Genomic DNA, 57,671 nt, shown 5'->3' on the forward strand with positions numbered 1-57,671 from the left:
CCATCAGCCCCCGCCGCATCAGCCGCCGGCCCCCCATCAGCCGCCGCAGCATCAGCCGCCCTCACCTCACCGGCCGCCGCATCAGCCGCCGCGAAAGCCCGGCCCGGGACAGCCCGGCGTAAGCCATCACGACCCAGACGGTGGCCATCACGACCATCACCCTCACGACCCCGATCACCACGGCGATCACCGAGGGCACGGCCACGGGCATGATCACGGTCACCACGGTCACCACGACCCCGACGGAAATGATCACGACCATGGCGGCCACGATCATGGCGGGGATCAGGACCACGGCGGCCACGAGCACGGTGACCGCGACCACGGCGGCCACGAGCACGGTGACCACCACCACCATGAACACGACCACCATCTGCCGAATTCGCAGGCTCAGCCGAACATCCCGGTACCGCCGTGGCTTTCGGACGCTGTCGCTCCGGGCCATGCCGCCCCGCAACCGTTCCCGCTGCCGGGCGCGGGTATCGAGCGAAATGTGAACCACGCTGCAACCGGGCTCAACCCGTTCGGTGCACCGCTGGGGGTGATCCCTCATACGACTGAACCTGCTATCCCACAGCAGATTCCGCAGCGGCCGGCCCCTGAACCGCGTGTATCCGACGGTTCACACGCAGCGATCCCGCCGGATCATGGCGTCGGGCAGGGCCCTGGCGATGCCGACCGGTACGGCAATGGAAACCGCCACGGCGCCGGATACGATCCGGGAGCCGGATACGGAAACGTCCACGACCGGCGATTCCCGGTCGATCGCCCGTTCTCCCTCGGTGATCCGGCAGCGGGCGCAACGGGACACCATGGGGTACAACCGGTTCCGGCGGCACAAACGCAGAACAACCTCCCGCAGAACGGTTTCCCACCGTTCTCCCCACCGATGCCGACCGGCAACAGCGCGGCCTCCGCCTCCACTCCGGCACGTCACCACGCGCACCCGACCGGCTCGCCCACGCCCGCCCCACCCCGCATCCTGGTGCAGGAGTTCAACGGTCATCGTTGTGCGGAGGTCGATCCGCTCACCGGGTCGCTGCACGAGTCGGCCGAGCCGATGGGCCCGTTCAGTGGGGTGTACGGCGATCTGGATGGTGTGGAGTTCGTCTTCTTCCGCACCGACGATCGGCTGTTCCTGCGCGTCGCGGGGCAGTTGATCGATGCCGACGATCTGGCGGTCATCGTGCACTGGCAGCGCGCCGGGCGCCGGCATACCGAGTTCACCGTGACCCGGGCGGGACTGGCGGTGTGCACGGTGCGCTACCGCCAGCGCAAACCGGAACTCGACCTCGGCTTGTGGATTCGCGATGTGCTCGACAATCCCGCCCGCCGTACGCAGATCTTCGCCGAAGTCCGGGGTGTGCGGTGAAAAGCGCAGCACCGCACACTGTTACCGAGCATCGCACCGATGAGGATGTCCGCAACCGGCCGCGCCGGACGATGGACGCGAACGAGGAGAACACCGCGACGTGACCCGCCCCGATGACCACAATCCCGATTCGCGACCGGAATCCGATCCGGATGCCACACCGGCGTCGGCCCGGCCGGTCAGCACACCGGCGGCCTCCGCACCGGATCCCGCACGCGACCGGGCCGATCTCCCGTCGCACGACCGAGCGGTCCCCGCCTCCGACGACGAGCCGGATGTCGGCTTCACCCTGGGTGGCGGCATGCCCGAATCCGTCGCGGCGGCAGTGGATCCGGAGGCTCGCGCCCGGGAATTGGCGCACGGAATCGCCCGCGAATTGGCGGCGGTCGCGCCCGAGGGCTGGCACGAGCTGACCGCTGTCTTCGCCATCACGGTGGTGGTCGGCGGCGGTGAGGTCGTCTTCACCGACGACCAGGACCGCATGTTGCGCGCCGATCCGCCCGATTCTGTCCTGGAGCTGGTGCGCGAACACCGCGATCTGTCGGCGGCCTTCGCCAGCGGTCCCTGGTGGCGCCTGTTCGTCCGGTTGGATCGGGCGGGACATCTCCAGGTGGACTACGACTACGGCGACGAACCGTTCCCCGACGATCAACTGCTGGCGCCGGAGGCGTATCTGGCCGATCTGCAGGCGTATCCGCGCGATCGGGTGCCGGTCTGGCTGGGCGCCTACATCGGGCACGGCGACCGGCAGTCCCGCCCGCCGGCGGTCGCGGCCCGGCAGGCTCGCGCCGATCGAGCCGCGGGTGTGGTGCCCGTGGTGTCGGATGACGACTTTCCCGATCTGTCCACACTGTGGAGCCGGTGGGCGGTGATGGCGGCCGCCTTCGTCGCCGCCGGATCACAGTGGGGGCCGCGCGTATTGCCCTCGCTGGGCTGGTTCGAGGGCGCCCGGCGCGGCGGCAGCACGCTGTATCTCCTGCCCGGCGGCCGGGCCGTGCTCTCCGGCGGGGTGTGGGAGGCGCCGGCGCTCGATGCCGCCTACAACGGTGGCGCACCGCTGCCGGGACTGTATGCCGGTGCACCGGAATGGGTGTCGAATTCGGTGCTCAATCCGCGCTTCGGCGACGGGTTGCTGTCGTTCTGCTACTGGTTCGAGGACGGGCGGTGGTATCGCGGTGAGTCGCCGTCGGCCGATCACCTCAGCGACGCGCTGCCGGGCGTGTGGACCTCGGACACGGTCGCGCAGGTCATCCGTGGCCTGATCGACGGTGGGGCCGACGACGAATTGCGCTCCGCGGTGGACACTCTGGTCGCCGCGGCCGAGGCGAATGTGGTCACCCGCGAGACCCTGGTCGCCGTCTTCGGCGACGACGGCGGCTTCGATATCGACGGCGCTTTCAACCAGCTCACGCTGGCCGGTGCGACGCCGACGGGTCCGGCGCCGCTACCCGAGCCCGAGGCGCTCGAGCGGGTGCGTGGTCATCTCGACGAGGCCGGGATCGAGACGGACGGATATCCGCTGGATCGTTTGCACGCGGACCGGATCTCGGTGGGCTGGATGGTGTACGTGCCCGCCGAACCCGACGAGGTGGCGATCGGGCGGGCCGTGTTCTACGTCGCCGACGACGGTGTGCTGGAACAGTCCTCGTCCTCGATCGCGCCGTCGGTGTATGTCGAGGGTTTCGAACAGCGGTTCCGGGAGCGGCGCGGCGCCCTGCGGGCCGGATGACACTCGCCGCCGGTGTTTCACCCCGCGTTCAACCGCCGTTGCCGCCGGTGTTGCTCGCAGGTCGCAGCATGTTCGAAAGATGATGCGGGACTTGCTATTCGGCATATCGGTCGGGACGGGAGACGACCTCCGGACGGTATCGCCGACGGGGTGAACGCGCAGCGTCCGCTGGTACCGAATTCGAGGAGCACGACCGATGGCGCCCGATCCGACTACGCCCGTCGCTACGGGTAATCCGTGGCCGGCGTTGAGTGACTACACGAAGAACCACACGTCCGGCAAGGATGCGTTGAAGTTCGAGCCGGACGTGGCCCTGGAGGTGGCCGCGGCCGCGGAGAGCACGATCGCCGCGCTGAAGACGTTGCAGCTCTACACCGACGATCTCACCGCCGGCTCGCCGGTGTCGAATCTCGCGTCGGGTACCGCGCTGGGCAAGAAGTTCGGTACCGAGGCCACCGATCTGAAGACGGTCTTCGAGGACCACAAGACGATCCTCGGCCAGATGATCGACACGTTCATCGCGGCCGGCAAGGCCTACGGCAAGATGGACGGCTTCAACTCCGCGCTGCTCGACAACGTCAGCGGTAAACCGGACTACATGTGGGACGCCGACGGCCTGGATCCGATGGGTGATCCGCCGAAAGTGCCGGGGACCACCGACGATTTGAAGAATCCCGTCAACGCGATGGACAACAAGGCGGGATTGCAGTCGTTCCAGTCCTCGACCATCAGTCCCGAAGCGCCCGATTACATGAGCTGGTACGACCTGTTCCAGGTAGGCAACTACATCCGGGTGAACAAGGTGGCCGAGAATCTCGCCAACCACGCGGGCACCTGGTGGTGGATGGCGACCGAGGTGAACAAGGTGTACTCGGATCTGCTCAACAAGATCGACTCGGTGACCGTCGACAAGTGGAGCGGGCCGGGAAAGGAGACCGCGGTGGCGGCGGTGCAGGCCTACGGCAAGAGCATCCCGGGGCTGTCCACCGCGATCAGGGGCACCGGCGATCTGCTCGTCTACAGCTCGGGGTGGTTGAACGAGACCCAGTACAGCATGCCGCCGAACAACGATGCCGACGCGAAGACGCAGCAGCAGTGGATCCAAACCGTTCGCGAAAGTTTCCGGCGCACCTACGTCTTCGGGATGAACCAGTCCTCGTCGCACGTCCCGGTACTGCCCGCGGCCGCCGCGGCATTCGGCCAGATTCCCGCCAACCCGTACAACCCGACGGGGCAGAACCCACCGGGCAGCCAGAATCCCCCGGGCAGTCAGAACCCGCCCGGTAGTCAGAACCCACCGGGCGGCAGCACCCCACCCGGCGGCTCGACCCCGCCGGGCGGTACGACTCCGGGCGGCACACCCAACGACGCGCAGGCCAAGGCCGCGCAGCAGGCGGCGGCCCGGCAGCAGCGGGAGGCGTTGGCGCAGCAGCAGAAACAGGCCGCGGAATTCGAGAAGCAGCAGAAGGAAGCCCAGCAGCAGCAACACAAGGAACAGCAGCAGCAACAGCAACAGCAGGAACAACAACAGAAGCAGCAGGAACAGCTTCAGAAGCAGCAGGAGCAGCAGCAGGCCGCCGCCCAGCAACAGCAGCAACAGCAACAGGTCATGTCCGCTGTCCAGCAGCTGATGTCGGCCGCGCAGCAGGGCGCGCAGCAGTTGATGCAGGCGTTCCAGCAGGTTGCCCAGACCCTGACGCAGCAACAGCAGCAGGACGCGCTCGCCAAGGCCGGACTGGGTGATATTCCGGGATTGGGTATTCCGGGGATGGACGGTTCGGATCCGCTGTCCGCCCTGACCGGCGCCGGAGGCGGTGCGGGCGGCGGCGGTGGCGGTGTGCCCGGCGGCGGTGCCGGGGTGCCGGGGTTGCCCGCGCTCAGTCGCGATCTGGCGCAGGCCTCCAAGTTGTTCCCGCGGGCGAGCACGCTCAGCACGGCGCTGAGTGCCAACACCGTCGATTCCGCGACCGGCCGGGCCGGCGCCGCGCCGATGGCCGGCACTCCCGGCTCACCGGGTGCGGCCGGGGCGGGCGCGCAGAATCAGCAGGGCAAGGAGCACAAGCGACCCGCCTATCTGGATTCGGTCGAGCATCTCGAGGACGCGCTCGGCGATGCGCCCGTGGTCGTGAAACCGGTCGTCGAGAAATGAACCGCAGCTGGAGCTTCACCGATCTCGAATTCGTCGTCCTGTGGCGGCATTTCGGTGACGAGGGGCCACCGCGTCCGTTCGTCTACACCACCGACATCCCGCTGGAGGACGACTTCCAGCGCGAATGCACGCGGCTGCGCGACCGGATGCTGGCACGGCCCGACCACACCCTGTTCGACGCGGTGCGCGACTGCACCCGGCCCGACCTCGCCGTCCTGGTCACGGGCTTCGACGGCCACGACCCCCATCGCGGCGAGGGAGCGGTCCGCCTGCTGGCAGCCCGGCGCGAGGACCGCGGCTACCTGCTCACCCAACTACCCGGCCGCACCCTGTTGCACGCCGGGGGATTCACGATGGTGCAGTGCGATCCGCTGCGGCTGGCCGATATGGTCGCGGATGCGCTGCCGCCGGTCGACGCCGGCGTCTTCGGGCACATCCTGCTGCCGCCCGATCCGGAATCGCCGGCCGGAGCCGCCGAAGCGCACTACACATCGGCCGACAGCGCGGGCGGCGCCCCGCAACTGTGGGACAGCTACGACGAGCCCACCGACGCCGCCGGGCAGCGCTTCCTCGATATCGTCCCGGAACGCTCCGGGACGATCGAAATCGCCCAGGGCGTCTCGCGTTTCGGCCCGCGTGGTCGTACGGTCCGCCATCTGGACTGGCGCGACCTGTCCGGCGATGGCCGCTACGTGATCCAGGCGGGCCCGCCGCGCACCGCCACCGGCGTGGACCGGCAGGGACTGATCGCCGCCGTCAACGCCGAGATCATCACCGTCGTCCGCGCGATCAAGGACGAGCGCGTCTGATCCCGCGGCCGAACGAGCCGGATGCCGACCGACGAACGAGGAGCACGATGTCCACCGCGACAACCAGATCGGGCGCGATAGCGGTCGAGACCACCGAACAGGGTCTGCCGCTGCGCATTTCGATCGAAGCGAGCGAATTGCGCCGCGACCCCGCCGAATTGGCCGCCGAACTGCTCCGGCTCTGCTCGCGTGCGGCCGATCGGGCCGGACTCGCACGTCGACGCCAGCTCGCCGAGGCCGGCGTGAGCAGCGATCTGCTCGCCTTGACCGGACTGCCCACGGCGGAGCAGGTCGAACGGCAGGAACTGATCGACGAGCAGGAGTACGACACGGAGCCGCAGAGCTGGCTGAGGTCGGTGGAGTGGTAGCCCACGACGCCGGAGACGACGCGAACGAGGGGGAGCCGATGACGAATCCGCCCGACCCGACCGGTGTTTCGGTGATGGACGAGTTGGTCGCCCGCACGGAGCGGCAGCTGGAACGGATGCGCGACCTCGGCGACCGGATGGCGGCTGTGCGCGCTCGCGAAACCTCACCGGACGGTGCCGTCACGGTGGAGGTGGACGGTAACGGCGCACTACTCGATCTCATTTTCTCACCGTTGGTGAATCGACTCACCCCGGCGGAATTCGAGCAGGTGGTAGTGTCCACCGCGCGCAGCGCCGCCGCCCGGGCGTTCGCGCAACGCGGTGATCTGGTCGCCGCATTCAACGAGGAGAACGGCGCGGGTACGCGCGAGATTCACTGACGCGTAACGCGTTCTTAAGCTGCGCGCGTGCCAATCTACGTCGTCGCCTGTTGCAATTGCTCGGTAGATGTTCGATCCGCCGGTTACGCGAGCGCGAATCGGCTTACCGGGCAGGGGCTTTCAGATGAGCGAGTTGGTAGCAGTACCGGAGGCGATCCGTCGCTACGGGGACACGGCGGCCGCGATGGCCACCGAAACACTCTCCGCGGGCACGGTGAACCAGGCGGTGGCGATCGCCGCGGCCGTTCCGGTCTTCGGACTGATCGGTCAGGACTTTCTCGCGACATACGCGCTGGCGCAGGCCAATCACCTGAGTTCGGTCGTGGAGCTGGCGACCGTGCACGCCGGAACCGCGGTCACCGCGCATCAGAGTGCCGCCACGTACGCGGCGACCGACCAGGACAACGCCGACCTGCTCGGCGGAATCGGTCGCGCGTGATGGAACCGGGCCTGGACCGGTCGATCGTCGACCTGTTGCGTCAGAGCGCGATGGGGTCGATCGTGGACCGGCCGGTCAACGACGTACTGCGGGACATGGGGCTGCCGGGCCTGCCGCAGCTGCCGCCGGCCCCACCGCTGCCGCAGCTTCCGCCGCTGCCGGTGCTCGACCTGCACGCGCTGACCAAACCGATCACGGATCTGGCCAGCAGTTTCGGAACCGGCAAACTCGGCTCGGGCGCGGATCCGACGCAGGTGCTCTCCCAGGTGTCGGCCGTCTTGCAGACCGTCGTTCAGCTGGGCACCACGGCGATACAGACGGCGATGTCGTTGTGGCAGGGCGCGGGCGCGTTGTCGGCGGCGGCCAAATCGACCCAGGCGGCCGCCGACGGAACCGCGGTGGCGGGGCAGGGTGCGCAGATGTCGCTCGGCACGACCGCCGCGGCCGGCAGCGTCTTCACCGGCAATGCGCTGATGACGGGCATCACTTCGCAGTATCTGACCACGCTCGCGGCGGCGGCCCCGTTCATCGTGACCCCGCCGGGGCAGGTGTTCGTGCTGGCGATGTCGGCACAGACGCTGGCCGAGGCGCTCGCCGTGGTCACCAAGACGCGAGTCGAATTGACCGCGCACAGCGCGAAGATGGCGCACACGGGGCAGAAGGTCAAGATCACCAATGTGCCGCACGGGGTGTCGAATGTCGCCGCGCAGCGGGTGCCGGTGCCGCAGTCGTCGCTGAAGTCCGTGGCCGGTACCACGTCCCGGCTCAGCGCTACCCCGTCCGCCATGTCGCCGGCCACGGGCGCGTCGAGTTCGGGCGGCGCCGCGAGCTCTGCGACGCAATACGTTTCGCAGGCACTGCAGATGGTGCAATCGTTGTCGGCCGTCGGCGGTGCGGGCGCGCAGGCGGCCACGAACCTCACCGGCCGCGCCGCGAAACCGATCGCGGCGCCGGTTCCGCCGTCGGGCGGAGCTCCGACGGCCACCGGATCCGGAGCCGGCGCACCCGGCGGAATCGGCGCCCCGGCCGCCGGCGCACCGGAGATGTCGTCGCCGCTGCAGGCCGCGCGCACCCCGTCGATCATGACGGAGGCGGCCGTCACCGCGAGCACCGAGTCCGCGATCGCCTCGACCGGCACGACCGGCGGCCCGGGCATGATGCCGATGACGCCCGGAGCGGGCGCCGCCGGAATGGCCCGCGCCGCTTCGGATTCCGGCAGCGCGAGTGAGGCGGTGCGCGGTCAGCTCGTCACGGCCGCCCACGGTAACGACGTCGTGGGCGATATCGCCGGAGTCTCCCTTCCCGTGGTCGGCGCCGCCGATGCGGTCACCACCACCCCGGACACCGAGCCACCGGACAAAGCTCTCACCCTCTAGGAGTTCGCGATGGAATTCGATCCCGTAGTCGCGGCGCGCACCGCCGCCGATCTCGACGCACTCGCCGACCGTCTGGAGGCGGGCCTGCAGGCCGACACTCCGGCGCTGTCGGTCGCCGCACCCGGTGTCGACGAGGTGTCGATGCGCGCGGCGACGACGCTGACCGAGGTCGGCGCGTCGTTCGACTCGTCCGGCAACCTGGGCGTCCAGGAGCTGCGCAAATTGGCCGCCACTCTCCGGGCGCAGTCGCGCGGGCTGTCCCGGATGGACAGCGACAACGCCGCCGACCTCGGCGCCACGGCCTGATCGGGGCACGACGACATGGTCGAACCGCCGGGTGACGGCTTCACCGGGGTGGTCTGGGAAGCCAGGCCCAGCGAGCGGCTGGCGCGGGAGCTGACGACGGGCCCGGGCTCGGTGCCGATGGCCGAGGCCGCCTCCGCCTGGGGTCGCCTGGCCGCGAATTTCGGTGCCGCCGTGCCGGATTACGACCGGATCGTCTCCGATATCCGCGGCCACTGGCAGTCCGACCGCAGTGACGAGGTGCTGGAACGGATCGCGCGGATGCGGGATTGGCTGCTCGACGCCGCGACCGCCGCCGGGCGTAACGCCACCCACGCCGCCGAACAGGCCGCGGCGTACGAGGTGGCCCGGCTGGCGATGCCGCATATCGCGGAGATCGCGGCGCTGGAACAGGCGATGCACACCGTGCAGGCCATCGGGGCCGCGATAGGCGCGCCGCTGGTCGGCGCCGCCGCCGACATCAGTGCCGATCAGGACGTCGCCAAAGCCGGTGCGGCCCGGGTGATGCGCACCTACGAGGCCGCCACCGAACCGCTCGCGATGCCGTGGCAGCAGCTCGAGCCGCCGGTGCTGGCCACCGGCGACGCCCTCGCGGGGGAGCAGGCAGCCGCCGCGGTGGCCGCCGAATCGGCACCCGCGATGCCCGCGATCGCCGGTATGCCCGCCATGCCGAACCTGGCCGCCTTCGAGATGCCGCGCGCCCTCACCGGCACCCGCGTCCAGACCGTCGCCCGGGTCGCGCAATCGACGGAATTCACCGCGTTGCAGGCCTCGCCCACGCAGACCGGCACGGCAGCCGGCCAAGCGGTCCCCGCCGCGGCCGGTCCCCCCGCCGCGCAGTCCGAGGAGGAACGCACCGCCCGGGCCGGGGTGGCGGATGCCCCCGGCGTCGGCGAAATCGAGTTCGATGCCGGATTCGCCGCCACCCCAGCGGTTCTCGGTGGTGTCGAGGCGCCGCCCGCGACCGGAACCGCGAGTCCCGCGTAAGGAGAGTCATGGCGACCCTGACCAACGACGCCGTCCTGGCCGTCGCCGAATTGCTCGGCGTGCAGACGTTGCCGCTGGTGCTCGAGGTCGGTCCGCGGCAGGACTCGATCGCCGCCTTCACCGCCGCGCGAGCCGAGGCGTTGCGCGGGCTGCGCGGTGCCGGACTCGTGGACCGTTACGACGATGTCGACCCGGAACTCGGTGCAGCCCTGTCGATTCTGGCTCAGCCCGAATGCGAACTCGCGGCGCGGATCGTCACCGCGGCCGGTGTGCGCCGAGTGTCGGTGGTACGGCGCGGCGCGGGGCACGCGGTCGCCGTCCGCACCGGTGACGAGATCGACGTCCGAACCATCTGGGCCGACGAGGGCGGTGCGGCGCTGGCCCGCCCGGTCTTGGACGTACTCGGTCCCGCGGAACCCGCGGATATCGCGAGCTTCAGCGCTGCCACCGACGAGCTCGCGCAGCGACTCGACAACGCCACGGCCGCAACCGAATTCGCCGAGGCCCTGTACGGCTCGGGGGTGGCCGAACGCGCGGCGATCGAATTCGGCATGGCGCTGTCGCAGTGCCACGCGCACGCCGAGATCGTCGCCTACGTCCACGCCGACGGCATCACCACCCGATCGTCCGGCGCCGTGGCGGTGTACGACACCGCCCGGGGCCGGATCGCGGCCAGCCCGGGCGCCGCATCCGACCAGCGGATGTGGACCACCTTCACGCCGGGATCCGATCACCGCGTCGCACAGGCGATTACGGCGCTGATCGGCACCTTGCCCGGGGGAAGGTGGATGCCCTAGCTCGCGAAATCCCGTGCCAGTGACCACCTGTACCACCGAACCGCATGACCGGAATACGCCGCATTACCGGAAAACACAGAGAGGGGCCCGACGATGGCCGGACAGCAAATCAGTAACGATGCAGCGAGTACTTCGCAGGCGCAGACCGATATGGCCAACTCGGTCGATCGCATCCGCGCCACCATCGCCCGCGTGACCGAGGCGGTCGACTCCGCCAAGCGTGGCTGGCAGGGCGATGCGTTCTCGGCGTGCAACAAGGCCGCCCAGGACTGGGACGAGGAAGCGGCCAAGCTGAACCAGATCCTCAACGAGATGACCGAGGAAGTCGGCCACGGTAACAAGACCTACACCGGCCTCGAGAGCGAGAACGAGAACGAGTTCCGTCAGCTCATCTCGCAGACCGGTGGTCTGACCAACCTCGGCGTCTGAGGCGAATCCAGCTCAACCGTTCCACCGCACACGTACGAAAGGTAGTGACATGCTTTACGAAAGAACAGTTCTCCAGGAACTTTCCGACCTGCTGAACGGCTTCCACAAGGACCTGCAGTCCGAGGCGAGCAACCTGCAGGACTGCGCGGCCAAGCTGGCCCAGGCGTGGGAGGGCAACGCCGGTCTCGAGGCGTTCCAGAAGTCGAAGCAGAAGTGGGACCAGCAGTTCGGTGACATCAACGGCGACAGCGACCCCAGCACCGCCATGGGCAAGGTGTCGGCGCTGTCCAAGGCCGTCTCCGCCGCGATGAACAACGCGACCGCCGCGGACAAGGTCGTCGCCAACGGCTTCGGCGGCTGAGTCCGACACAGCCGCAACTGTTTTCATTACGAAGGTCCCGCCCGATGTCCCAGATCGGGCGGGACCTTCGCCGTTCAGGCCGGGACCGCCGGATTCGCCCCCACGTATCGCAGTTCCTCCGGCGTGGCGACCATGTACACGCCGGTCTCCCCGCTCTCGGTGCGCACGGTGACCATATTCGCGGTCACGGGGTCCTCGATCAGCGTGACATCGGGTTCGAAGCCGTCGGCCACCGGTCCGTGCTGGCGCAGCACCATCACGGTGGCATCGGAGTGGTGTCCGCTCGGCGCGATACCGTCGAACACCACCATGGTCGCGAACCGATACGAACTGGCCTGCTGGGAACCGGCCGACCAGGTGGCGAGCGTGAGCGCCTGCGGCATATCGACATAGCCGACCATCGGCCGCCATTCGTCGTGCCGATTCGTATGCACCACCACACTGGCGCCCAACGCGATGGCGCGCAGGATCACCTGTTTGGCGACCAGCGGTGAGCCGATCACCTCGACCCGGCGCACGTGCCGGCTCACCAGCGGCAGCGCCACGCCCTGGCCCGAGTTGTCGGCGCCGATGAGCTGTCCGCATCCGGCGATCGGCATCGGCACCCGGTCCAGCGCGTCCGGCGGTCCGAGGTAGCTGTCCAACGGCAGCGCCGGCACTCCGGTGCCCAGCGGCAGGCTGAAAAGCAGTGCGCGCCGCTGCTTTCCGGGCAGCGGAATCAGGCCGGCGGAGCGCACCCGGCACGGCGCGTCGCGAGTCGCGAATTGTGCCGTGGCCGTCACCGCGATCGACGGATCGGTGGTCGCGGTGACGGCCACGGCATCGGGCACCCGCTGCAGCCGCACGGTGATCGTGGAGGTCACCGTCGGTGTCGACCACACCTCGGCGATGCCGCGCGAACCCAGGGCCTCGGGGGTCATGCGGTAGGTGGTGTGGTGAAAACCGTTGTGGACCAAGCTGTCCGTGGTCTCCTCGAAGTCCTCCGGCGCCGCGCCGAGGGTCAGCTGGGCGACCGCCTGATTCATCTCGGTGGCCGAGAGCGCGACCGCCGACAGACCGCGCGCGGCGAGCCGGTTGGCCACCCGCCGTGTGGCCACGACCGCCGACCGCAAGGTGCCTTCCGCGCCGCCGCCCCGCCGATCCACGGCGGGCGCGTTGGCCAGCGGATCCAGCCGCAGGACGACCCAGACCGTCCGATGGGCCACGGCCGGCAGCGGTCCGAGGATGCTCTCGTAGGCGCGGGCCACCGCACCGGTTCCGGCACTGCGCGATCCGGTACTGATCACGTCGATGGCGGCCAGTCGGATGTCGAACTGATCGAGACAGCGGGCGATCTCGGCGAGCGGCAGCATATCGTCGCCGAGCAGTCCGCTGGGGCTGAGCCGGGTCACCGTCCGCGGCTGTGCGTCGATCCGCAACATGGTGATGAGCCGGTCACCGTCCCAGCGCATTCCGTAACTTCCGCCTTCGGCCAGTGGAACATCGAATGGCGAATGTTGAACGGCGGTGGAACGATTACGAAACAATTGCCAACGAAAGGTAATTCCACGCGCCAGCGATTGTGCGAGAGAAGTACCCCGAATCGGCGTGAGAGCGACGATCGACACCGCCGCGGCGACGACGACCGGAACCCACCACAACGGAGTGAAAACCCTTGCCACGAACGCGCCCACGGCCGCCGTGACCAGCACCGGAAGCACCAGACGCAGGGGGAGAAGGTGAAAGAGCCAGAATTCCGTCGAGCGCAATTGCGGTGCGTTCGAGCCGGTTTCGGAGGCGTCGGATGAATCGTCGTCGGACGGTGTGCCTTTATCTCCGCGCGCGGTGGAGTTCATGCGCACATAATGGACCGAACTCGTTCGGCTTCGCTAGTCTGTCGAAGCGCGGCCGGATACGGTTCGCGCACTCGAATCGGGTCATCGGAATCAGCTAGTGGGTATCGGGAGGCGGTTGTGCCGGCGCAGTTGACCACCCGTGCCCAAGTCAACGGTTACCGGTTCCTGCTCAAGCGCTACGAACACGCCCTGGTGCGGCGCGACGTGCGGATGCTGCACGATCCCATGCGAACCCAGTTCCGCTCGCTGGTGATCGGCGCCGTACTGGGCCTGCTGGGGGTGGCCGGCGCCGCGATCCTGGCCTTCCTGCACCCGCAGGGATCCGTGGGCGATTCGAAGATCGTGATGGGCAAGGATTCCGGCGCGCTCTACGTTCTCGTGGACGGAACCCTGCATCCGGTGCTCAACCTGGCCTCGGCGCGTCTGATCACCGGCGCCGCCGCCTCCCCGGCCTCGGTCAAGGACAGCAAATTGACGCAGCCGCGCGGTCCGCTGCTGGGCATTCCCGGCGCCCCAGGCGCACTGTCCGGGTCGGGCGATCCCCGGCGGTCCACCTGGACGATGTGCGACAACCTGCTGCCGCCGTCGGCGGGTGGTGGCGCCGCCGCGACGGGGCCGCTCACCACGGTGATCGCCGGGCCGCTGGACAATCCGGCCGGCGGTACCCACGCGGTGCCGGTGCGTGCGGATCAGGCGCTGCTGGCCACCCACGGCGGCAAGACCTTTCTCGTCTACGACGGTAAGCGGGCCGAGATCGATCCCGGCGATTCCGTTCTGATCCGGTCGCTCGGATTGCGTGATCAGCGCCCGCGCCCGATCGGCGGCGCGTTGCTCGACGCCACCGAACCTGTTCCGCCGCTGACTGTTCCGGAGATCGGCGGGCACGGCGCACCAGGCCCGGGCAAGCTGTCCGATGTGCCGGTGGGCGGTGTGATCAGGGTCCACGGCGTGGACGCCGACGAGTTGTACGTGGTTCTCGCCGACGGCGTACAACGGGTCACGCCGTTCGCCGCCGGCCTGATCCGCGACGCGAATTCGCAAGGAATGAACGAGATCTCGACCGTCCCGCCGGACCGCATCGTCGGTATTCCGGTCCTGCACCGGCTGCCGATCGACGATTTCCCGCAGCAGGTTCCGGCCGTGCTCGCACCCGACGTGGATCCGGTGGCCTGCCTGTCGTGGACCCGTGCCGCCGACGACGCGCGCGCCACGGTGACGCTGCTGGCCGGCCGCGCGCTGCCGCTGCCCGCGGATGCGGAGCCGGTCGTCCCGGCGACCGCGGACGGCGCCGGTGATCGGATCGACGGCGTCTATCTGCGCCCGGGCACGGGGGAGTTCGTGCGGTCGGTCGGAGCGGAGCCGGGGGCGGTGAGCAACGGGCCGCTGTTCTACGTGGGCGACAACGGAATTCGATACGGAATCCCGGATGCCGACACCGCCAAGGTCCTCGGAATGCCGAAGACTCCGAAGCCGGCGCCGAAACCGATCGTGGAGGCCTTGTCGGCCGGCCCGGCGCTGACCCGGCAGGACGCTCTGATGAGTCACGACAGCCTGCCGCAGTGCCCGGACGCGGGCCCGAGCGCTATGGCCTGCGCCCGGCCGATCCCACCGCCGGGCAAGAACAACTGACCGTCACCGGCCGCCCGGCCGGTAGCGATCACACCGCCGCTCAGCGCAATCCGCCGAGCACACCTTCCAGCGCCTTGGCCATGTCGGCGCCCTCGATCCGCATGAGCACGGTCTCGTCCACCGCCGACAGATCGATGGATTCGTCGGTGGCCAAACGGAATTCGCGCTCCTCCTCGGCGGCCTCGATCACATTGCGGATGAACCGGCCGTTACCGGCGAGGTCCACCGCGCGTCGCTGCTCGCCGCTCTGGTCCACCACTCGGCGCTCGTAGAGCTCCCGGCACGCGGCCTGCAGGAGTTCCAGCGCATCCTCGGCGACCTCCGAATCCCGTTTGCTCGCAATGAACTGACCGATCCGGCCCAGTTCCTCGGGTGTGTAGGAATCGAACTTCACGCGCTTGGCGAAGCGGGAGGCCAGACCGTCGTTGGAGGCGAGGAAGCGGTCGATCTCGCCGTCGTATCCGGCGATGATGACGATCAGCCGATCGCGGTCGTTCTCCATCCGGGCCAGCAGGGTGTCCACCGCCTCGCGGCCGAAGGCGTCACCACCGGACAGACCGGTCTGAATGAGTGTGTACGCCTCGTCGACGAACAGCACTCCGTCCATCGCGGAATCGATCAATTTATTCGTTTTTATCGCGGTGCTTCCCAAATGTTCACCGACGAAATCCGAACGCTTTACCTCTACCAGTCGATCGGTTTTCAACAAACCCAACCCACAGTAAATTTTTGCCACCACTCGGGCAATCGTCGTCTTACCGGTTCCTGGCGGGCCGGTGAACGCAAGGTGTTGTCCGCGTGGCGCGCTGGACATACCTTTCTCGGCTCGGATTTTCGCCAATTGCGCGGTGGCCTGGAGTTTCGCCACCTGAGTTTTCACCGCGGCCAGGCCGATCTGCTCGTCCAGCTCCGCGCGGGCGACCTCGAGCAGGCGCTTGGCCCGGTCGCCGCGCTCCTCGGTCTCGACCTGTTCGGCGGTGGGCGCCGAAGCCGGATCCCAGCGGTCGGTGCGCGCGTCGATCAGCTCCTTCGAGGTCACCGTGAGGCGGTACTTGCGATCGCGCATGGCCTGCGTGTTCGCGGCGAAGTCGGGCGCCTCCGAGAACACCTTCTCGAACAGGGCCTGGGCCTCGTCCTCACGGCCCATCTCGCGCAAGCACAACCCGCGGCAGAACCGGGCGGTGGTGGCGGCGGCCGGAATCGGGCCGTTCTCGGCGGCCTCCATCCGGCGGATCGCCTCGCCGAACAGGCCGAGCTGCGCACAGGCCGTGCCGACCATCACGTGCGCGCCCGCGGCCAGGTAGGAGTCCTGCCAGTCCGCCGAACCGGCCAGCACCGTCATCACATCCGGCCAGCGCTGCGTCGTGTAGTGCAGCAGGCCGCGAACGTACTGGCAGATCCGGTCGTCGAGGTCCTGATCGGGCTGCGACAGCAGGCCCGCGCGATGCCGGGCCAGCTCGTCGAGCACCTGCTCGGCCTCGTCGTAATCGCCGGCGGAGATGAGCTGGGTCGCCTGCGCCAGCCAGATCTCGGTGTACCCGGCCAGCGGATAGTCGATGTACTGACCCACCACGAACCGGCCCGCCAGCTGCCGCGGCGCCAGGCCGAGCCGGCGCTGCTCGCGGTACAGGGTGGAGCCGCTGGTCTTGTAGAGGTTGAACACCACCTCGGGGGTGATCTCCCCGGCCGCGGCCCGGCCCAGCCAGGCGTCGCACATGCCCGGATCCCATTCGGTGGCGCGCTGGAATGCGAGCTTCGCATATTCGAGATCGGGCGTGGATTCCTGGCCGTCGATAGCGATACCCAATGACAATACGCCGGCATCGAAGGCGCGTTGTGCTTGGCGGTTGCCGGTCATACGGACAGTCCCCTAAACGCGTGAATGTGCTAATTCTCGCTCAGCATACCGGCTGCCGTGACAGCCGATCTCGGTTAAGTTTGGAACGTCGCAATACAGCGACGAAAATCGTAGGGAGTTCTGTAATCCGTGACCGAGTCGTCGAGCAGCGGCGTGGGGGCCGTTGACCCGGAATTGTGCCGAGTGTCGGTGATCGGCGGAAATACTCAACTCGATGTGGGCCTGCCCGCGACCGTGCCGGTCGCGGCGTACATCACCGACCTGGTCGAGCTGATCGATTCCCGCAATCCCGACCTGACCGAACACGACGAGGGCGCGCCCGTGCGCGCACAGCACTGGACGCTGGCGCGGATCGGCCGCGATCCCATCCCGCCGCACCAATCACTCACCGACGCAGAGGTTTTCGACGGTGAGTTGCTGGTGTTGCGCTCGGTGACCGCCAAGGAGGCGCCCGCCCTCTTCGACGATGTGATCGACGCCGTCTCGCGGCTCACCGCCGAATCGGGAAACGCCTGGTCACCGACGGCGGCGCGGCGAATGGGGTTGGGCGCCGGGCTGATCGCGGTACTCGTCGCGGTCGCGGTTCTGGTGTCGGGCAAGGGCACCGGCATCTGGAACGGATTCATCGCGCTGGGCGCGGGTGTGCTCGCCGCCGGCGCCGCCGTGATCGTCGCGCGCCGCTATCCGGCCGAGCGCGCGACGGCGATCGTGTTGTCGCTGTTCGCGATTGCACTGCTCGGTGCGAGCGCGGGCCTGCTCACCCCGGGCTGGGTTGGGTCGCCACACCTGCTGTTCTCGGCGGTGGCGGCACTGGTCGTGGCGCTGGCGCTGTATTCGATGACCCGCGCCGGATCGCTCGTGGTCGCCGCGGTGGTCACCGGTGCCGCGGTGCTCGCGGGCGCCGCGGCCGTACGGATGGTGTGGGACTTCGACATCGCGAAGATCGCCGTCGGCGTGCTGATCGCCGGCCTGGTGCTGATTACGATGGCTCCCCGGGCCGCCGTCGCCGCGGCACGCCTGCCGGTTCCGCCGGTGCCGACCGCCGGCGGCGCCATCGATCCCACCGATCACGAACCCCGCCCGACGATCGCCGACATCGGCGTCATCGGCGCGACCGCACTGCCCTCGGCGGCGGGGCTGGAGCGCCGTGCCCGGGCGGCCAACCAGTACCAGTCCGGAATTCTCGTGGCCGCCACGCTCGCAGCGGGTTTCGGGGCGATCCTGGGCGCCGATCCGCTGGGCGCGGCGCGCTGGCAGGGGCTGGTGCTGGCGGCGATCACCGCGGTGGTGCTGTGCCTGCGCGGCCGGGCGTACGCGGATCTCACCCAGGCGTCGACGATGATCGCGGGCGGCACCGTGGTGGCGCTCGTCGTCATCGCGGGTGCGGCTGTGGCGCACGAGGATTGGCGCGCCGTCGGCGCGGGCCTGGTGCTGATCGTCGCCGCGGCGGTGATCGCCTTCGGTGTGCTCGGACCTCGCGCGGATGTGTCGCCGGTGCTGCGGCGGGCGATCGAGATCTTCGAGTACCTGCTGATCATCGCCATCGTGCCGCTGTCGCTGTGGCTGATGGACGTCTACTCGGCCGCGCGGAACATCTGATCGGGCGATGACTGTGCTGCGCTACGGAAACGACAGTCCGATAGCGGGTTTCGTTCGCCGTGCCACGCGCCGGCTGCGCGTGGCCGCTGCCGCGACGGTGCTCGGCGCGTCGCTGCTCGGGGGTGGTCCCGCGACGGCGGTCGCCCCGCCGGCGATCGACGAGGGCGCTCTCGGGCAGGCGCTGGCCGTCAACGCCAAGAACGGTCCGCCGGACCAGACCGAGAAGCGTGCGGTCTGCGCCGAACCGTATCTGACCGGCGCGATCCCGCGGGATCCGCCACTGCCGCAGCGCATTCTCGATCTGGACCGCGCCTGGAAGTTCAGTCACGGCGCCGGCCAGAAGGTCGCTGTGATCGATACCGGTGTGAACCGCCATCCGCGCCTGCCGGATCTGCAGCCCGGTGGCGACTTCGTCACCGCCGGCGACGGCACCGAGGATTGCGACGGCCACGGCACCCTGGTCGCCGGCTTGATCGCCGCGCGTCCGAGCCCCTCCGACGCCTTCTCCGGGGTCGCCCCGGAGGCACAGATCCTGGCCATCCGGCAGCTGAGCCTGCAGTACGAGGCGAAGAACCGCAACAACGACGAGACCGGCAAGGTCGCCGCCGGCGGATACGGTGACGTGCTGACGATGGCGGCCGCCGTGGTGCGCGCGGTCGACATGGGCGCCACCGTGATCAACATCTCCGAAGTGTCCTGCACCCCAGCGGGTTCCGAAACCGCCGACGGCGCACTGGGTGCGGCGGTGAAATACGCCGCCGACCGCAATGTCGTCGTGGTGGCCGCGGCCGGCAATCTCGATCAGTCCGCCTGCTCGGCGCAGAACGAGACCCGCGGTTGGAACGGAGTGCGCACCGTCATCAGCCCGGCCTGGTTCTCCCCGTACGTGCTCTCGGTCGCCTCGACCGATCCGGACGGAGCGACCTCACCGTTCTCGATCCACGGCCCGTGGGTGGGCGTCGCCGCGCCCGGCCGCTCGATCATCTCCCTCGACAGCAAGCCGGGCGGAACCGGCTTGGTCGACACCGAACACGGCGACGAGGGACCGCTGACCATCGACGGCACCAGCTTCTCGGCGGCGTTCGTCTCGGGTCTGGCGGCCCTGGTGCGCAGCAGATTTCCGGATCTGAGCGCGGCGCAGGTGATCGAGCGGATCGAGCGGACCGCGCACAATCCCGGTGCGGGCCGCGACGATCGGGTCGGATTCGGGCTCATCGATCCGCTGGCGGCCCTCACCGCGCAGCTGCCGCCGCCGCCCGGACAGGCGGCGCAGGTGCCGCGAGCCATCGCGCCGCCCGACCCGGAGCGCGGCCCCGACCCACTGCCGCGCCGGGTGGCGATCATCGGCTCCGGCGCGCTGCTGGCGTTGCTGGCCGTCGGCTGGGCCGCGGCCCTGCCGTATCGGCGCAGGCGGCCCGAACCCGCCGCCGACGATCCGGCCGCCGGCTACCTTTCCGCCACCCCGGCTCCCACCGGGACCGACTCGGCTCGAGGAGAGTAGGCATGTCCACCGACGGATTCGTGCGCCGACCGCGGATCGCCCCGCCGCGGGCACCGGGCGGTGAGGTGGCGCTGACCGCCCCGCCGGAGATCCCGCGGCCGGTGCCACCCGCGCTGCTGATGCGGCTCATGCCCGTGGTCATGGTGGTCGCGGTGGTCGGCATGATCGCGATGATGGTGATGATGGGGCGCAATCTGCTCGCCAACCCCTTCATGCTGATGTTCCCGATGATGATGCTGATGTCGATGGTCGGCATGATGGCGGGCATGCGCGGCTCGGGCGGCCCCAAGCGCGCCGCCGAACTGAACGAGGAACGCAAGGATTACTTCCGCTACCTCGACCAGGTCCGCCGCGACGTCCGCAAAACCGGTGGCGCACAGCTGCAATCGCTGATCTGGAGCCATCCGGAACCCGCCGACCTGCGGGCTGTGGCCGGTACCCGCCGGATGTGGGAGCGCCGCCCCAACGACCCGGACTTCGGGCATGTGCGTGTCGGTGTCGGCAGTCACCGGCTGGCCACCAAACTGGCCCGGCCGGAGACCGGTCCGCTCGAGGACCTCGAACCGGTGTCCACGGTGGCGCTGCGTCGCTTCGTACGCACCCATTCGGTGGTGCACGGCCTGCCCACGGCCCTGTCGTTGCGGGCGTTCCCGGCGATCAACCTCGAGGGGCGCCCGGACGAGACGCGCATGCTGGTGCGCGCCATGCTGATGGAATACGTGACCTTCCACGGCCCCGACCACGCCGCGGTCGCGATCATTTGCGCCGACCCGGATGCCGAGGCCTGGTCCTGGGCGAAATGGCTTCCGCACCTGCAACATCCGGTCGACCGCGACGGCATGGGGGCGGCCCGGATGATGTACCGGTCGCTGGCCGAACTGGAGACCTCCATGGCGGCCGAACTGCTCGAGCGCGGCCGGTTCATGCGCAACGCGCAGCCCACCGCCGGGCGCATCCACCTGCTGGTCATCATCGACGACGGCTACGTCAGCGGAACCGAGCGGATCGTCAGCGACGCCGGGCTGGATTCGGTGACCGTGCTCGACCTGACCGCGCCGCAGGCCGGGCTCGCGGTGCGCCGCGGTCTGCAGCTGGTGGTCGCCGACGGTACCGTCGCCGCGAGATCCGCCGCGGGCGTGGAGCAGTTCGCCACCTCCGACCCGGTGTCCATCGCCGAAGCGCAGACCCTGGCGCGGGCGCTGGCTCGTTATCGGGTCGCCACCGCGGCCCAGATCGTGAGCCTCGGCGACGAATCGCGAGCGGTGCCGGGCCTGATGGAACTGCTGAAGATTCCCGACGCCGCGCAGATCGATCCGGCGTCGGTGTGGCGCCCGCGCAACGATCGCGAGCGGCTGCGGGTGCCGATCGGCATCACTCCCGACGGCACGCCGGTCGAGATCGACATCAAGGAGTCGGCCGAGAACGGTATGGGTCCGCACGGATTGTGCATCGGCGCGACGGGTTCGGGTAAGTCCGAATTCCTGCGCACGCTGGTGCTGTCCATGGTGACGACCCACTCGCCGGATCAGCTGAACATGGTGCTGGTCGACTTCAAGGGCGGCGCGACCTTCCTCGGACTGGAATCGCTCGCGCACGTCGCCGCGGTGATCACGAACCTGGAGGAGGAGATCGCCCTCGTCGATCGAATGAAGGACGCGCTGTCGGGTGAGATGACCCGGCGCCAGGAACTGCTCCGCTCGGCGGGCAACTTCGCCAACGTCACGGAATACGAGCGAGCCCGCGCGGCCGGCGCGGCCCTCGACCCGCTGCCCGCGCTGTTCATCATCGTCGACGAGTTCTCCGAGCTGCTCTCGCAGAAGCCGGATTTCGCGGATCTGTTCGTCATGATCGGCCGTTTGGGCCGGTCGCTGCGCGTGCACCTGCTGCTGGCCTCGCAGCGGCTCGAGGAGAACAAACTGCGCGGCCTCGATTCCCACCTGTCCTACCGGATCGGTCTGCGTACCTTCTCCGCCAACGAATCACGCGCGGTCCTCGGCATCACCGACGCCTACCACCTGCCGAGTGTGCCGGGTTCGGGCTACCTCAAGAGCGATGCGGACGATCCGCTGCGGTTCAACGCCTGCTACGTCTCCGGCGCCTACGAATCACCCGCGGGCAATGCGCCCGGACGCACCGGCGGCGGGCAGCGTGGCGGCGGACAGGAGCCGGTGGTCTTCACCGCGGCGCCGGTGCCGGTGCGCACACCGGTGGCCGCCGCTCCGGCGCGCGGACCGCTGGGCCGGCCCGAACTTCCGCCGCCGCCCGGATCGCCGGAGGCGGAGCGGGAACTATCCGGCACACCCGCCGATACGGTGCCCAAGACGCTGCTCAACGTGGTGGTGGACCGGTTGCGCGGTCACGGCCGCCCGGCGCACGAGGTGTGGCTGCCGCCGCTGGACGAATCCCCGTCGGTGGACATGCTGCTGCCCGATCCGGACTGGCGCTCGCCGGTCAACCGGCACGGCCGGCTGTGGTGGCCGATCGGTGTCATCGACAAGCCGTACGAGCAGCGCCGCGATGTGCTGATCGTGGATCTGTCGGCGGGACAGGGCAATCTGGCCGTCGTCGGCGGTCCGCAGTCCGGTAAGTCGACCACCCTGCGGTCGATCATCATGGCGGCCGCGGCCACCCACACGCCGGAGCAGGTGCAGTTCTACTGCCTGGACTTCGGTGGCGGCACGCTGGCGGGTCTGGCCGAGATCCCGCACGTCGGCTCGGTGGCCGGGCGCATGGACATCGACCGGGTGCGCCGCACGGTCGCCGAGATGGTGACCCTGCTGCATCAGCGCGAGGAGCGCTTCCGCGAACTGGGCATCGAGTCGATCCACGAGTTCCGCCGCCGCAAAGCCGAACTGGCGCAGCGGAGTCCGGCCGAGCGGGCGGCCGACCCACTGTCGCAGGATCTGTTCGGTGACGTGTTCTTGGTGGTCGACGGCTGGGCGACCATCCGTGCCGAATTCGACGTGCTGGAGCCGGCCTTCAACGCCTTGGCCGCACAGGGCCTGTCCTACGGCATCCACCTGATGATCGGCGCCACCCGCTGGGGCGAGATCCGGCCGGCGGTCAAAGATCTCGTCGGCACCCGGCTGGAACTGCGTCTCGGTGACCCGAGCGACTCCGAAATGGACCGGCGCACGGCCGTTCTGGTACCGGTGGGTCGTCCCGGCCGCGGCCTGACCCCGGAGAAGCTGCACATGCTGATCGCCCTGCCGCGACTGGACTCCAACTCCGATCCGGCGACTCTGTCCGACGGTATCGCGCTGGCGCGCAGCCAGTTCGCCGAACTCTACGGCGACCGGCGCGCACCGGCGGTCCGGATGCTGCCACTGCGGGTGCCGCGCGAACAGGTGCTCGCCGAGGCGGCGGAACGCGGCATCGAATGCAGCGCCACCCGGGTGGTGGTCGGCCTGGGCGAGAACGAACTGGCCCCGTTGGTCATGGATTTCGACGCGCAGCCGCATCTGATGGCCTTCGCCGACGTGGAGTGCGGCAAGACCACGCTGCTGCGCAACATCGTGCTCGGCATCACCGAGAATTCGACGGCCGAACAGGCGCGCGTCATCCTGATCGACTACCGGCGCACCATGCTCGGCGTGCTGGAGGGTCAGCAGCTCGCCGGCTATTCCACCTCGGGGCAGACGTCGTTCGACATGATCAAGGAGGTCGCCGCCTATCTGCGGCAACGGATTCCGGGTTCGGACATCACCCCGCAGCAATTGCGGGACCGCAGCTGGTGGACCGGGCCGGAGATCTACATCGTGGTCGACGACTACGACATGGTCGCCACCGGTGCGGGCAATCCGCTCGAACCGCTGCTGGAATTCATTCCGCAGGCCCGCGATATCGGTATGCACCTGATCGTGGCACGGCGCTCCGGCGGCGCCTCCCGGGCGCTGTACGACAAGGTGCTGGGCATGATGAAAGACCTCTCGGTGGACGCGCTGCTGATGTCGGCGCCCAAGGACGAGGGCAAACTGCTCGGCGATGTGCGGTCGGCCAAGCTCGCACCCGGCCGGGGCACGCTCGTATCCCGTGCCCGCGAGAACGAAATGGTGCAGGTGAGCTATCTGCCGCCGGTCTGAGTCAGGGCACCGGATCACCCCGGTCCGCGTGCAGATGGCGTCGCACGATCGGTTCCGGTAGGCCCCAGCTGTCGGCGCGGCGTTCGAACAGCGCCGCCGAGGGTCCGCTGACGGCCGGATTCGCGATGCGGGCCAGCCGGAATCCCGCCGAGCGGTAGTACCGGTGCAGCTCGGTGTTCCTGGTCCAGGCGTCCAATCGCACCCAATTGCGTTGCCGGACAAGGGCCAGACCGGCGGCGTGGGTGAGCAGCGCCCGGCCGACACCGTATCCGGCGAAGCGCAGATCGACGATCATGTAGTGCACGATCACCGCGTCGGCGATCTCCCGCCGCGACCACAGCCCGGGATCCGCGCGATCGTTCACGGTGACGGTTCCCGCGAATTCGCCGCCGACCTCCGCGACCCAGGTCTCCCCGGCCGAGACCGACCGGCCGACCGCGTGGGCGAACCGTTCGATCGGCAGCCCGCGGCCCTGCCGTGTCCACTGGTCCGAGCCGCGTGCCGCAAGCCAGGCCGTGCGCTGGAGCCGTAGTCGGCAGATGGTGCCGAGGTCGGGCGAGCGGGCTTGGCGGATGCGGATGCTCATGGTGATCCGGGGACCAGTGAGTTACCGAAGGAGTGGGAGTTGCCCGGGGGATGCGGCGCCCCCAGGGTTTTGCGGATCAGCGCGGTGCCCTCGTCGTCACCGAGTTCGTAGGCCAGCCGGTTGCGTGCGGCCAGCGACCGCTGGCGGGTGACCCGCATGATGCGGGTGCTGCTGGCGCCGATGCGCAGATGATCGAGCAACATGGTGCCGGCTCCGACACCCAGGACGGCGGCCTCGTCGGCACTCGCCGGGCGGGCCACGACCGTATCCCGGTGAGCGGTTTCGGGATAGCCGCGTGCGGCCAGCCGCCGCGTCGTGCCCTCCGGAATGTCGTGCGGAGAATCGATTCCGGTGAGTTCGGCGAGGTCACGCGGGTAGTAGCTGACCTCCCACGACCAGGGTTCGTTGTCGAGGTACTGCACGACGGTGCGCGAGACGACCCAGGAGTCCTTCGGCACGCCGAGCCAGTGCGCGACTTCCGTACCGGCCGGTTCCATCCGGGCGCTGAACTGTTTGGCCGGTTCACGCCCGGCGGCGCGCGCGATCTCGGAGAAGATGTCGTGTGCCGACTTGGGGCGGTCGCGTCGAATATGGTTGGTCACCACGGATTCCAGGACCTCCTGGCTGCGCACGATCGTGCCCCGGGAAGTCGCTGTGAACAGCAGGTTTTCGGCGACGAGCACCTGAATCGCGTTGCGCGCGGTGGTGATCGAGACATGCATCTGGTCGGCCAGCTCGTTGTGGCTGGGCAGGCGATCACCAGGTTTGTACGTGCCGTCGCGGATCGCCTCCCGTAGGACGTCGGCGATTCGCTGGTACCTCGGACCGGCGGCCATCTCGCTCCTCGGTTGTACCTTCAACGACCGGAAGTCTACTCTGCTGGTTGACAGGGCAGTGTGACCCTTGACACACACATTCAGAGGTTTATTGTAATGAACGTCCTGACCATTGGTTGTACGGCGACGACGGCGAGGCAACGTGGCTGGTTTGGAGACGTCCCCGATGGTGGTCGTGGCATGGCCCGACACACCACATACACCGACGGCCGTCGATTTCCTGACGACCGAAGTTCTGCCGAGTTCGGATCTGTTGTTGCGCGCGTGCCGGGGGCACCGCGTCATCGGCGGCCCGATCCTGTGGTTCGCGCGCGACCTGGCGGTGCTGTTCGAACGTCAGCTCGGCCGCGGCGGTTCCATCCCGGATCCGGACTCCGCGCTGATGATCGAAATCGGCAGACGGCGAATGGAATTGGTGATGGCGATCGACGACTGGATCGCCCGCGCCGTCCCGCAGCAGAACTCCGACGCTACCTTGCACACCGAAACGATCGGCGCCGTCATCGACCGGCTGGCCGAGGCGTCGGTGCGCGCGCACCACGCGTTGATGACCCTCGACGCGAACGACGAAGTGCTGCACGCTGCCTGGCATCATCTCGCCGAATTGGCCGACGGCTACGACGATCTGGTGCGTGAGGTCCTCGCCGGACGGCGTCGCCTGCCGACCTGGTGAGTCGGTCTAGTAGCTCAGCGATCGGCACGAGCCCGCCATCCGCGGTGCGCGGCTGTGCCGCGACCGATCCGCCGGCAACGGCGCCGGATTCAGCCGGGTCACCCGCCGCGGTCGTGAGCCACCGGCGAATTCGGTGAAGCGAACCGTGTTCCAGCCGAACGGCATCAGGTGAACCAGTTCACCGCGTTCCGCCAAGCGCTCGGTGAGCTCGGAGACGATGTCCAGCGCATCCGCCAGGCCGGTGAGTACGTCCTCGTGTGCGCCGCGTCGATCGCTTCGCGCCCACGGCGCCACACCTTCGACCACGATGTAGCCGGCGTCGTCGTGTGCCGCAATGGTTTTCACGACTTCGACCGCCGCCGGAAGTGCCGCGGCATCACCCGGCTCGACCGCGACCTGCAGGACGAGGCAGTCCACGAACAACTTCCGGGCGCGTACGGCCGCCGGATCCAGCGCGACCGCGCACGGCCCCGCCGCGGTGACCTCGTATGCGAAGAGGTGACACACACTGCTCACGATGCGCATCGTGCACCTCTGTTCGCCCACATCGTCATACGGCAACACTAGGCGGCGGATGCGCGCAATATCAGTGTCGTATCCGACGCATTCAGTACTGTTTGCGACATGGATGTGGCGGTATTCGTCGTGGACGGTGTCGGCGACCTCGGTCTCGCCGCCGTGCTGGAGGTCTTCAACACGGCGAACTCGCTCGTCGACGATCCGGAGCTGGAGCCCGAACCGTGGCGAGTGCACACCGTCGCGCTCGGCGGCAGTGTCCGCTCCGGCCACGGCCATCTGATCCCGACCACACCGCTGGCCGAGGTGCCCGGCGACATCGGCCCGATCATCGTGCCCGCCGTCCTCGCGATGGATGCGGACGCGGTGGTCGACCTGATCGCCGCACCCGCCAATCGGCCGGTGCTGGAACGCATTTCACAGGCACACCTCGCGGGGACACCGTTGGCCGCCGCGTGCACCGGAACCTTCTTCCTCGCCGAGGCCGGGGTGCTGGACGGGCTGCCCGCGACGACGAGCTGGTGGCTGGGCCCGGCCTTCCGCCGCCGCTATCCGAACGTCGACCTGGACGAGGGGCGCATCCTGTGCCGCTCCGGTCACATCGCGACGGCCGCGGCCGCCCTGGCCCATCTCGACCTCGCGTTGGCCACGGTGGCCGGTCACAGTCCTGCCCAAGCCGAACGCGCGGCCCGGATGCTGTTGGCCGGCAGCGGAGGCGAGCAACGCGACTACATCGTTCCCCAGGTGATCGCGCGCGGGAATTCACTGGTCGCGGCCTTCGAACGCTGGGTGCGCGGACATATCGCCGAGCAGTTCCTGATCACCGACGCCGCTCGCGAACTCGGTGTCACCGTGCGCAGCCTGCAGCGTGCGACACAGGCCGAAATCGGGATGTCACCACGGGATTTCGTGAACGAAATCCGCCTCGAGCGTGCCACCCGGCTGCTGCGCACCACCAATGCCACCGTGGAGACGGTCGCCGCGCGGGTCGGCTATCTCAATGCCGGCACCCTGCGCGGACTGTTCCGACGCCGCCGCGGCCGCAGCATCGCCGAGGTCCGGGCGACCCCGATGGCCTGGCAGGACCGCAGTGCTCAGTAACCGCAGTGCTCAGTAACCGCAGTGCTCAGTAACCGCCGAACCGCCGATGGTCGGTGGCGAAATCGTCGGCCACCGTCGCCGCCAGCTCCACCAGCGCACGCTTGGTGTTCTTGTGCAGTCGGGCCAGGTCGATCTCGGCGCCCTCGGCCAGATGTGGGTCGTAGGGGATGACGTGCACGGCACGGCACCGGGCGAGGAAGTACTCGCGCAGATGCTGAATCGCCACATTCGGTGAGCCCTCGCGCGGCAGGTTGATCACCACGACGGCATTGCGCACCAGGTGATCGTGCCCGTGCAACGAGAGCCAGTCCAGCGTCGCCGCCGCACTGCGGGCGCCGTCGATCGCCGACGACGAGATCAGCACCAGCGAATGCGCCAGATCCAGCACGCCCGCCATCGCCGAATGCATCAGTCCGGTACCGCAATCGGTGAGGATGATGTTGTAGAACCGCTGCAGCACGCGCAGCACCTGGCGGTACTCGTCCTCGCTGAACGATTCCGACGCCGCCGGATCACGTTCGCTGGCCAGCACTTCCAACCGGCTGGTGGCCTGCGACGTGTGCCGGCGCACGTCGCCGTAACTGCGAATCTGCTGATCCAGCAACAGGTCCCGCACCGTGGACCGGGTCTGCAGCGGCACCCGCTGCGACAGCGTGCCGAAGTCCGGGTTGGCGTCGACGGCGATCACGCGGTCACCGCGGATGGAGGCGAAGATCGAGCCGATACCCATGGTGGTGGTGGTCTTGCCGACACCGCCCTTCAGGGACAGGGTGGCGATCCGGTAGTCGCCGCGCACCGGCTGCCGGATGCGCGCCACCAGTTCCTGCAGGCGCAGCTCCTCCGCGGACATACCCGGATTGATGGTGCCACCCGACATGTGGTGCACCGCGCGCCGCCAGCCCGAACCGGGAGCCTTCTTCGCCCGGCGCATCGGGACATCCTCCAGTGAGGGGGTCACGCCGTTCGGTGGGTACTGCTGCGGCGGCTGACCCTGCTGGTACTGCTGATAATGCGCCTGCGGATGGGGGGCCTGCTGCTGGACCTGCGGGTTGGGGGCGTGCTGATACTGCTCGGGCGAAGCGGACTGCTGCCCCGGCATATACGGATTCGGCTGGGCGTACTGCTGCGGCTGGGAATACTGATCCGCCTGTCGTGCGGCCCACTGCTGTTCGGGACCGGTCGCCGGACCCGGCACCTGTGGCGGCGGTTGCGGTGCGCTGTGCCACTGCGCGTCCGGGGCCGCCTGGGGGATCCGAGGCTGCGACACGCCCTGGGGGCCGGCGACCATCGGCGATTCGGCATTCGGCGCCTGCGGCATCGAGCCGGAATGTGCTGTGTGCGTACCGAATTCCGCAGCGGGCGGCTGCTGGTACTGCGGTGTCTGCGGCGCCGCGCCGTACTGCGGACTCGCGGCGCCGGGCGTCTGCGGCCGCGATTCGGGCTGCGCGGGTGGCGCGTCGGTGCCGTTCCACGCGGCGGCACCCATGTCCGGCCCGGGCCGCACGGCGGGATCCTGTGCCGCCACCGGCTCGGAGGCGAGCCGATGCCGCCCGCTCCACTGCGGCCCCGCCGAAGCGACCGCACCGCTGTCCGCGTTACCGGCGCCGTAGAACCCGACACCGCCGACCACCGACGACGCACCCGAATCACTTTCCGGCGCATGGGTTCCCACCGTCGGCGGGTGAAGAGGCCGCGTACCGGAAGCCGGATCGCTACCGGCCGCGAAGGCATCCCATGTGCCGCCACCCTGCTCCGTATCGTCCGCTGCGACGGGCAGATCCGCGCCAGGGGTATTCGATACGGCGGTCTCGCCGGGTGCGCCCGAATCCCCGGTCGGTCGATGCGCGACCGACACCTCGGCAGCATCGTCGCGCCGGGGTGCGGATTCGCCCGGCGCGGGCGAGTGCTCCGTTGCGCCGCCGAGCCAGGCGGGTGCCTCCTCCGCGACGCCGGAAGTCCCGGTGCCCGCGTTCTCGGCTCGTGTGCTCGGGTCCGGATTCGTTCCGAACGGGCTGCCTGCCGAACTGTGTGCCGGGACATCGACCGGGACCGGGGGAGTGGCCGCGGTCGGCGGCATATCGGCAGCGGCGGGGCGTGCGTCCGCCGCCTGCTTCGGCAGGCCCGCGTCGGCCGTCGGTGCGACCGGAGAGGCGAGTGGTGAAATCTGCTGCCCCACAGAGATGTTCGCGTTCGACGACGCGTTCTCGTACCCTTCCGGCACGCCCAGCCGCGGCGGCGGTCCGGGACGGGTGGGCGGCGCCGGGTCCGGCCACTCGGGCAGCGGCGGCGGAGTCGGCGACTGCTGGGGCGGTGGGGGCAGGTCGGGTCGCCGCGTCACCCGCACGGTCATCTCCGCATCCACGCCGTCGGCGGCCGGATGCGGAGTGCTCGACATCTGCTGCGGTGCAGGCGGAATCGGCGGGCGGGCGGAAGCCTGCGGTGGTACGGGAGGGAACTCGCCGGACAGCGGCTCGGAGGAAAGGGGGCCGGGCGACTGATTCGGAGGTGGCGTGGTCGGTTCCGGCAGCGCCGGAGCGGGATTCGGCTGTGCGGTGGCGGGCGGCCGGCCGAAGTCGTGGCGTGACGGCGCCGCGGAGGTGGACGAGGAATCCGCGGTCGGCGGCTGTGCGGGAAGGTGCGGCGCTTCCCGCGTCGGAGCGGGCGGCGTAGACGGCGGCGAATTCCACGGCCCCGGCGGCTGTGTCGGGGGCTGCTGCGGCTGCATCGGTGGTTGCGGCTGCACCGGCGGCTGCGGGAATTGATTCTGTTGCCGCGCACGGAAGTCGGCCGGGATCACGCCCTGGACGCCGTCCGGTCGGTAGCCCTCAGGCGTCTGCTGCTGCCACGGCAAGGACTCGGAGCCCTGAGAACCGTTGCCGCGCAACGACTCCGGCCCCGGCTGCGTATCGCCCTGCGGCCGGGCGGTGTCGGGCGGTCCCCATGAGGGCGAACCCTCACCGGCGGCCGGCTCGGCGTCTGCCTTGTCCTTGCGGCGGGATTTCCGCCACTTCCGGTCGGACTCCTTCTTGTCGGACTCCGCCCGGTCGTCGGATCTGCGGGAGAACAACCGCCGCGGACCGCTGTCCTCCGGGATGTACTCCTCGTGCGGAAGGTTCTCGACCGGCGCTTCGTACCCCGTTTGCGTGACGTCGCTCTCCGACAGCCACGGGGGCAGCATGGGCAGATCGTTGTTGTTGCGACTCACGGCAGTTCCTCACCGCGGTTCGTGGTCGGGGCCTCGCCGAGGATCGTGCCGATCGGGTTCGAGGGCGCTGCGTCCGTAATTCGCTCGCTGCGCACGCTCACGGGTGTCCCCCTGGGATCTGCTGGACCGATTTCCTGGACAGCCGGTAGTTTACGCGAGGGCTATCGGCCGTGACGGGCGTCCTACCCACAGCCGACAAGCCGGTCGGACGACGCGCCGCGCCGCCTGCCGTCGGGTTCGGTTGCCCCTTATTTGCGAGGTCGGGAGCGTATCGAAATGGCAATCACCGCGGGCGATGATCCCCGCGCGGCCCGGTTGGACGAACTTCCCGTCCGGCCGGTTCATCGCAAGCTCGTCGCCCTGGTCGGCCTGGGCCTGTTCTTCGATCTCTACGAACTGTTCCTCGCCGGCACCATCACCGGCGTGCTGAAGCAGCAACTCGCGCTGTCGACCTATCAGCTGAGCGGCATCCTCGCCTCGGCCTTCGTCGGCCAGTTCCTCGGTGCCCTGGTCATCGGCCGGCTCTCGGACCTCTTCGGCCGCCGCCGGATGTTCATGATCAATATCGGGGTGTACGCCGGGTTCACCCTGCTCGGCGCGTTCAGCCCCAACGTCTGGTTCCTGATGGCGACCCGCGTGCTCGCCGGACTCGGCATCGGCGCGGAGATGACCGTCTCCGACACCTACCTGTCGGAGGTGATGCCGCCGCAGGTCCGCGGCCGGATGATCGCCATCGCGTACACCATCGGCTTCTGCGCGGTGCCGACCGTCGGATTCCTGGCCCGGTGGCTGGTGCCGCTGGAACCGTTCGGCACCGACGGCTGGCGTTGGTTGTTCGTCTTCGGCGGCTTCGGCGCCGCGCTGGTGTTCGTCGCCCGCCGGCACATGCCCGAATCGCCGCACTGGCAGGCCCAGCACGACAAGGCCGCGACCACCGGGGCGAAGGTGTCGTTCACCGAAATCCTGCGCGGCGCCAATCGCGGGCGCACCATGCTGTTCTCCGCGGTCATGATCCTGCAGGTCTTCGGCTACTACGGCTTCGGCACGCTGGCGGTGCTGGTGCTACAGCACAAGGGGTTCACGGTGGTGAACTCCCTCGGCTATCTGACCGTCACCTACCTCGGCTATCCGCTGGGTTCGCTGCTGTCGATTCCGCTGATCGAGCGCGTCGAGCGCAAATATCTGGTGATGGCGTCGGCCGCGCTGATGGCGCTGTTCGGCCTGATCTTCGGATTCGCCACGAGCGTGCCGCTGATACTGCTGTCGGGCGGCCTGTTCACCCTGGCCAGCAACGTCTTCTCCAATGCCCTGCACACGTATCTGCCGGAGTCGTTTCCCACGACCGTGCGCGGCACCGCCTCGGGTACGGCCTATTCCCTGTCGAAACTGAGCACCGCCATCCAGCCGTTCCTGCTGCTTCCGCTGCTGGACAGCCACGGTCCGGGCACGGTGTTCACGGTCATCACGATCGCGCTGGTGCTGATGCTCGGCTTGATCGCGGCGTGGGGCCCGCTCACCGGGCGCGGCCCGCTCGCCGACCACTAGCGACGGCGCGGAGGCGGTGCTTCGGACCGCCACGGACGGCGCGAGGGGACCGCATTTGGCCGGATCGTGGGCGCACGGGTAAGCTTGGTCGGCGGTGCACCTGCCCGACGTCTGTGTTCATGCGAATGCGTGTAGTTTCTGTGACTGCATGTCCGCATGTGACTACGAAGAGTATGGCACCGGGTCGACTGGAGTGCACCGGTAACTGCAGTGACAAGCTAGCCGAAGAGTTGAGGCCACACAGGGTTTCAACGTAAGCGGGATCGCGGAGGATATGGCGAAGAAAGACGGGGCCATCGAGGTCGAGGGTCGAGTTATCGAGCCACTGCCGAATGCGATGTTCCGCATCGAGCTGGAGAACGGTCACAAGGTTCTCGCGCACATCAGCGGCAAGATGCGTCAGCACTACATCCGCATCCTGCCCGAGGACCGTGTGGTCGTGGAGCTTTCTCCCTACGACCTGTCCCGCGGTCGCATCGTCTACCGCTACAAGTGAGTTTTCCGGGGAACGATCCCCGGAGGGAGTTCGGGAGTCGAGGCTCCGGAGCTCTCGCGGCATTTCGGGGCTCCGGCCTCGGGATCTGCGACAAAAGACTTCCCCAGTCGTACGACTGGGGAACACCTGTGTTCACACCCCTGTGAACCACAACCAGATTGGACGGACGTGAAGGTTCAGCCGAGCGTCAAGAAGATCTGCGAGAAGTGCAAGGTGATCCGCCGTAACGGCCGGGTCATGGTGATCTGCGACAACCTGCGTCACAAGCAGCGTCAGGGCTGACCTGGACTGCACCCCGACGCAGGGGTTCACCAGCCAAGCACCGAACGCAGTTCGGATTGGCACAGAAAAGAAGACCTCCCAGCGCCAGTCGCCGTCGGCGAGCTCGCCGCCTCGGAAACGAGCGGAGAGCGGACGGACGACCTACCCCCGGAACGGAGGCCGGGGCCCCATTCGAGGGGACGGACAGGGAGCAGACCTCCGCAACAGTTAAGGAAGCTGCCACATGGCACGTCTGATGGGCGTCGATCTCCCGCGCGAGAAGCGCATGGAGATCGCACTGACCTACATTTTCGGGATCGGGCGCACCCGTGCGCACGAGATCCTGGCCGCCACCGGCGTCAGCCCCGACCTGCGGTCGAAGGATCTCACCGACGACGACGTCACCCGGTTGCGCGATTACATCGAGGCGTCGGAATTCAAGGTCGAAGGTGACCTGCGCCGTGAGGTGCAGGCCGACATCCGCCGCAAGATCGAGATCGGCTGCTACCAGGGCATCCGCCATCGCCGCCACCTGCCGGTGCGCGGACAGCGGACCAAGACCAATGCGCGCACGCGTAAGGGTCCGAAGAAGACCGTCGCCGGCAAGAAGAAGTAGGGATAGCTGAATGCCTCCTAAGAGTCGGGCCTCGGGCCCCAAGAAGTCCCAGAAGGCGCGTCGCCGGGACAAGAAGAACGTCCCGCACGGCCACGCGCACATCAAGTCCACGTTCAACAACACGATCGTCTCGATCACCGACCCCGAGGGCAACGTGATCTCGTGGGCGTCCTCGGGCCACGTCGGCTTCAAGGGTTCGCGTAAGTCGACCCCGTTCGCCGCGCAGCTCGCCGCCGAGAACGCCGCCCGCAAGGCGCAGGAGAACGGCGTCAAGAAGGTCGACGTGTTCGTCAAGGGCCCGGGTTCGGGCCGTGAGACCGCGATCCGCTCGCTGCAGGCCGCCGGCCTCGAGGTGGGCACGATCTCCGACGTCACCCCGCAGCCGCACAACGGCTGCCGTCCGCCCAAGCGGCGTCGCGTCTAGCGGGAAAGGATTTAGCGAAAAATGGCTCGTTATACAGGCCCCATCACCCGCAAGTCGCGTCGTCTGCGTGTCGACCTCGTCGGAGGCGACCAGGCGTTCGAGCGTCGTCCCTACCCGCCCGGCCAGCACGGCCGCGCGCGGATCAAGGAGAGCGAGTACCTGCTCCAGCTGCAGGAGAAGCAGAAGGCCCGCTTCACCTACGGCGTCATGGAGAAGCAGTTCCGCCGCTACTACGAAGAGGCGAACCGTCGCAAGGGTAAGACCGGCGACAACATGCTGCAGCTGCTCGAGTCGCGTCTGGACAACGTCGTGTACCGCGCCGGTCTGGCGCGCACCCGCCGCCAGGCCCGCCAGCTGGTCTCGCACGGCCACTTCCTGGTGAACAACCGCAAGGTCGACGTCCCCAGCTTCCAGGTCTCCCAGTACGACATCATCGATGTCAAGGAGAAGTCGCTGCCGACGCTGCCGTTCCAGGTCGCCCGTGAGACCCAGGGCGATCGCCCGATCCCGGGCTGGCTGCAGGTCGTTCCGAACCGGCTGCGGATCCTGGTCCACCAGCTCCCGGAACGCGCGCAGATCGATGTGCCGCTGAACGAACAGCTCATCGTCGAGTACTACTCGAAGTAAGCCGTTCGTGCTGCTGGTGGGTGAGCACTTTCCGTGCTCATCCACACCCCAGTTCGTGGGCGTCAAATAGCGGGCGCCCCTGAAGGAGGAGATCCTCATGCTGATTTCACAGCGACCCACACTGGCCGAAGAGGTACTGGCCGAGAACCGCTCGAAGTTCACCATCGAACCCCTCGAGCCGGGCTTCGGTTACACCCTCGGCAATTCGCTGCGCCGTACCCTGCTGTCCTCGATTCCGGGGGCCGCGGTGACCAGCATCCGCATCGACGGCGTGCTGCACGAGTTCACCACCGTCCCGGGTGTGAAGGAAGACGTCACCGACATCATCCTGAACCTCAAGGGCCTGGTCGTGTCGTCCGAAGAGGACGAGCCGGTCACCATGTACGTGCGCAAGCAGGGCCCGGGCACCGTCACCGCCGGTGACATCGTTCCTCCGGCCGGTGTGACCGTGCACAACCCGGACATGCACATCGCCACCCTGAACGACAAGGGCAAGCTGGAGATCGAGCTCGTCGTCGAGCGCGGTCGCGGTTACGTCCCGGCGGTGCAGAACAAGGCCTCGGGTGCGGAAATCGGCCGGATTCCGGTGGATTCGATCTACTCGCCGGTGCTGAAGGTGACCTACAAGGTCGAGGCCACCCGTGTCGAGCAGCGCACCGACTTCGACCGGCTCATCCTGGACGTCGAGACCAAGAACTCGATCTCCCCGCGGGATGCGCTGGCGTCGGCCGGTAAGACCCTGGTCGAGCTGTTCGGCCTGGCGCGCGAGCTGAACGTGGAGGCCGAGGGTATCGAGATCGGGCCGAGCCCGGCCGAGGCGGATCACATCGCCTCGTTCGCGCTGCCGATCGAGGACCTGGACCTCACCGTGCGTTCGTACAACTGCCTCAAGCGCGAGGGTGTGCACACCGTCGGCGAGCTGGTTGCGCGGACCGAGTCGGATCTGCTGGACATCCGCAACTTCGGCCAGAAGTCCATCGACGAGGTCAAGGTCAAGCTGCATTCGCTCGGCCTGTCGTTGAAGGACAGCCCGGCCTCCTTCGATCCGTCGAGCGTCGTCGGTTACGACGCCGCCACCGGAACCTGGAGTGACAGCGGCTCCTTCGGCGATGCAGACAACGGCGAGCAGGACTACGCCGAGACCGAACAGCTCTAGGCCTTCCGGGGTGGCAGCCCCGCTCGGCCTTTCCTAAGGAGAACAACCAATGCCCAAGCCCAAGAAGGGTGCTCGCTTCGGCGGGTCGGCGTCGCACCAGAAGGCGATCTTCGCCAATCTGGCCACGGCGCTCTTCGAGCACGGTCGGATCACGACCACCGAGGCCAAGGCCAAGGCGCTGCGCCCCTACGCCGAGAAGCTGGTCACCAAGGCCAAGGCCGGTACGCTGGCCGATCGCCGCGAGGTGCTCAAGGTCATCCGCAACAAGGATGTCCTGCACGAGCTCTTCGCGAACATCGGACCGTCGTTCGAGGGCCGCGAGGGTGGCTACACCCGCATCATCAAGACCGTTCCCCGCAAGGGTGACAACGCGCCGATGGCGATCATCGAGCTGGTCCGGGAGAAGACCGTGACCAACGAGGCCGATCGCGCTCGCCGGGTCGCCGCCCAGCAGGCCAAGACCGAGGTCGCCGAGGACAAGGCCGACGAGGCCACCGAGGCGAAGGCCGACGAGGCTGCTGAGGCGAAGGCCGACGAGGCCACCGAGGCGGAGTCCACCGAGGCTCCCGCCGAGGACAAGGCGGAATGAGTTGGTCCCCGCCACGTGCGGGGACCTCTCGATCTGCGTCGGGAATTCACGAGTGAGCCCGCCGTCCCCTCCGGGTCGGCGGGCTTCGCTCATGTTAACCAGGAAATGGCTGTGACCATGCAGGATCCGGCGGCAACCTCGGTTGCGGTTCGAGTACGGCTCGATATCGCCTACGACGGTACCGATTTCACCGGCTGGGCCCGCCAGCCCGGCCTGCGGACGGTGCAGGGTGTGCTCGAGGAGTCGCTGAGCAAGGTCCTGCGTGAACCGATTCAGCTGACGGTGGCCGGCCGGACCGACGCCGGTGTCCACGCCGAAGGGCAAGTCGCGCATTTCGACACGACCGCGCTCCCCGACCACGACAAGCTGCTGCACCGGCTGGCGCGCTTCCTGCCGAAGGATGTCCGCGTCACCGGGATTCGCTCGGCGCCACCGGAATTCGACGCCCGCTTCTCCGCGATCCGACGCCACTACGCGTATCGGCTCACCACCGCGCCCTACGGGGCGCCGCCGCTGCTGGCCCGCAGCGTGGTCGTCTGCCGCCCCGGCGTCGATCTCGACGCCATGCGTGAGGCATCGCGAAAGCTGTTGGGACTGCACGATTTCGCCGCATTCTGCCGTCGGCGCGAAGGAGCGACGACGGTCCGCGAATTGCAGCGCTTCGATTGGGTGACGACACCTGTCGCCCCTGCGCTCGCCGCCGGAACCGGCCTCGTCGCCGACATGCTCACCGCCTATGTCAGCGCCGACGCGTTCTGCTGGTCCATGGTGCGCAGTCTGGTGGGCGCGGTGCTGGCGGTGGGGGAGGGGCGCCGCACTCCCGAATGGGTGGAAAGCCTTCTCGCGGAACGGGAACGATCCAGCTCGGTCACCGTCGCCCCCGCCCACGGCTTGAGTCTGATCGCCGTCGACTACCCGGCAGATGCCGACCTCGCCGCCCGCAACGCCGAAACCCGGGAGATGCGGACGATCCCCGAGCCGGACGGCTGCTGCGGTAGCTGACAGCGCGACCCGCCCCCGAGACGGCCGACGGCCCCGCGGCGTCCACGGGGCCGTACGAGTCGCTATTCGAGGGTTGTGCGTGTCTCACCTCCTTCGCGCTGCGACGAACCTCGGTTCCGCCCGCGCGTCCGGCCACCTTGCACCGGTGAATGGTGTTGTGCTGCTTGCACACTCAGCTGTTCGCCGATGGCGCGGGCACATCCCTGTCGCGGCGGGTCAGCTCTCGGAGCGGCCGGCCTCGATGGTCTTCGGGCCGCGGCCCATGCCGCCGATCTCGATGCGCCGCGGTTTGGCCTTCTCGGCGATCGGCAGGGTCACCGACAGCACGCCGTCGTTGTAGGTGGCACTGATGTTGTCGGTATCGATGCCTTCGCCGAGCGACAGCTGGCGCATGTACGTTCCCGCGAATCGTTCCGACGCGATCCATTGCACGTGCTCGTCACCGGGCAGGCTCCGCTGCGCCTTCAGCGTCAGGGTGCCGTTGTCCACGCTCACGTCGACCGAACCGGGATCGACACCCGGGAGATCGGCGTTGAGGACGTAGTGGTCACCGGCCTTGAACAGGTCCATCGGCATGAAACGCGGCGCGCGTGTGGTTCCGGCGGCATCCCCCAGGAGCTGCCGGGCAACGGTGTCGATGTCGTGGAACGGGTCGAACCTCAGCACAGGAATCACCTCCATATCCAGTGGCGACGCCCGCCTCGGCGGCGAGCGCCGGAAGCTGTCCGATGCCAAATTTAGCACTCTCGTCGTGTGAGTGCCAGATTGTGCGACGGGAATTCTTTTTTCGGCGCCGGGCGGAATAGTCGCCCGCGCAACGGAGTTCGCAACGACTATGACAGAGGGTGCGCGAACCACGAATATCGGAAAATTCGGCGTCTGGCGGTACTACGCCGGCTTCGAACCGGGGCAGGCTCGTGAGCTGGAGGGGCTCGGTTACAGCACATTGTGGCTGGGCGGCTCGCCCCCGGCGGATCTACCGGCCGTGGAGGCGCTGCTCGAGGAGACCGAGACGCTGACGGTCGGCACCAGCATCGTCAATATCTGGTCCGCGCCCGCCGAACAGGTGGCCGAATCGTTCCACCGCATCGACCGGCGCTTCCCGGGCCGCTTCATCCTCGGCTTCGGCGCCGGGCATCCCGAGCAGGATTCGGATTTCCGCAAGCCCTACGACGCGCTCGTCGACTATGTCGACGTGCTCGACGCCAACGGCGTCCCGAAGCAGCAGCTCGCGCTCGCGGCCCTCGGGCCGCGGGTGCTGAAGCTGGCCGCGGACCGCACCGCGGGAGCGCTGCCGTACCTCGTGACCGCCGAACACACCCGGCAGGCCCGCGAAATTCTGGGTCCGGACGCGCTGCTCGTGCCCGAACACAAGATCTCGTTCAGCACCGACCCGGTGCAGGCGCGCCTGACCGCTCGCCCGCGCACGGAGTTCTACCTCAACCTGCGCAATTACGTGGCGAATCTGCGCCGGCTCGGCTTCGGCGACGAGGACCTGACGCCGCCCGGCAGCGACCGGCTGATCGACGCGCTGGCACTGCACGGCTCGGCCGAGCAGATCGCCGACGCGCTGGTCGAGCATCTGAAGGCCGGTGCCGATCAGGTGGCCATCCAGGTCACCGACGAGGACCACATCGGGGTGCTGCGCGCGCTGGCCCCGGCGCTCGCCGCGCGAGTCTGATCGTCTCCCCGCGACCGCCGCGGCCGAGGTCAGCGGCGGTCGTGGGGAATCCCGCCGACGTTCAGGAGCGGACCAACCGCGCGATGGCGTCGGTGGCCTCTTTGATCTTGGCGTCGGCCTCGGGGCCGCCCTGGACCGCGGCATCGACCACGCAGTGACTGATGTGATCCTCCAGCAGGCCCATGGCCACCGCCTGCAGGGCTTTGGTCATGGCCGAAACCTGGGTGAGGATGTCGATGCAGTACTTCTCCTCCTCGACCATGCGCTGCAGGCCGCGCGCCTGCCCCTCGATCCGGCGCAGCCGCTTGAGGTAGTCGTCCTTGGCGGTGATGTAGCCGTGGGTGGCGTGGTCGTGCCCGGGCTGCGCGGCCGCCTCGGCCGTTCGAACCGTGTTGATCTGATCCTCGCTCACCGGCTGTTCCTCGCTCCCGCCCTGGTGGTTCATACCCCCCTAGGGTACATTATCCGAGGGGTACTGTCAGGGTAGCCGGTGCTGGGTGAGGCGGCGGGGGCCGCCGCCTCGGCGTACGCGAGAATTGCGGTTATGAGTTCGGATCCCCGCCCCGCGCTGGCCATCATCGGCGGTAGCGGCTTCTACGATTTCTTCGGCGACGACGCGACCACGCTCGAGATCGAGACACCCTATGGTGTGCCGAGCGCGCCGATCACGGTCGGAGAGGTCGAGAGCCGCCAGGTCGCCTTCCTGCCGCGGCACGGGCGCAAGCACGAATATTCCCCGCACACGGTGCCGTATCAGGCCAATATGTGGGCGCTGCGGTCGATCGGCGTGCGGCGGATCTTCGCGCCGTGTGCGGTGGGCAGCCTGCGGGCGGACTGGGGGCCGGGCACCGTGGCCGTTCCCGACCAACTGGTGGACCGGACCTCCGGACGCGCGCAGACCTACTTCGACAACGGCGGTATCCACGTCTCCTTCGCCGATCCGTACTGCGACGACCTGCGCTCGGTCGCGACGCGGGCGGCGGTGCCCGAACTGCCGATGCAGTCGGCCGCCACCATGGTCGTGGTGCAGGGCCCGCGCTTCTCCACCCGGGCCGAGAGCCGCTGGTTCGCCGGACAGGGATGGGAACTGGTCAACATGACCGGATACCCGGAAGCCGTGCTCGCTCGCGAACTCGAAATGTGTTATGCCGCTATCGCTTTGGTGACCGACCTCGATGCGGGCCTGGAGGCCGGGGAGGGCGTCAGCGCGGCCGCCGTCTTCGCCGAATTCGAGCGCAACCTGGTGCCGTTCAAGACCTTGGTGCGCCGCGCGGTCGCCGGTGTCGAGGGTACCGAGACCTGCGATCACTGCACGGTGCATGCCGGGGTGGCGCTGCCGTTCGAACTGCCCTGACGGATCGACCGGCGCACCGCATCGAACGCTACGGGGTACCGGCCTCGCGCAGATCGATCCGGGCGAGTGCGAAATGCGGCGTGCCGGTTCCGTCCGGACCGTGGGGCAGCGGTGAGACCTCCACGTCCACGGTGATCCACCCCCCGGTCGTATCCGCCAGCCGCAGATTCGGCAGCGTCCACGACGGCGCGCCGGCCCGGATCGCCGTGCGCGCGGCGATGATTCGCTCCCGGTCGCCGGGATGTGGCAGCGTGCGTTCGTCGGTGCCGCCGGACCAGTCGAGCCCCGGCACCGGCGGGCTGATCCACCGGATCACCCGGACCCGCTCGGTGTCGACCACCGCCAGATACATTCCCGGATTGCGGCCGACCAGTGTCTCGACCGTCGCCGCCTCGAACGACTTGGGCTGGGGCGGAACGCTTTCGGTGACATCGGCCAGAATGCCGCGCCACAGGTAGGGATCGGCGGCGGAGTTGCGCGTCGCCATCATCAACGTGCGCAGCCCGTCCGGCGTGCGCACGCAGATGTCGCCGCACCAGCGCGATCCGGGCGCGGCGCGTGCCACGATCGCGGCCAGGTCCAGGGCATCGTCGAAACGCTCGACGTGTTCGAAGGATTCGGCCCCGATCCAGACGCTGCGCTTGCGGTCGAATGCCGGGCCCAGCCCCGCGGACCGCACTTCCGTGCGCCGGGTGCGGGCGTCGAGCAGATGGGTGGCGACCGGCGGCGGCGCGGGTGGGTCGCCCGGACCCACCCACATCTGCACCGCGTGTACCCGCTCGTCGGGCCCGGTCAGCGCGATCGCGCGGGCGCGGTACCCGGACCAGGCGTGACGGGATTTCGGCAGCTGCCGCTCGACGGTTCCACCGCTCGCGGCGGCGGCGGTGAGGATCGGCATCAGCCGGGAGGGCACGGTGCGGGCCAACGACTTCCAGCGCCGCGGTGCGGTATCGACGGCGAGCACCGACCAGGTGGGCGGAATGTCCAGTGTTTCGATCAGCAACCAATGTCCGAGAATCACGAATTTCGCCCCCTTCTGATCGATCCGCGGTGCCCGGTCGGCCACAGCCGTCCGAAATGGCGCTCGAAGATTTTTCGCCCGGGCCACAGGGTATCGGTGCGGCAGGCACGCTCGGCGAGCAGGCCGTCGGTGTGGCGAGAGGGCGCCGACTAGGCTGACGCCATGGACGATCCGCTGCGGTTGGAGGTCATCGTCGCCAGTGTGCGGCCCGAGCGGTTCGCGCCCGTGGTGGCGGACTGGTTCCTCCGCACGGCCCGCGCCGATGCCGGCCTCGACGTCGGCGTCATCGATCTGGCACACACTCCGCTGCCCACCGACCTGACGACGACGCCGCAGGTGGAGGCCTTCCGGGAGCGGATCGGCGCCGCGGACGGATTCATCGCGGTGACCTCCGAGTACAACCACGGCTATCCCGCCTCGCTGAAGACAGCGCTCGACAGCGCCAAGCGTGAGTGGCGGGCCAAGCCCATCGGATTCGTCGGTTACGGCGGCCTGTCGGGCGGCCTGCGAGCGATCGAGCAATTGCGCCAGGTCGTCGCGGAAATCCACATGGTGTCGCTGCGCGAGAGCGTGAGTTTTCACGAGGCCAAACGCAAATTCGACGCGGACGGCAATACCGCCGACGGCGCCGCGGTCGACGCCGCGCAGCGGCTCCTGCGGCAATGGGCGTGGTGGGCGCGCCATCTGCGCACGGCGCGCAGAACCGACCCGTATCCGGGCTGAGCCGGTTCCGGCGCGCCGTCGGTCTGTGTGCCGGTCGAGGAGTCCGGCGAAACTAGTTGTGCGACTGTGCCATTCGCTGCCGGGGATCCTGCTGCGGCATCAGGCGGCGGCCCCGCGGACTGCCGATGTAGGTCGTTTCCCGAGGAATCGAGACCAGCGTCAGATCGACCTGGGTGGTTCCGGTCCGCATCACCACATGGTTGCCTATCGCGCCCGGCTGGTGAATGGACAGATCCGGGTTGGTGGCCGGCCAGCCCATCGGATCGCCGGTGACGTAGATCGTGGTCACGCCGGCATGCGGGGCGGGCGCGAGCACACCGTCGACCACGGCCGCGGTGAATCCGGCGTCGCTCTGATGGGTTTCCACCGCGATGGTGAGCCGCTCGGGATTGCCGATCGTGGTGACCAGCTGCTCCCACGCGTGCGGGCGATCGGTACGGATGAGGATGCGCTCGCCGACGGCCAGCGCCCGGAACACCAGCTGCTGCGCCAGATACAACTCGCCCGCCACGTAGACGGTCGAAATACCCTGTCCGACAAGGCGAACCGCGACACCGTTACCGTCCTCGTCGGAGCCGATCAGCTGACCACAGCCCGACGAGGGCAGATGCAGGACGCCGACGACGTCGATCGGGTACTGGCTCATCGGGACGGTGTCGTCCACGCCCGGGATGGCGATCGGCAGGTGGGCGAGCAGACTCTGGCGATGCCGGCCGCTCAGCGACACCATGCCCTTGCGCTTGGTCTTCTCCGGCAGCTCCCGGGCGGTCAATCGCCAGGCCGCGCCGATGTTCACCGTCTCGGGTGAACTTCCCGGCCGCAGGCGGACCGCGACCGTGGTGCCCCGCGACGGCGCGACCCACAGCTGTGCCAGCAGATCCGAGCCCAGCTGCCTGGGATCGACCGCCGCGCCGATGTTCACGCTGTTGCCCAGTTCCGCGTAGCGCCAGCGGTGGGTCAGCGCCCGCGGGTCGACCCCGGCGCTGATCTGCCACACGGCCTTTCGAATCTCGGGCGCGGTGAGCACGCGGGACGCGCAGTCGGCGTCCTCGAGGGCGCGCACGATGCGCTGGGTCGCGATGGTGACCGCCCGGCCCGCGCCCTCCGTACCGCCGCCGCGCCGCGCCGCGGCCTCCGGACAGGCCAGTGCGTCGAAACTGATTGCGAGCCAGACGGTTCGGTGCGCCGTCGCGGGCAGCGGGCCGAGCAGCGATTCGTAGATCGGTCCCGCGGGCGTGCCGGAGCGGCTGCGGTGGCCGTGGCTGATGATGTCGATACCGGACAGCAGGATGTCGTGCTGGCTCAGGCACTGTGCCAGCTCGGGCAACGGCAGCAGATGCGAGGCGTGCACGGTGTTGCGGTCGATGCGGGTCAGACCGCCCTTGGGCGGCAGCACCTCGACGACGGCGACCACGCGGCTGCCCTCCCAGTACAGACCGAGCGAACGACCGTCCGGGCCACGGAAATCGACGGTATCGCCGAGGTCGTAGTCCTGGCGGGTGACGTAGCGCCACACCGTCGCGATCCACGAGGCGATGGTGCGCTTGCCGATCGGGACGAGCAGCACCAGACCGGCCACGACCGCCGCACCCAGTGCGTACCAGCCGGGTACGCCGACCGCGAGCACGACGAGCCCGACGACCAGCCCCAATAACTGTGCGGCCAGCAGATTCGGCAGCGAGATCCGTCCGAGGAGCGGGCGGCTGTTGGTGCCGCTGGATTCGGCCATCGTCGTCCCCCAAGTACCCGGTGTCGGCCGATTCCTCGATGGCCGAGCTGAACTTCAGTCCTGCTGAACTGTACTGTGTTGGGCGAACGCGAGCACTGTTCGGGGGAGGACTCATGCCTTCAAAGCCCACTACGCGCTGGCAGGTGAGCGGCTATCGCTTCCTGGTCAGGCGAATGGAGCATGCCCTGGTACGCCGGGACGTGCGGATGCTGCACGATCCGATGCGCTCGCAGTCGCGCGCCTATGCCGCGGGACTGGTATTGGGTGTCGTCGCGCTGGCCGGCTGCGGTGTGCTCGCGCTGCTGCGGCCGCAGGGCTCGATCGGCGACAACAAGATCCTGCTGGGCAAGGATTCCGGCGCGGTCTACGCCGTCATCGACGGTGTCGTGCACCCGTCGTTGAATCTGGCGTCGGCGCGGCTCGCGGTCGGTGAACCGGCAAAAGCGGTGTCCATCAAGGAATCCGAGCTGGCGAAGAAGCCGCGCGGGGCGCTGATCGGCATTCCGGGTGCGCCGTCCTCGCTGAACTTCGACAGCAGCGGCAAAGGCCGCGCCTGGTCGATCTGCGACGAGCTGAAGAACGACGGCAGCCGTGACCTGACCACGACGGTGCTTGCCGGGGATCCGTCGCTGGGTTCCAAGGCCGCCAAGCTGGATTCGGGTAAGGCACTGCTGGTGCAGGGGCGCGACGCCGCCTATCTGATCTACGACAATCAGCGCGCGCGGGTCGATATGAACGATCCGAAAGTTACCGAGGCCCTGGGCATTCGGGGAATGACGCCGCGGCCGATCAGCGCCGGCCTGCTCAACGCGGTGCCCGAGGTGCTGCCGATCGTCCCGCCGAAGATCACCGATCCGGGCGGTACGCCGGGCTATCCGCTGAACAACCACCGCATCGGCGATGTGGTGCATGTGGAGACCAAGGATCAGTCCTACGTGGTCCTGCGCGACGGTCTGCAGGCCATTTCGCCGCTGACCGCCGACATCATCCGCAACTCGAATCCGACCGCTTCGGATCATCCGGAGATCAGCCAGTTCGACAGCACTCAGGCGCCGGTGTCGAACGAGCTTCCGGTGCAGCAGTATCCGGCACGGCCGCCCACCGTCGTGGACCCCAAGGACCAGCCGATCGAATGCATGTCGTGGAAGCCGCTGTCCGGTGCCGCCGACAAGGCCGACGGCAGTAAGCGCGCGGAATTGGCTGTCCTGACCGGACATTCGCTGCCGATCCCCGACAGTGCGCAGACCACGCCGCTGGCCCAGGCCGACGGTTCGGGTCCGAACGTGGATGCCTTCTACTCCACGCCCGGCTCCGGATTCTTCGTCCAGACCACCGGTATCGAGGCCGACAGCCAGCGCCGCGACAGCATGTTCTACATCGCCGACACCGGGGTGCGCTACGGCATCAAGGACGCCGCCGCGCAGAAGGCCCTGGGGATGGACGCCGACAAGGCCAAGCCCGAACTCGCGCCGTATCAGATCGTCGGCCTGCTCGCCGCCGGTCCGACGCTCGGCCGTCAGGAGGCGATGGTGGCCCATGACGGCGTGGCGCCGGACCCGAATCCGGCCAAGCAGCTGGTGCGTTCCAAGCAGGACCAGTCGGCGCAGCAACCGCAGAACTAGCCGGACCCGGCTATTGCCGGGCGGGCGTCTCGGGTAGCGCGCTCTCGTTCGTGCCGAAGCGAATCCCCTTGGCCTCCTTGCCGATCAGCGTCAGGAAGGCCACCGCGATCAACACCGGGACGATGGTGACGGCCAGGGCGAACGGATATCCGTGGCTCTCGGCCACCCGCTCCTGGATCGGCAGATTGAGCGAGGCGAGCAGATTGCCCAGCTGGTAGGTCACGCCCGGGTAGAAGCCGCGGATAGCGTCGGGCGACAGTTCGGTCAGATGTGCCGGTATGACACCCCAGGCGCCCTGTACGACCAGTTGCATCAGGAACGATCCCAGGCACAGCATGGCCGCGGTCGTCGAATAGGCGAACAACGGCACGATCGGCAGTCCGAGCAGTGCGCAGAAAATGATGGTGTAGCGGCGGCCGTACTTCTGCGAGAGGCTGCCGAACACCAGACCACCGATGATGGCGCCGATGTTGTACACCACCGCAATCCATTTCGCGGTCGCCGAGGACAATCCCGCGCCGCCGTTGTCGATCGCGGACAGGAAGGTCGGGTAGATGTCCTGGGTGCCGTGGCTCATCCAGTTGAACGCGGTCATCAGGAGGACGAGATAGGCGAAGCGGCGGATCACGACCGGATTCATCACCACGTCACGCAACGAGGTCTGGGTGAGCCGCATACGTTCCCGGCTGCTCTCCCACGCCTCCGATTCACCCACCCGGGTCCGGATCACGAGGATGATCAGGGCCGGAATCACCGAGAGCGCGAACAGCCACCGCCAGGACAGGCCGAGCCAGTTCATCACCAGCAGCGAGGCCAGTGACGCGAGCAGATAGCCGAACGAGTAGCCCTCCTGCAGGAGTCCGGAGAAGAAGCCACGCCGCTCGGCGGGGATCTTCTCCATCGCCAGCGCCGCGCCGAGTCCCCATTCGCCACCCATGCCGATGCCGTAGAGCAGCCGAAGTATCAGCAGCACAGTGAAATTCGGTGCGAACGCGCACAGGAACCCGATCACCGAATAGAACGCGACGTCGACGATCAGCGGAATGCGCCGGCCCACCCGGTCGGCCCAGAGGCCGAACAACAGCGCGCCCACCGGCCGCATGATCAGTGTCGCCGTGGTGATGAACGCGACGTCGGATTTCGGCATATCGAAGGACGCGGCGATATCGGCATAGACGAAGACGACCAGGAAGAAATCGAAGGCGTCCATCGTCCAGCCCAATTGGGCCGCGATGAACGAATTGCGCTGATCGGGAGTGAGACGTTGCCTGCCGGCGACTGTCATGGCTGTTCCTGCCCCTCGTGCGACGACCCGCGACGGCCGTACCGCTGGACCGCCGCTGTCAGAAATACTGAGTCATCGCCGCGCTGCCCGTGTCGATCTTGGACGGATTCACCCCCGCCGACCAGGGCATATCGCCTATAACGGACGAATTGACGGCGCGCCCGGCGATGAATACGGCGGCCGCGCCTCGTCACAACACCATGCAGACGACCAACCTCGCCGAACTGTACGACCTCGATCCGCTGGACTGGTCCGCCGTCGTGGCCGGTCTGAACGCCGGATTCCCGCAGGCGCCCGGGACGGGTGGCCCCGATCGGCACACCTGCTGGCTCGCCACGATCGATCCGGACGGCAGCCCACATGTCACCGCGGTGGGCGCCCTCTGGGTGGACGGTGCCTTCTGGTTCGAAACCGGGCCGCGAACACGCAAGGCCCGCAATATCTCTCGCGATCAGCGCTGCACGCTCAGCGTCGCGCTGGACACGTTCGACCTCAGCGTGAACGGCACCGCCGAACGCGTCACCGACCCGGCGACGGTAGCGCAGCGGGCCGCCGACTGGGCCGGTGAGGGGTGGCCGTGCCGGGTCGACGATTCCGGCGCGGCCCTGACCGCCGACTTCAGCGCACCGTCGGCCGGCCCGCCGCCCTGGTACGTCTACCGCATCGTGCCGCACGCGGCGACGGCGCTGTCGACGGTCGAGCCGGGCGGGGCGACCCGCTGGCGGTTCGGCGAGCCGCGGTGATTGTCACCCGCCGCGCGTCGCCGAAATGGCGGCGCTCGCAACGCTCTTGCGGCCGTGGCGATCCAATCCCAAGCGCGTCACCTCTGCATTCAGCACCCTCGAATGCCGACTCACTGCACGGTGTCGTCGCCGGCATACATCCGCCTGCTTCGCTCAGGACGTGCTCTCAGGCAACGAGATTCGCAGCTTTTTCCATGAACGAGCTTATGGTGCAATAGTTTTCATGATCGCCCAAGGGGAGTTGGAGCGTCATCTGCGCGGGAGGGGAAGATCATGGCTGGGAGTATCTAGCTGTCTCTACTTTTGGCGAAATCGCTCGACAGCTTCCATGAATACGTCGCAGAGACAGCGCTCGTAATGTGATAAAGGTGGGTTGAAGTTGCGTCCATCAATGCATTGATTTGTCACTGATGCTTCGGCGTTTCGATACGTGACGAAAATTCCGACTTCCATCTTTGAGTGATTCGCTTCGCGTCAATCGCGGCTGGATCCGTTGAGGCGAGGCGTTGTGTTAATGCCAGAAGAACGACCGAAATAATGACTCGAAAAGCTTGCAGCTCGGACATTGAAGGTCCTCGACAAGGGTAACTACAACCTTCGAATCTGCGTTACCGAATCGGAGGCCGTTCTCCACATTGCCGATGTAGTCCCTGACTCCATCCAAGACACCCCCGATGAAGCAGTCGCTGGGCTGACGGACGCGGTGGCTGTATCGACTGCGGTCGTCGAGGCGGCGGTAGCGGCAGCTGAGGGGCACAGGTAGCGCCATTGGTTCAGGGCTTGCCGTACTGAAGGAGTGGTTAGTAAGGCGGTGTTCGCCCCACCGGGCCTGCCACTGCCGTGAGAACTGCTCTAGCACTTGCTATTTCAGTTGGTACAGTTAGAATCGGCGTGCATGGCTGTGTGGCGCGGCTTGTAGCTGCAAGTTGCGCCATCTGACTTTTCGGGGGATCTTGTTGTACATGGATGTGCCTGCAGTGCAGGCAATTTCGAGCGATCTGCAGAGGTCTGCCCAGCAGCTGAACGACAGTGCGCGCATGTTGTCCGGAGCAGTGCAAGAGTTCAATGCCACCGATGCGGGTAGTCACTACACCGCGCGCGGTGAACAGGTCTCTCGCGGACTGGAGGGCCTTTCCAGGCGGATGTTCATGTGGGCCAACTGTGTCAACGACACCGGTGCGGCGGTGGGACAGGCTGCGGTGACGAACGGCCAGGTCGACCAGGGCTCGGGCGCGGCGATCGCGCAGAACAGTGTGAACATATGAGGCACGGAGATTCGTCGAACACCGGAATCGACAAGCTGCTCGATTCCGGCAAAGAGGGTCTGAACTTCTTCAGCACATTCATCCCGCGGTACAAGGCATGGACCGGTGCCGATCCGTCCGGTGGCAACGAGGCGACGCTGACGGCTCGCTACGATCAGCAGCGGGGGATGGATGTCGAGCCGCTGCGGGCCATCGGCACGGCGATCGGTCAGGAGCTCAATGGCGCTATCGGTGCCGCAATCCAAGACCAGCGGGTCCGTCTGCGTGAGCTACCCTCCCGCTGGAGCGGTTCTACGGGAGCGGACAACGCCGCCCAGATGGTGCAGCGGGTGGCTGATCAGATCGGCAAGGAGCACGACAACCTCGACGGTATCGCGCGAGCGTTGTCGGCGGCCGCCGAGCAGTTGGAGAATGTGGTGCGCACCAAGGCGGATGCCGTCCGCACCGATTTCTCGACCAACACACTCGCGGGGAAGTCGGCTGACCAAATCGATAAGGTCATATCTTATGCGCGCGGTGATTTCGGCGGTGCGGCGGATGTCGACGAGCACCGCACAAAGGTGCGCGACATCCTTCCGGAAATCGGCGCGGCCGACGACCCGGCCACCTACTCGAAGCGCTGGCTCGACAACGTATTCGTCCCAGCGCTGGATGGAAAGATAGCCGCATTCACCGCGTTGACCGATGCCACCCATACCGCCGTAACCGGTGTGTACGACCAGTTGGCGGCAGCGTTGGAAAGTCTGGGGTCTTCGCCGTATACCGGACCGAACGGCCAGCCGTCCGCGGCCACCAGCCTGGAAGCCGGAAAGCCGGGGGATGTGTCGCAGGCGCTCTTCGGCGGTATGTCGGTGACGCCGGCGGCCGCGCTGACATCGACCGCACCGGCGGGTACCTCCACGGCGCCGATGTCGGATGTATCGGGTCAGTCGACCTCGAAGCCGGTGGTCACCTCGGTTTCCGCGCCGGCCGGCGATACGCCGCCGGGACAGGGGACTCTCATTACACCCGTCTCGTCGTCCGCCCCCGCAAAGGGCAACGACGGTGCATCGAAGACGACGCCGACTCAGCAGGGACAAGGTTCGCCGACTCAGCAGTCGCCGTCGACCGAGCCCGCAAAGACGCCGACATCCGTCACCGATATGGGCAAAGTTGGTGAGTGGCGTCCGGGAGACATCGCCAACGTGCTGACCGCAGCGAGTCAAATCACCGGCAAGATTCCCGATATCTTGACCCATATCGGCGACCCGTTGAAGGCTGTGGGAGAGACGGCAAAGGACTTCGGTGAGGTGTTAAAGTCCGTCGTCGGTTCCGACGGGATCACCGGACTGGTCAAGGAGGGAGTCGACGCCGCGGAGCGCATCGACAAGTTGATCGATCACCACAGCCATCCCGGCGAGGCCGCCGAGCAACACTCGAGCTCGGGGCAGCAGAGCAGCGGCGGCCACGGTGGTCCGCAGGATCACGGTCAGCCGAAACCGCCGTCGGCGCAGAGTAACGCAGGAAGCCAAGCCGCTACGACGGGCGAAGCCGGCCACCCAACCGGTCCAGCGCAGGATGGCGCGCCTCCGAAAAACGGAACTGCGGGTAACGAGGGAAGGCCGATTCCGGATCAGGCGTCAGCCAATCGAACTGTGGCGACCTCGTATTCGCCGGCCGCTTCTACGGCAGCGAACACCTCTCCGCTGATGTCGCCGAGTGGACTCTTCGGTGGGATGCACGGCGCTGCGGCACGTTCCGAGGGAGAGACGGAGCATCGGCCGAAGATCCAGTACGGTGCGTCGATTCGACAGGAGGAGCCAGATTTCATCGACGCCGCTGATGGGGGCACGCCCAATGCGCTATCCGAGGATTCTCGTTTCGGTGACCTGTGGACGACCCGATCGGACACAACGCCGTCTGATGCAGAAGCATCCGAAACTGGGAGCTCCGTTCCGGAGGTGAAGAGCGCATGAACTGGGCCGAGAAGATGGAGCGGATCGCCGGGACGTATGCAGACAGCGTCCGCCAAATCCGTTACCGGATAGAGGAAGTGGACGACGTGGCGCGGGAGAACAACGCGGCATTGGGCGTCATCGATTCCAGATGCCAAGGGGATGGCGACCTCTCGAAGGAGCCTCCGAAGCGGCGACGCTAGCCGCTCGGAATTGTTGCGGCCCCGGAAGACTCGGCTCGGTTTGACTTAAGGGGGGTGCTTTCGCTGTAGCAGCGGCATTTCAGCCGTGCTCACTGCAATTCCCGGTCAGCTGTATCCACTGCAACTCAGGAGATAAGAAATGATTAGAAACGCGATCGTAGGAATCGGTATCGCTGCCGGCGTAGTTGTTGGTTCGGCAGGAATTGCCGAAGCCCAGCCGGAGTGGTATCCGACTTACGATGATTGTGTGCGTGCTCACCCACAGGAACGATCTGGATGCACGTCTGTTGATTACAACAACCCGGAGGGGCCACAGAACTTCTATCCACCGACCCATACCGCCGGTTAAGGTCCGTGCATCCGCAACTACGGGCCGTCATCTCAACGGCACAACGGTTCGGCGGGCCGGTTTGCGGAAGGCATCGAGTTCAGCTTGAGACGTGTGGCCGCGAAGAGAACTCTCTTCGCGGCCACACGTCTACTTGTCCCGGGGCTGAAACTTCCGGCGGATCGGAAACGAGGCCAGGAGACCGAGGATGCACATGACGGCGATGACCGCGGAACCGATCAGCGCCACATTGCGGGCGGTGTGGTCCGGTGCCGGCGGGTTCGCCGGGACCGGAAGCTGGCGGGACGCGACCGGGTGCTGGGCCTTCGGCGGGAGCTGGGCGGGAACCTGATCGGTGAGGGCGGCTACCGGGTCGATCACTCCGTAGCCGATATAGGGATTCCAGCCTTCGGCCGGTGCGTGCGCGGTGGCCTCGATGCGCTTGATCACCTCGGGGGCGCTCAGCTCCGGGAATCGGCTTCGGACCAGCGCTGCCAAACCGGCGACATATGGTGAGGCGAAACTGGTTCCGGTGATTTGTTCACGATTCCCCTGCATATCGACTTTGCCTGTTGCTGTGCTCTTGCTCCCTGCGCTGCTGAAACGCGGATCGAGGGAGATGAGACTCTCACCTGGTGCGGCCACGCCCAACCACGGTCCGGGAACCGTGAACTTCGATGCTTGACCGTTCGAATCGACCGAGCCAACAGCAAGTACGTAGTCGTCGTAGCGTGCGGGAGAGACGTCGTAATCGATTTTGCTCCACGGATCTGCCGTCGGGTCCAGCGGGTCGAGCACCGGATTCTTCGCGTTCTTGCAGTCCTTGTCGGTGTTTCCGGCGGCAGCGACCACGACGACATCGTGCTGGGCGGCGTACTGGACTGCCGTACCGAGCGAACGATCCTCGAGATGTTCGGATACCGGCTTGCACGCCGTCAACGACATATTGATGACGGTGGCGTGCATATCCACCGCGTGTCTTACCGCCCACGCGAGGGTTTGCGTCGAGCCGTACCCCTCGGGCATGGCATCCGGGCCCTTGTCGCGGTTGGCGCCCTTCTCCTGAAAGTACGAAGAGGATTGGCGGATACTGAGAATTCGAGCGTCGGGAGCAACGCCCGCGAATCCTTGACCTGCGACCGGACTGGCCGCGATGATCCCTGCGACGAACGTCCCGTGCGCGTCGCAGTCCTCGGTGCCGTCTCCATGTGAGACGTAATCGCCGCCTCCGATCAAACCGGGTAGCCGTGGATTGGGGGCAACGCCGGTGTCGATGACTGCGACCAATTGCCCGGCGCCCCTGGAGAACTGCCAGGCCTTCTCGATCCCGAGGGCTCGCTGTGCATCGGGCACTGTCGGGCCGTCGCCTCCGGTCAGAGTATTCGCGCACGGAGAGTTGGAACCCTGCTCGGTAACGACGGGCGGTCCCATCGGGGGGCCTTGGGGCATCAGCCCTGGATCGATCGCAGGCGGACGATCCGCCACCGCCGACCCGGCACCCACCGACGCACTCAACCCCACGACAGCGGCCACCGCCGCGACGCGAATAACGCGCTGCCCGAACCTTTTCGGATTCATGCGCGACTCAGAGCGATCGAACGAGCGTGTAGAGGTCGGCCACCCAGAACACCAGCGGCAGCACGGCCGCCACGAACGCGTATTCCAGCAGTTCGACCGCGCGGCGCATCGGCGGGGTCGCCGACTGGTTCGGCACGATCGTGCCCAGGATCAGGGCGGCGATCAGCATCACCATGGCCGCGCCGAAGACCGCCAGCGGCTGTTCCACCACGAAGGCCGCGCCGACCATCATGATCAGCAGGATGGCGGCTCCACCGGAGATCAGTACCACGGCCAGCTCGGCGCTCACATAGGTGCGGCTGCGGAACATCAGCACCACCGCGCACACCAGGGCCAGCGCGATGCCCGGCCAGTACGGGCTGTCCGCAGTCGGATCGGTGGCCGCCAGCGCGCCGACGGCGGTGACCAGTATGGTCGCGCCGACCAGACCGGCCAGATACATCCGTGCCCGTTCGGCTTTCGTGCGCAGCACGTCCATCGTGGGCAGCGCGCGGTGATCATCGGGATCGTCCTCGGTCGGATCGATCGGGGTGCCGGGCGAAGGTACCGGCGGCAGTGGCAGTTTCGCGAGTAGCATCGAGACTCGCGGGGCCAGCGACAGAGCCCCGAGCGCGAGGGCCGCGGCCACACCGCCGATCGCCTTCACCGGCTGATCGGTGAGCAATCCGACCAGCGCGGCCGGGATCGCGAAGACGGAAAGTGTTGTGGCGCCGATGAACAGCGCCAAGCCGACGCCGCTCACTCGCCAGGCGAGCAGTGCGGTCGCGCCGACGAGTACCGAGCCGAGCAGCAGATTCGCCCAGCCGTAATGGTCCGGCACGATCAACATGCCCGCGGCGAACGCGGTCGGCAGCGCACACCCGCCGAGTACCAGCGCCGACCCGGTATCGCCGTACATGCGGCTCATCACGGTGCCCGCCACGACCAGCAGGATGGTGAGCACGGCGGCGATCGACCCGGTGATCCAGCCCGCCATGGCATCCGGCGCGGCCAGCAGGCCTGTGCAGCCGGCGAGCATGGTCAGTACCGCGATGATTGCGCCGGTGATCCGCGCGACCTGCGGTGACCAGCTGCGGAAGTGGTCGGTGTCGGCAATCGCGACGTTGTACATGATGTCGTCGAACAGCGGGCTCGGCGCCACATGATCGGCGCTTTCCAACATGAGCAGTTCGCCGTCGCGGACACCCTGTTCGCCGAGGCTCAGCGAATTGGAGAACGGCGGCTGCCCGATCCGCGCGAGTACCCACTCGGCCGGCTGGAATTGCTCGCCGCCGTTGTCGAAGTCGTTGGTGCGACTGTGTTGCGCCACCATGTCGACCACGCTCGGAATGACCAGGGCGACCGGAACGTCGACCGGAATCGCCATATCGACCTGCGTGTGCTTGGCCAGAATGGTCACCCGCGCCAGATCGGGCGCCCGGACGATTCCGCGGCTCGAATCCTCTTCGATATGGTCCAGTCGCGCGTGCGTCACGCTTCCCCCAACTCCGTCTCTACCTGGTGTTTCAGCATGCGCTCCGGTTTGCGGTCGCGCGGCCGATCCGTGCAGAATGCTGGTCGAACTGTACGACATGTCGGCCGCTGCCTCTACACTGAGTCCGCAGTACAGCCGCCGAAGGGGGATCTTCCGTCGATGAGCACTGTCAGGTTCCAGCGTCGTGCGCGCCGGGAGGTTCCGAGGTCACCGGGCGGCGAAGTGACACTGCAACCGCCGCCGGAGATTCCACGCGCGATACCTGGCAGTCTGATGGGCAAACTGATGCCCGTCGTCATGGTCGTCGGCATGGTCGGAATGATGGCCATCATGTTCACCCGCGGTGGAGGTATCGCCTCCAACCCGATGAGCATGATGTTCCCGATGATGATGGTCTTCTCCATGGTCGGCATGTTCGCCGGTCAGGGCGGTAAGGGGCAGAAGGCCGCCGAGGCCAACGAGGACCGCAAGGACTATCTGCGCTACCTGGACCAGGTCCGCAAGGATGTCGACGAGACCGCCTCCCAGCAGCGCGCGGCGGTCGAATGGAGCCATCCCGAACCGGGTTTGGTGTGGATGCTGGCCGGAACCAGCCGCATGTGGGAACGTCGTCCGGGGGACAAGGACTTCTGCCACGCACGCATCGGCCTGGGCGGTCAGCGCCTGGCCACCCGCCTGGTCTCGCCGGAAACCGGCCCCGTCGAGGAACTCGAGCCGATCGCGGCCGTATCGCTGCGTCGTTTCGTGCGTACACATTCCACGGTTCCCGATTTGCCCACCGCCATCGCGGTCAAGGGTTTCGCCACCATCCAGCTCAACGGCGACCGTGCTCAGGCGCGCGATATGACCCGCGCGATGTTGTTGCAGCTGTGCATGTTTCAGGCGCCGGACCAGGTTCTGGTCGCCGTGGTCTGTGGTCCCGACACCGCCGCCGAATGGGAGTGGACCAAATGGCTCCCGCACACCCAGCATCCGGATTCCCAGGACGGCGTGGGCACCGAGCGCATGGTCTACGGTTCCGTCCGCGAACTGGCGGACGGTCTGAACCCCTTGCTGCACAACCGGGTTCGCTATTCGCGCAACCAGCCGGCCAATCAGAATCTGGTCCACATCGTCATCATCGTCGACGGGGGCTTGCTCGAGGCCGAAGAGGATTCGCTGCGGGAATCCGGCTACGAGGGCGTCACCATCATCGATCTGTGCAGTTACGCTCCGCGCCTGGCGGTTTCGCGCGGCATCCAGATGGTCGTCGAGAACGGTGAATGCGTCGGCCGCGGCGCCACCGGCAATATGGAACGCTTCGCCCTCATCGACCGCATCAGCGCACGGCAGGCCGAACAGGTCGCGCGCCGCCTCGCCCCCTTCCGGGTGGCGGCCGTCCAGCGCGGTGGCGACACCGTGGTCGAGGAGAACGCCGAGGTCATCAGCTCGTGGGCACAACTCATGGGGCTCGGTGACATCGGCACCTTCAACCCGGAGAACGGGTGGAAACCGCGCTACGGCCGGGACCGGCTGCGGGTCCCGTTCGGTGTGGGGGCCGACGGCCTGCCGGTCTACCTCGACATCAAGGAGGCCGCCGAGAACGGCATGGGCCCGCACGGCCTGTGCATCGGCGCCACCGGTTCGGGTAAATCGGAATTCCTTCGCACGCTGGTGCTTTCGCTGCTCGCGACGCATTCGCCCGACCAGCTGAACCTGGTGCTGGTCGACTTCAAGGGTGGTGCGACCTTCCTCGGCCTGGAGGGCGTCCCGCACGTCGCCGCCGTCATCACCAACCTCGAGGAAGAGGCCGACCTCGTCGATCGTATGAAGGACGCGCTGGCCGGTGAGATGAACCGCCGCCAGGAGGTGCTGCGGCAGGCCGGTAACTTCGCCAACGTCTCCGAATACGAGAAGGCGCGTGCGGCCGGCGCCGATCTGGATCCGCTGCCTGCCCTTTTCGTCGTGCTCGACGAATTCTCCGAATTGCTCAGCCAGCACCCGGATTTCGCCGAACTGTTCGTCATGATCGGTCGCCTCGGCCGATCGCTGCACGTCCATCTGCTGCTGGCATCCCAGCGTTTGGAGGAGGGCAAGCTCAAGGGCCTGGAATCGCATCTGTCCTACCGCATCGGCCTGAAGACGTTCTCGGCCAACGAATCTCGTCAGGTGCTCGGTGTGCCGGATGCCTACAATCTGCCGAACAGCCCCGGCGGCGGATATCTGAAGTCGGACTCCGGCGAGATCCAGCGCTTCCAGGCCTCCTACGTTTCCGGCGCGTATGTGGGCGGGGGCGCCCAGCGCGAGGTCACCCAGGCCGGCATCGTCGGTGGCGAAATCGATATCCACGCCCGGCCTTTCGTCGCGGGCCATGTCGCGTTCCGCAAGAGCGACCGGATTCCGTTGCCGCCCGAGCCCAGTGCGGTCGAAGAGGCGCAGCAGGACGAGAGCGCGGAGAAGATCTCCAACCTCGGCATGCTGGTCGCGCGCATCCAGGGCCACGGTCGCACCGCCCACGAGATCTGGCTGCCGCCGCTGGACGCGGCGCCGACCCTCGATCAGCTCATTCCGCGCTCGATCCTCACCGGCGAATACAACCCGGTGGCCAGTCTGCGCACCGCGATCGGCATCGTCGACCGCCCGTACGACCAGCGTCGCGATCCCATGGTGGTCGACCTGTCCGGCGCCCGCGGCAACGTCGCCGTCGTGGGCGGTCCGCAGTCCGGCAAGTCCACGGCCCTGCGTTCGCTGGTCATGGGCATGTCGCTGACCCACACCGCCGAACAGGTCCAGTTCTACTGCCTGGACTTCGGTGGTGGCACGCTGTCCGGCCTGGAGGGCCTGCCGCATGTCGGTTCCGTTGCGGGCCGCCTGGATGTGGACAAGGTCCGTCGCACCATCTCCGAGATGACGACCATCGTCCGTCAGCGCGAAATGCGGTTCCGCCAACTGGGTATCGAGTCGATGGCCGACTTCCGCCGCCTGCGCGGCACCGACCCGGCGAGCAGCCCCGCCGCGGCCGGCGCTCACGAGGACCCGTTCGGTGACGTCTTCCTGGTCGTCGACGGTTTCGGTTCCATCCGCCAGGATTTCGATTCGCTCGAACAGCCGATCAT

General features: G+C 67.8%; 51 protein-coding genes (1 of these 51 running past the window's edge). 37 read left to right on the forward strand and 14 right to left on the reverse strand.

Features of this window, described 5'->3' with window-relative positions:
- Window positions 1-61 precede the first annotated feature (61 nt).
- Window positions 62-373, reverse strand: coding sequence for a hypothetical protein (locus C8258_RS32715; protein WP_158271331.1), 312 nt, complete (start codon window positions 371-373; stop codon window positions 62-64).
- Between the two features lie 516 nt (window positions 374-889).
- Here C8258_RS32715 and C8258_RS32720 point away from each other — a divergent pair.
- The 13 genes from C8258_RS32720 to C8258_RS30000 all read left to right on the forward strand — a co-directional run bounded on the left by C8258_RS32720 (window position 890) and on the right by C8258_RS30000 (window position 11,499).
- On the forward strand, window positions 890-1,372 hold the full coding sequence (locus C8258_RS32720; RefSeq protein WP_106958004.1) for a hypothetical protein: 483 nt from the start codon (window positions 890-892) through the stop codon (window positions 1,370-1,372).
- 100 nt (window positions 1,373-1,472) lie between these two features.
- A complete protein-coding gene (locus tag C8258_RS29945) occupies window positions 1,473-3,101 on the forward strand; it encodes a hypothetical protein (protein ID WP_369974843.1) in 1,629 nt (542 codons plus the stop codon).
- A gap of 196 nt (window positions 3,102-3,297) precedes the next feature.
- Window positions 3,298-5,250, forward strand: coding sequence for a hypothetical protein (locus tag C8258_RS29950; protein WP_146161365.1), 1,953 nt, complete (start codon window positions 3,298-3,300; stop codon window positions 5,248-5,250).
- Complete coding sequence (locus C8258_RS29955) at window positions 5,247-6,059, forward strand: ESX secretion-associated protein EspG (protein ID WP_106958005.1); 813 nt, start codon at window positions 5,247-5,249, stop codon at window positions 6,057-6,059. The genes C8258_RS29950 and C8258_RS29955 overlap by 4 nt, the downstream gene beginning before the upstream one ends.
- A gap of 47 nt (window positions 6,060-6,106) precedes the next feature.
- Window positions 6,107-6,427 carry a hypothetical protein gene (locus C8258_RS29960; protein WP_036498233.1) on the forward strand — a complete coding sequence of 107 codons (321 nt, stop codon included), beginning with the start codon at window positions 6,107-6,109 and terminating at the stop codon, window positions 6,425-6,427.
- 38 nt (window positions 6,428-6,465) lie between these two features.
- Window positions 6,466-6,807 carry a YbaB/EbfC family nucleoid-associated protein gene (locus C8258_RS29965; protein WP_106958040.1) on the forward strand — a complete coding sequence of 114 codons (342 nt, stop codon included), beginning with the start codon at window positions 6,466-6,468 and terminating at the stop codon, window positions 6,805-6,807.
- A 124-nt stretch (window positions 6,808-6,931) separates the two neighbouring features.
- The gene (locus C8258_RS29970; protein WP_106958006.1) at window positions 6,932-7,246 is read left to right on the forward strand and encodes a type VII secretion target; all 315 of its coding nucleotides are present in this window, start codon (window positions 6,932-6,934) and stop codon (window positions 7,244-7,246) included.
- Window positions 7,243-8,622 carry a hypothetical protein gene (locus C8258_RS29975; protein ID WP_146161366.1) on the forward strand — a complete coding sequence of 460 codons (1,380 nt, stop codon included), beginning with the start codon at window positions 7,243-7,245 and terminating at the stop codon, window positions 8,620-8,622. Before C8258_RS29970 ends, C8258_RS29975 begins: the two co-directional genes overlap by 4 nt.
- A 9-nt stretch (window positions 8,623-8,631) precedes the next feature.
- Window positions 8,632-8,928: a PE family protein gene (locus tag C8258_RS29980; RefSeq protein ID WP_106958008.1), complete on the forward strand. Its 297-nt coding sequence runs from the start codon at window positions 8,632-8,634 to the stop codon at window positions 8,926-8,928.
- Between the two features lie 15 nt (window positions 8,929-8,943).
- Window positions 8,944-9,912 (forward strand): PPE domain-containing protein, encoded by a 969-nt coding sequence (locus C8258_RS29985; RefSeq protein WP_106958009.1) that lies wholly within the window; start codon window positions 8,944-8,946, stop codon window positions 9,910-9,912.
- 8 nt (window positions 9,913-9,920) lie between these two features.
- The gene (locus C8258_RS29990) at window positions 9,921-10,709 is read left to right on the forward strand and encodes an ESX secretion-associated protein EspG (RefSeq protein ID WP_106958010.1); all 789 of its coding nucleotides are present in this window, start codon (window positions 9,921-9,923) and stop codon (window positions 10,707-10,709) included.
- Between the two features lie 93 nt (window positions 10,710-10,802).
- Window positions 10,803-11,138: a WXG100 family type VII secretion target gene (locus C8258_RS29995; protein WP_030513428.1), complete on the forward strand. Its 336-nt coding sequence runs from the start codon at window positions 10,803-10,805 to the stop codon at window positions 11,136-11,138.
- Between the two features lie 49 nt (window positions 11,139-11,187).
- Window positions 11,188-11,499, forward strand: coding sequence for a WXG100 family type VII secretion target (locus C8258_RS30000; RefSeq protein ID WP_036498239.1), 312 nt, complete (start codon window positions 11,188-11,190; stop codon window positions 11,497-11,499).
- 74 nt (window positions 11,500-11,573) lie between these two features.
- Here the strand turns inward: C8258_RS30000 and eccE (C8258_RS30005) are convergent, their stop codons facing one another.
- On the reverse strand, window positions 11,574-13,334 hold the full coding sequence (eccE, locus tag C8258_RS30005; RefSeq protein ID WP_106958011.1) for a type VII secretion protein EccE: 1,761 nt from the start codon (window positions 13,332-13,334) through the stop codon (window positions 11,574-11,576).
- 117 nt (window positions 13,335-13,451) lie between these two features.
- Here eccE (C8258_RS30005) and eccB (C8258_RS30010) point away from each other — a divergent pair, with 117 nt between their 5' ends.
- Window positions 13,452-14,963 (forward strand): type VII secretion protein EccB, encoded by a 1,512-nt coding sequence (gene eccB, locus C8258_RS30010; protein WP_106958012.1) that lies wholly within the window; start codon window positions 13,452-13,454, stop codon window positions 14,961-14,963.
- A 40-nt stretch (window positions 14,964-15,003) separates the two neighbouring features.
- Here eccB (C8258_RS30010) and eccA read toward each other — a convergent pair whose 3' ends face one another.
- The gene (gene eccA / locus C8258_RS30015) at window positions 15,004-16,821 is read right to left on the reverse strand and encodes a type VII secretion AAA-ATPase EccA (RefSeq protein WP_106958013.1); all 1,818 of its coding nucleotides are present in this window, start codon (window positions 16,819-16,821) and stop codon (window positions 15,004-15,006) included.
- A 129-nt stretch (window positions 16,822-16,950) separates the two neighbouring features.
- Here eccA and eccD (C8258_RS30020) point away from each other — a divergent pair, with 129 nt between their 5' ends.
- Genes eccD (C8258_RS30020) through eccCa (C8258_RS30030) form a run of 3 tightly spaced genes read left to right on the forward strand, consistent with a single transcriptional unit; the run spans window position 16,951 to window position 24,003 of the window.
- Entirely contained in the window at window positions 16,951-18,420 is a 1,470-nt protein-coding gene (gene eccD, locus C8258_RS30020; RefSeq protein ID WP_106958014.1) for a type VII secretion integral membrane protein EccD, read from the forward strand.
- A gap of 7 nt (window positions 18,421-18,427) precedes the next feature.
- Entirely contained in the window at window positions 18,428-19,921 is a 1,494-nt protein-coding gene (gene mycP / locus C8258_RS30025; RefSeq protein WP_106958015.1) for a type VII secretion-associated serine protease mycosin, read from the forward strand.
- Between the two features lie 2 nt (window positions 19,922-19,923).
- Window positions 19,924-24,003: a type VII secretion protein EccCa gene (gene eccCa, locus C8258_RS30030; RefSeq protein ID WP_106958016.1), complete on the forward strand. Its 4,080-nt coding sequence runs from the start codon at window positions 19,924-19,926 to the stop codon at window positions 24,001-24,003.
- A 1-nt stretch (window position 24,004) separates the two neighbouring features.
- Here eccCa (C8258_RS30030) and C8258_RS30035 read toward each other — a convergent pair whose 3' ends face one another.
- Both C8258_RS30035 and C8258_RS30040 read right to left on the reverse strand, forming a co-directional pair.
- Window positions 24,005-24,589: a GNAT family N-acetyltransferase gene (locus C8258_RS30035; RefSeq protein ID WP_106958017.1), complete on the reverse strand. Its 585-nt coding sequence runs from the start codon at window positions 24,587-24,589 to the stop codon at window positions 24,005-24,007.
- A complete protein-coding gene (locus C8258_RS30040; protein WP_063008365.1) occupies window positions 24,586-25,425 on the reverse strand; it encodes a GntR family transcriptional regulator in 840 nt (279 codons plus the stop codon). Before C8258_RS30040 ends, C8258_RS30035 begins: the two co-directional genes overlap by 4 nt.
- Window positions 25,426-25,576: 151 nt before the next feature.
- Between C8258_RS30040 and C8258_RS30045 the strand changes: the two genes are divergently transcribed.
- Complete coding sequence (locus tag C8258_RS30045) at window positions 25,577-26,098, forward strand: DUF4254 domain-containing protein (protein ID WP_233225435.1); 522 nt, start codon at window positions 25,577-25,579, stop codon at window positions 26,096-26,098.
- Window positions 26,099-26,104: 6 nt separating this feature from the next.
- Here C8258_RS30045 and C8258_RS30050 read toward each other — a convergent pair whose 3' ends face one another.
- Window positions 26,105-26,614, reverse strand: a complete 510-nt coding sequence (locus tag C8258_RS30050; RefSeq protein WP_146161367.1) for a hypothetical protein — start codon at window positions 26,612-26,614, stop codon at window positions 26,105-26,107.
- A 108-nt stretch (window positions 26,615-26,722) separates the two neighbouring features.
- Here C8258_RS30050 and C8258_RS30055 point away from each other — a divergent pair, with 108 nt between their 5' ends.
- Window positions 26,723-27,715, forward strand: coding sequence for a GlxA family transcriptional regulator (locus C8258_RS30055; protein ID WP_106958020.1), 993 nt, complete (start codon window positions 26,723-26,725; stop codon window positions 27,713-27,715).
- Window positions 27,716-27,740: 25 nt separating this feature from the next.
- On the opposite strand, the gene C8258_RS33440 is transcribed toward C8258_RS30055, so the two are convergent.
- Entirely contained in the window at window positions 27,741-30,920 is a 3,180-nt protein-coding gene (locus tag C8258_RS33440; RefSeq protein WP_233225436.1) for a MinD/ParA family protein, read from the reverse strand.
- Window positions 30,921-31,196: 276 nt separating this feature from the next.
- On the opposite strand from C8258_RS33440, the gene C8258_RS30065 reads away from it, so the two are divergent.
- From C8258_RS30065 to truA, 9 genes are all read left to right on the forward strand, one after another.
- The gene (locus C8258_RS30065) at window positions 31,197-32,465 is read left to right on the forward strand and encodes an MFS transporter (protein ID WP_106958021.1); all 1,269 of its coding nucleotides are present in this window, start codon (window positions 31,197-31,199) and stop codon (window positions 32,463-32,465) included.
- Between the two features lie 274 nt (window positions 32,466-32,739).
- Window positions 32,740-32,961: a translation initiation factor IF-1 gene (gene infA, locus C8258_RS30070; protein WP_003886926.1), complete on the forward strand. Its 222-nt coding sequence runs from the start codon at window positions 32,740-32,742 to the stop codon at window positions 32,959-32,961.
- 168 nt (window positions 32,962-33,129) lie between these two features.
- Window positions 33,130-33,243 carry a 50S ribosomal protein L36 gene (gene rpmJ / locus C8258_RS30075; protein WP_025347279.1) on the forward strand — a complete coding sequence of 38 codons (114 nt, stop codon included), beginning with the start codon at window positions 33,130-33,132 and terminating at the stop codon, window positions 33,241-33,243.
- 223 nt (window positions 33,244-33,466) lie between these two features.
- Entirely contained in the window at window positions 33,467-33,838 is a 372-nt protein-coding gene (rpsM, locus tag C8258_RS30080) for a 30S ribosomal protein S13 (protein ID WP_036498248.1), read from the forward strand.
- 10 nt (window positions 33,839-33,848) lie between these two features.
- Window positions 33,849-34,262, forward strand: coding sequence for a 30S ribosomal protein S11 (rpsK, locus tag C8258_RS30085; RefSeq protein WP_025347281.1), 414 nt, complete (start codon window positions 33,849-33,851; stop codon window positions 34,260-34,262).
- Window positions 34,263-34,283: 21 nt separating this feature from the next.
- The gene (rpsD, locus tag C8258_RS30090; protein ID WP_030513444.1) at window positions 34,284-34,889 is read left to right on the forward strand and encodes a 30S ribosomal protein S4; all 606 of its coding nucleotides are present in this window, start codon (window positions 34,284-34,286) and stop codon (window positions 34,887-34,889) included.
- A gap of 97 nt (window positions 34,890-34,986) precedes the next feature.
- Window positions 34,987-36,045, forward strand: coding sequence for a DNA-directed RNA polymerase subunit alpha (locus C8258_RS30095; protein ID WP_030513445.1), 1,059 nt, complete (start codon window positions 34,987-34,989; stop codon window positions 36,043-36,045).
- A gap of 49 nt (window positions 36,046-36,094) precedes the next feature.
- Window positions 36,095-36,634: a 50S ribosomal protein L17 gene (gene rplQ, locus C8258_RS30100; RefSeq protein ID WP_106958022.1), complete on the forward strand. Its 540-nt coding sequence runs from the start codon at window positions 36,095-36,097 to the stop codon at window positions 36,632-36,634.
- Window positions 36,635-36,739: 105 nt separating this feature from the next.
- Entirely contained in the window at window positions 36,740-37,636 is an 897-nt protein-coding gene (gene truA / locus C8258_RS30105; RefSeq protein WP_199195901.1) for a tRNA pseudouridine(38-40) synthase TruA, read from the forward strand.
- Between the two features lie 216 nt (window positions 37,637-37,852).
- Here truA and C8258_RS30110 read toward each other — a convergent pair whose 3' ends face one another.
- The gene (locus tag C8258_RS30110) at window positions 37,853-38,302 is read right to left on the reverse strand and encodes an Hsp20/alpha crystallin family protein (RefSeq protein WP_036498273.1); all 450 of its coding nucleotides are present in this window, start codon (window positions 38,300-38,302) and stop codon (window positions 37,853-37,855) included.
- 169 nt (window positions 38,303-38,471) lie between these two features.
- On the opposite strand from C8258_RS30110, the gene C8258_RS30115 reads away from it, so the two are divergent.
- Window positions 38,472-39,317 carry an LLM class F420-dependent oxidoreductase gene (locus C8258_RS30115; protein WP_106958023.1) on the forward strand — a complete coding sequence of 282 codons (846 nt, stop codon included), beginning with the start codon at window positions 38,472-38,474 and terminating at the stop codon, window positions 39,315-39,317.
- 61 nt (window positions 39,318-39,378) lie between these two features.
- Here C8258_RS30115 and C8258_RS30120 read toward each other — a convergent pair whose 3' ends face one another.
- Window positions 39,379-39,729 carry a metal-sensitive transcriptional regulator gene (locus C8258_RS30120; protein WP_369974845.1) on the reverse strand — a complete coding sequence of 117 codons (351 nt, stop codon included), beginning with the start codon at window positions 39,727-39,729 and terminating at the stop codon, window positions 39,379-39,381.
- Window positions 39,730-39,861: 132 nt separating this feature from the next.
- Here C8258_RS30120 and C8258_RS30125 point away from each other — a divergent pair, with 132 nt between their 5' ends.
- A complete protein-coding gene (locus C8258_RS30125) occupies window positions 39,862-40,671 on the forward strand; it encodes an S-methyl-5'-thioadenosine phosphorylase (protein ID WP_106958024.1) in 810 nt (269 codons plus the stop codon).
- Window positions 40,672-40,699: 28 nt separating this feature from the next.
- Here the strand turns inward: C8258_RS30125 and C8258_RS30130 are convergent, their stop codons facing one another.
- Window positions 40,700-41,692, reverse strand: a complete 993-nt coding sequence (locus C8258_RS30130; protein WP_106958044.1) for a GAF domain-containing protein — start codon at window positions 41,690-41,692, stop codon at window positions 40,700-40,702.
- A 162-nt stretch (window positions 41,693-41,854) separates the two neighbouring features.
- Between C8258_RS30130 and C8258_RS30135 the strand changes: the two genes are divergently transcribed.
- Entirely contained in the window at window positions 41,855-42,415 is a 561-nt protein-coding gene (locus C8258_RS30135) for an NADPH-dependent FMN reductase (RefSeq protein WP_036498252.1), read from the forward strand.
- Between the two features lie 52 nt (window positions 42,416-42,467).
- On the opposite strand, the gene eccE (C8258_RS30140) is transcribed toward C8258_RS30135, so the two are convergent.
- Window positions 42,468-44,144: a type VII secretion protein EccE gene (gene eccE, locus C8258_RS30140; protein WP_106958025.1), complete on the reverse strand. Its 1,677-nt coding sequence runs from the start codon at window positions 44,142-44,144 to the stop codon at window positions 42,468-42,470.
- A gap of 113 nt (window positions 44,145-44,257) precedes the next feature.
- On the opposite strand from eccE (C8258_RS30140), the gene eccB (C8258_RS30145) reads away from it, so the two are divergent.
- Window positions 44,258-45,766, forward strand: coding sequence for a type VII secretion protein EccB (gene eccB / locus C8258_RS30145; protein ID WP_106958026.1), 1,509 nt, complete (start codon window positions 44,258-44,260; stop codon window positions 45,764-45,766).
- A 10-nt stretch (window positions 45,767-45,776) separates the two neighbouring features.
- On the opposite strand, the gene C8258_RS30150 is transcribed toward eccB (C8258_RS30145), so the two are convergent.
- Window positions 45,777-47,051, reverse strand: coding sequence for an MFS transporter (locus C8258_RS30150; RefSeq protein ID WP_106958027.1), 1,275 nt, complete (start codon window positions 47,049-47,051; stop codon window positions 45,777-45,779).
- 149 nt (window positions 47,052-47,200) lie between these two features.
- Here C8258_RS30150 and C8258_RS30155 point away from each other — a divergent pair, with 149 nt between their 5' ends.
- The 4 genes from C8258_RS30155 (at window position 47,201) to C8258_RS30175 (ending at window position 51,196) form a co-directional block, all read left to right on the forward strand.
- Window positions 47,201-47,794 carry a pyridoxamine 5'-phosphate oxidase family protein gene (locus tag C8258_RS30155; RefSeq protein WP_233225437.1) on the forward strand — a complete coding sequence of 198 codons (594 nt, stop codon included), beginning with the start codon at window positions 47,201-47,203 and terminating at the stop codon, window positions 47,792-47,794.
- 962 nt (window positions 47,795-48,756) lie between these two features.
- On the forward strand, window positions 48,757-49,059 hold the full coding sequence (locus tag C8258_RS30165) for a hypothetical protein (protein WP_146161368.1): 303 nt from the start codon (window positions 48,757-48,759) through the stop codon (window positions 49,057-49,059).
- The gene (locus C8258_RS30170) at window positions 49,056-51,014 is read left to right on the forward strand and encodes a hypothetical protein (RefSeq protein ID WP_106958030.1); all 1,959 of its coding nucleotides are present in this window, start codon (window positions 49,056-49,058) and stop codon (window positions 51,012-51,014) included. Before C8258_RS30165 ends, C8258_RS30170 begins: the two co-directional genes overlap by 4 nt.
- Window positions 51,011-51,196 carry a hypothetical protein gene (locus C8258_RS30175; protein WP_106958031.1) on the forward strand — a complete coding sequence of 62 codons (186 nt, stop codon included), beginning with the start codon at window positions 51,011-51,013 and terminating at the stop codon, window positions 51,194-51,196. The genes C8258_RS30170 and C8258_RS30175 overlap by 4 nt, the downstream gene beginning before the upstream one ends.
- Window positions 51,197-51,674: 478 nt before the next feature.
- Here C8258_RS30175 and mycP (C8258_RS30180) read toward each other — a convergent pair whose 3' ends face one another.
- Together mycP (C8258_RS30180) and eccD (C8258_RS30185) are read right to left on the reverse strand one after the other, a co-directional pair.
- Window positions 51,675-53,102, reverse strand: coding sequence for a type VII secretion-associated serine protease mycosin (gene mycP / locus C8258_RS30180; RefSeq protein ID WP_106958032.1), 1,428 nt, complete (start codon window positions 53,100-53,102; stop codon window positions 51,675-51,677).
- 7 nt (window positions 53,103-53,109) lie between these two features.
- The gene (eccD, locus tag C8258_RS30185) at window positions 53,110-54,576 is read right to left on the reverse strand and encodes a type VII secretion integral membrane protein EccD (RefSeq protein ID WP_106958033.1); all 1,467 of its coding nucleotides are present in this window, start codon (window positions 54,574-54,576) and stop codon (window positions 53,110-53,112) included.
- 159 nt (window positions 54,577-54,735) lie between these two features.
- Here eccD (C8258_RS30185) and eccCa (C8258_RS30190) point away from each other — a divergent pair, with 159 nt between their 5' ends.
- Window positions 54,736-57,671, forward strand: partial view of a type VII secretion protein EccCa gene (eccCa, locus tag C8258_RS30190; RefSeq protein ID WP_106958034.1) — the 5' portion only. Its footprint extends 1,111 nt past the window's final position; 2,936 of the gene's 4,047 nt are visible here — the first part of the coding sequence; the start codon lies at window positions 54,736-54,738; its stop codon lies beyond the right edge, outside the window.

It is taken from the genome of Nocardia sp. MDA0666 (assembly GCF_003023875.1).
Taxonomy (GTDB): Bacteria; Actinomycetota; Actinomycetes; order Mycobacteriales; family Mycobacteriaceae; genus Nocardia; species Nocardia aobensis.

What these genes read in the sequence shown, in the direction of transcription:
- C8258_RS30115 (WP_106958023.1), top strand. Translation starts at nt 38,472, where the DNA reads ATGACAGAGGGTGCGCGAACCACGAATATCGGAAAATTCGGCGTCTGG.
- infA (WP_003886926.1), top strand. Translation starts at nt 32,740, where the DNA reads ATGGCGAAGAAAGACGGGGCCATCGAGGTCGAGGGTCGAGTTATCGAG.
- rplQ (WP_106958022.1), top strand. Translation starts at nt 36,095, where the DNA reads ATGCCCAAGCCCAAGAAGGGTGCTCGCTTCGGCGGGTCGGCGTCGCAC.
- C8258_RS29985 (WP_106958009.1), top strand. Translation starts at nt 8,944, where the DNA reads ATGGTCGAACCGCCGGGTGACGGCTTCACCGGGGTGGTCTGGGAAGCC.
- C8258_RS30065 (WP_106958021.1), top strand. Translation starts at nt 31,197, where the DNA reads ATGGCAATCACCGCGGGCGATGATCCCCGCGCGGCCCGGTTGGACGAA.
- C8258_RS30095 (WP_030513445.1), top strand. Translation starts at nt 34,987, where the DNA reads ATGCTGATTTCACAGCGACCCACACTGGCCGAAGAGGTACTGGCCGAG.
- eccB (WP_106958026.1), top strand. Translation starts at nt 44,258, where the DNA reads ATGCCTTCAAAGCCCACTACGCGCTGGCAGGTGAGCGGCTATCGCTTC.
- rpsD (WP_030513444.1), top strand. Translation starts at nt 34,284, where the DNA reads ATGGCTCGTTATACAGGCCCCATCACCCGCAAGTCGCGTCGTCTGCGT.
- C8258_RS29995 (WP_030513428.1), top strand. Translation starts at nt 10,803, where the DNA reads ATGGCCGGACAGCAAATCAGTAACGATGCAGCGAGTACTTCGCAGGCG.
- C8258_RS30165 (WP_146161368.1), top strand. Translation starts at nt 48,757, where the DNA reads ATGGATGTGCCTGCAGTGCAGGCAATTTCGAGCGATCTGCAGAGGTCT.
- C8258_RS30135 (WP_036498252.1), top strand. Translation starts at nt 41,855, where the DNA reads ATGGACGATCCGCTGCGGTTGGAGGTCATCGTCGCCAGTGTGCGGCCC.
- C8258_RS29960 (WP_036498233.1), top strand. Translation starts at nt 6,107, where the DNA reads ATGTCCACCGCGACAACCAGATCGGGCGCGATAGCGGTCGAGACCACC.
- rpsM (WP_036498248.1), top strand. Translation starts at nt 33,467, where the DNA reads ATGGCACGTCTGATGGGCGTCGATCTCCCGCGCGAGAAGCGCATGGAG.
- C8258_RS29955 (WP_106958005.1), top strand. Translation starts at nt 5,247, where the DNA reads ATGAACCGCAGCTGGAGCTTCACCGATCTCGAATTCGTCGTCCTGTGG.
- eccE (WP_106958025.1), bottom strand. Translation starts at nt 44,144, where the DNA reads ATGGCCGAATCCAGCGGCACCAACAGCCGCCCGCTCCTCGGACGGATC.
- C8258_RS30175 (WP_106958031.1), top strand. Translation starts at nt 51,011, where the DNA reads ATGAACTGGGCCGAGAAGATGGAGCGGATCGCCGGGACGTATGCAGAC.
- eccCa (WP_106958016.1), top strand. Translation starts at nt 19,924, where the DNA reads ATGTCCACCGACGGATTCGTGCGCCGACCGCGGATCGCCCCGCCGCGG.
- C8258_RS29970 (WP_106958006.1), top strand. Translation starts at nt 6,932, where the DNA reads ATGAGCGAGTTGGTAGCAGTACCGGAGGCGATCCGTCGCTACGGGGAC.
- C8258_RS30035 (WP_106958017.1), bottom strand. Translation starts at nt 24,589, where the DNA reads ATGAGCATCCGCATCCGCCAAGCCCGCTCGCCCGACCTCGGCACCATC.
- C8258_RS29990 (WP_106958010.1), top strand. Translation starts at nt 9,921, where the DNA reads ATGGCGACCCTGACCAACGACGCCGTCCTGGCCGTCGCCGAATTGCTC.
- rpsK (WP_025347281.1), top strand. Translation starts at nt 33,849, where the DNA reads ATGCCTCCTAAGAGTCGGGCCTCGGGCCCCAAGAAGTCCCAGAAGGCG.
- eccE (WP_106958011.1), bottom strand. Translation starts at nt 13,334, where the DNA reads ATGAACTCCACCGCGCGCGGAGATAAAGGCACACCGTCCGACGACGAT.
- C8258_RS32720 (WP_106958004.1), top strand. Translation starts at nt 890, where the DNA reads ATGCCGACCGGCAACAGCGCGGCCTCCGCCTCCACTCCGGCACGTCAC.
- C8258_RS30150 (WP_106958027.1), bottom strand. Translation starts at nt 47,051, where the DNA reads ATGACAGTCGCCGGCAGGCAACGTCTCACTCCCGATCAGCGCAATTCG.
- C8258_RS29980 (WP_106958008.1), top strand. Translation starts at nt 8,632, where the DNA reads ATGGAATTCGATCCCGTAGTCGCGGCGCGCACCGCCGCCGATCTCGAC.
- C8258_RS30125 (WP_106958024.1), top strand. Translation starts at nt 39,862, where the DNA reads ATGAGTTCGGATCCCCGCCCCGCGCTGGCCATCATCGGCGGTAGCGGC.
- truA (WP_199195901.1), top strand. Translation starts at nt 36,740, where the DNA reads ATGGCTGTGACCATGCAGGATCCGGCGGCAACCTCGGTTGCGGTTCGA.
- mycP (WP_106958015.1), top strand. Translation starts at nt 18,428, where the DNA reads ATGACTGTGCTGCGCTACGGAAACGACAGTCCGATAGCGGGTTTCGTT.
- C8258_RS30000 (WP_036498239.1), top strand. Translation starts at nt 11,188, where the DNA reads ATGCTTTACGAAAGAACAGTTCTCCAGGAACTTTCCGACCTGCTGAAC.
- eccA (WP_106958013.1), bottom strand. Translation starts at nt 16,821, where the DNA reads ATGACCGGCAACCGCCAAGCACAACGCGCCTTCGATGCCGGCGTATTG.
- C8258_RS30170 (WP_106958030.1), top strand. Translation starts at nt 49,056, where the DNA reads ATGAGGCACGGAGATTCGTCGAACACCGGAATCGACAAGCTGCTCGAT.
- C8258_RS30055 (WP_106958020.1), top strand. Translation starts at nt 26,723, where the DNA reads ATGGATGTGGCGGTATTCGTCGTGGACGGTGTCGGCGACCTCGGTCTC.
- mycP (WP_106958032.1), bottom strand. Translation starts at nt 53,102, where the DNA reads ATGAATCCGAAAAGGTTCGGGCAGCGCGTTATTCGCGTCGCGGCGGTG.
- C8258_RS32715 (WP_158271331.1), bottom strand. Translation starts at nt 373, where the DNA reads ATGGTGGTCGTGTTCATGGTGGTGGTGGTCACCGTGCTCGTGGCCGCC.
- C8258_RS29950 (WP_146161365.1), top strand. Translation starts at nt 3,298, where the DNA reads ATGGCGCCCGATCCGACTACGCCCGTCGCTACGGGTAATCCGTGGCCG.
- C8258_RS29965 (WP_106958040.1), top strand. Translation starts at nt 6,466, where the DNA reads ATGACGAATCCGCCCGACCCGACCGGTGTTTCGGTGATGGACGAGTTG.
- C8258_RS30040 (WP_063008365.1), bottom strand. Translation starts at nt 25,425, where the DNA reads ATGGCCGCCGGTCCGAGGTACCAGCGAATCGCCGACGTCCTACGGGAG.